This window comes from Streptomyces sp. NPDC029216, assembly GCF_040648015.1.
In the GTDB taxonomy this organism is placed as follows: Bacteria; Actinomycetota; Actinomycetes; order Streptomycetales; family Streptomycetaceae; genus Streptomyces.
The window spans coordinates 1-53,579 of record NZ_JBEZWL010000046.1 but is presented as its reverse complement, the minus strand read 5'-3'; the positions used below and the strand labels follow the sequence as shown (position 1 = coordinate 53,579).

Here is a 53,579-nt window from a genome sequence, read left to right as displayed (position 1 = left end):
CCCGCGGGGGAAACCCGCCCGCTGCGTTACGGGGGCATGGCGGCGGTGACAACGTTCCGTGGCCGGTCCCCGGTGGCGGCTTCGCGTGCTTGTCCACCACCTGGCCCGCCGCCGAACTGGACGCGCTGGCCGCAGCCTTCCCGCGCGGGGCGCACCAGCCCGTGGTGCTCGGCCTCGTCGCCCGGGCCGCCGGGCTCGGGGCCCTGGAGGCCGCGCACGTGGCGGCGTACGAGAGCGTCAGCGGGCCGGCCACCGCCACCGTACGGCTGCTGGGCCTCGACCCCTTCGAGGCGAGCGCCGTCCTGGCCGGACTCGCCCCCGAGCTCGACGCCGTCGCCGCGCGCGCGGCCGAGGCCGCACTGCTGGCCCGTACCGGGGGGACGGAGGTGCTGCCCGCGGCCTCCTCACCGCTGCTGGAGATCGCGGCGGAGGTCCATGCCGACTGGGCGGTACGCCTCTTCGCCTCCTGAAGCCCGCTGACGCCGGCCCGCGCCCCCCACCAGACCACCCCCCAAGGAGACCTGCCGTGCACCTCGACCACGACGTGACCTATCCCCACCGGCACACCCACGGCGCCGCACCCCTGCGCGCCGACGGCACCCGCCGCGCCCTGCGCATCGGCCTCGGCGGCCCCGTCGGCTCCGGCAAGACCGCCACCGTCGCCGCGCTCTGCCGGGCCCTGCGCGCCGAGGTGTCCATGGCCGTCGTCACCAACGACATCTACACCCGGGAGGACGCCGAGTTCCTGCTCCGCGAGGCGGTCCTGCCTCCCGAGCGGATCAGCGCGGTCGAGACCGGCGCCTGTCCGCACACCGCCATCCGCGACGACATCTCCGCCAACCTGGAGGCCGTCGAGGAACTGGAGGAAGCCCACCGGGAGACCGCCCCCCTCGACCTGGTCCTCGTCGAGTCCGGCGGCGACAACCTGACCGCCACCTTCTCCCGGGGCCTGGTCGACGCCCAGATCTTCGTCATCGACGTGGCCGGCGGCGACGACATCCCGCGCAAGGGCGGCCCCGGGGTCACCACCGCCGACCTGCTCGTCGTCAACAAGACCGACCTGGCCCCGTACGTGGGCTCCGACCTGGACCGGATGGCCCGCGACGCCGCCGACCAGCGCGGTGAGCTGCCCGTCGCCTTCCAGTCCCTGCGCGGACCCGAGGGCGTGGCCCCGGTGGCCGGCTGGGTGCGCGAGCGCCTCGCCGCCTGGGCCGCCCGGTGACCGGCGCACCCCCCGTCACCGCCCCGCCCCCGGCCGGGCTCCGGGCCACCGCCCGGATCGCCGCGGCCGCCGACGGACGCGGCGGTACCGCCCTGCCCGTGCTGGCCGGGGAGGGCCCGCTCGCCCTGCGCCGGGTCCGGGGCGGGGCCGTCCGGCCCGGAGAGGCGGGCGTGATGCTGGTCGGCGCGATGAGCGCGCCCCTCGGCGGCGACCACCTCACGGTCGAGGCCGAGGCGGGAACGGGCACCCGGCTGGCCCTGAGCTCGGCGGCCGCCACCCTGGCCCTGCCCGGCCGGGGCGGGGAGAGCGCGCGGTACGACGTACGGCTGACCCTGGCCGAGGAGTCGGCGGTGCGCTGGCTGCCGGAGCCGCTCGTCTCGGTGCGCGGCAGCGACCTGCGGGTCTCCACCCGCGCCGAACTGGCCCCCTCCGCCCGGCTGATCCTGCGCGAGGAGCAAGTGCTGGGACGCACCGGCGAGGCCCCCGGCCTGCTGCGCAGCCGCCTCACCGTCACCCGGGGCGGCCGTCCGCTGCTGGACCAGGAGCTGTCCTGCGGCCCCGGCGCACCGGGCGGCTGGGACGGCCCGGCCGGTATCGCCGGGCACCGGACGCTCGGCCAGCTCCTGGTCGTGGACCCGCGGTTCGAGCAGGACCCGCCGCCGGCCGCGGTCCTGGGGGAGTTCGCGGCGGTCACCCCGCTGGCCGGCCCGGCCGTACTGGTGACGGCCCTGGCCCCGGACGCGCTGCGATTGCGCGGGCTGTTGGACGAGGCGGCCCGGACGTACGGCTGGTGACGGGCAGGCGGATGCGGGGCGAATGGGACACCGCTCACCGGTACACCCGTCTCCGGTTATCGGGTTGGCAAAGAAGTCGACCTCGGTCTGTTGCCGGGTACCGGTCAGACGAAAGGATCCCCCTGACCCAACCCGGCCGCCTCGTGCGGCACATGACCAGGGGGATCAACCACGTGATACGCAATGCGACGCTGGGGAGCGCCGCCACTCTCATCACCGGCGCACTGGCAGCGGGTCTGCTGCTCGCGCCGCCGGCCTCGGCCACCTCGGCCGGCAAGGACAACGGAGCCGCCGAGGCGGTCGGCGCCCAGATCGCCGCCGCCCGCGCCGCGCGCGCCGGCATCGACTGGAAGGACTGTCCTGCCGACTGGGGCTTCGAGAAGCCGATCCAGTGCGGCTGGGTGAAGGTCCCGCTCGACTACACGAAGCCCTTCGGCAAGACGATCGACATCGCCGTCGACCGCGCCGTCAGCACGGGCACCAAGGAGGAGCGCCAGGGCGCCCTCGTCTACAACCCGGGCGGTCCGGGCGGTTCCGGCATGCGCTTCCCGCGCCGGGTCACCACCAAGAGCCCGCTGTGGGTCAACACCTCCAAGGCGTACGACTTCGTGGGCTTCGACCCCCGCGGCGTCGGCCACTCCGCGCCGATCTCCTGCATCGACCCGCAGGAGTTCGTGAAGGCCCCCAAGGCCGACCCGGTCCCGTCCACCGAGGCCGACAAGCTCGCCCAGCGCAAGCTCGCCGCCGAGTACGCGGACGGCTGCAAGGAGCGCAGCGGCGAGATGCTGCCGCACATGACGACCACCAACACCGCGCGCGACCTGGACGTCATCCGGGCCGCCCTCGGCGAGAAGAAGCTGAACTACCTCGGCGTCTCCTACGGCACCTACCTGGGCGGGGTCTACGCGACCCTCTTCCCGGGCCACGTGCGCCGCATGATCGTCGACTCGGTGGTCAACCCGGACACGGACAACATCTGGTACCAGGCCAACCTGGAGCAGGACGTCGCCTTCCAGATGCGCTGGAACGACTGGCAGGACTGGGTCGCCAAGTACGACTCCGTCTTCCACCTCGGCGACACCCGCGCCAAGGTCGAGGCCAAGTACCAGGAGCTGCGCGCCAAGGCCAAGGCCAACCCGCTCGGCGGGGTCGTCGGCCCGGCCGAGCTCATCGGCTTCTTCCAGGGCGCCCCGTACTACGACTCCTCGTGGGTCCCGGTCGCGCAGGCCTTCAGTGCCTGGGCCGCCGGTGACGAGAAGCCGCTGATCGAGGCCATCGCCCCGGACATGTCGGACACCAAGGGCAACGCCGCGTCCGAGAACAGCAACGCCGTCTACACCGCGGTGGAGTGCGCCGACGCCAAGTGGCCGACCAGCTGGGCCAAGTGGGACCGGGACAACAGTGCGCTGCACGAGAAGTACCCGTTCATGACCTGGTCGAACGCCTGGATGAACCTGCCCTGCGCGACCTGGAAGTCCAAGCAGAGCACCCCGATCGAGGTCGGCGCGAAGAAGATCGCCCCGGTCCTGATCGTCCAGTCCGAGCGTGACGCCGCCACCCCGTACCAGGGCGGTGTCGAGCTGCACCGCCGGCTGGCCGGTTCGCGCCTGATCACCGAGCAGAACGCCGGCTCGCACGGCGTGACCAGCCTGGTGAACCCCTGCATCAACACGCGGGTGGAGTCATACCTGCTGACCGGCAAGGTCGACGCCCAGGACGTGAAGTGCGGCTCGCACGCCACTCCGGTGCCGCCGGCCCCGGCCGCCGCGAAGTCGCTGACGGCCGAGGCCCCGGCCTCGGACCTGCCCCAGCGCGAGGAGCTCCCGGCCGTCCGCTAGGGCTCCGGGAACACCGGTGAACGGGAGGAGGCTCAGCGCGCCGTGCGCCGGGCCTTCTTCCGCTTCTCCTCCTCCTCGGCCTTGACCTCGGCCGCGTACCGGTCGACGTACTCCTGGCCGGAGAGGCCCAGGATCGCGTACATGATCTCGTCGGTGACGGCGCGCAGGACGGCCCGCTCGCCCTCCATTCCCGCGTACCGGGAGAAGTCGAGCGGGGCGCCGAACCGGATCGTGACCCGCCGGATCTTCGGGAGGGTCTGCCCGGGCGGCTGGATCTCGAAGGTGCCGAGCATCGCGCACGGGACCACGGGCACCCCGGCCCCGAGCGCCATCGCCGCCACCCCGACCTTGCCCTTGTAGAGCCGCCCGTCGTGCGAGCGCGTCCCCTCCGGGTAGATGCCGAGCAGCTCGCCCTTCGCCAGTACCCCGAGCCCCTCGCGCAGGGCCGCCTGCCCGGCGTCCTTGCCGGAGCGGTCCACCGGGATCTGCCCGGCGCTGCGGAAGAAGGCGGCGGTCAGCCGGCCCTTGAGGCCGGGGCCGGTGAAGTACTCGGCCTTCGCCAGGAAGGTGATCCGCCGCTTCAGGATCGCGGGCATCAGGAAGTGGTCGGAGAAGGACAGGTGGTTGCCCGCGACGATCGCGGCCCCCTCCGCGGGGATGTTCTCCAGGCCCTCGATGCGGGGCCGGAACAGCAGCCGCAGCAGTGGGCCGAGCAGCACGTGCTTGAGCAGGTGGTAGAACACCCGGCGCTTCCCTTCACCCGACGGTCGGACCACGGTCGGATCAGCCATGCGGTGGCGAGGAGCGGGCCGTGCCGGCCCGGCCGGTCTCAGGTGCTGCGGGAGGCGGCCAGGCCCAGGGTCAGCAGCCCCAGCACCACCCAGCCGAACCACAGCCAGCCGTTGCTGCCGAGGGCCACGGAGTACGTGGAGACGGCCACCAGGGCGGCGAAGGTCGTGACGGCCATCGCCTTAACGGATCCGGTCATGCCCCATGGTGGCGCGCCGACCGGCTCCGGCGCTACTGGCCGCGCCCTTGGAGCGAGGCGAGATACGCGTTGTACGCCTCCAGCTCCTTGTCGCCGTCCCGGTCCGCGGCCCGGTCCGAGCGCTTCGCCGCGCGCTGCTCCGAGTGGTACCACTGGTAGACCAGCGCGATCAGCACCAGCACGGAGGGGATCTCGCTGAAGGCCCAGGCGATGCCGCCGCCCCAGTGCTGGTCGTCCAGGGCGTCGATGCCCAGGGAGGCCGGGGGGTTCGCGTACGTCTTGATCATCGGCTCGCTCGCCATCATCAGGGCGATGCCGAAGAAGGCGTGGAAGGGCATGCCCGCGAAGAGCTCCAGCATCCGCATCACGTAGCCCGGGCGGTGCGGGCCCGGGTCCACGCCCATGATCGGCCAGAAGAAGATCAGGCCGACGGCCAGGAAGTGGACCATCATGCCGATGTGCCCGGCCCTGCTCTGCATGAGGAAGTCGAAGAGCGGGGTGAAGTACAGGGCGTACAGGCTGGCGATGAACATCGGGATGGTGAACGCCGGGTGCGTGACGATCCGCATGTACCGGCTGTGCAGCAGCATCAGGAGCAGCTCGCGCGGCCCCTTGCTGCCCCGGGCCGCCGGCGGCAGCGCGCGCAGGGCGAGGGTCACCGGAGCCCCGAGCAGCACCAGGATCGGGGTGACCATGCTGATCACCATGTGCTGGACCATGTGGACGCTGAACATGACCATGCCGTAGTCGTTCAGCTTGGTGCACATCACCAGCATCACCGTGAGGACGCCGGTGGCGAAGGCGACGGTCCGGCCCAGCGGCCAGTCGTCCCCGCGCCGCCGCAGCCGCAGCACGCCCCAGCCGTACAGGGCGAGGCCCAGCAGGGAGCCGAACAGGAAGAACGCGTCGAAGGAGAACTCCAGCCCGCGCCCGAGGGTGAACGGCGGCAGGTCCATGTTCATATCCATGTTCATGTCCATGCCGTGACCGCTGTGGTCCATCTGCTCACTCCCTTGACTGTGGCGCCCCACCACAGTAGTGCCGCCCCCGGACGTGATCGCGTCCGGGGGCGGCCGAAGGGGTCAGAACGGGTGGAACATCACAGAACCGTCTGTGCCTCGTCGTACCGCGCGTCCGGGACGGTCTTGAGGGTCGAGGTGGCCTCGGAGAGCGGGACCATCACGATGTCGGTGCCGCGCAGGGCCGTCAGCATGCCGAACTCGCCCCGGTGCGCCGCCTCCACCGCGTGCCAGCCGAAGCGGGTGGCCAGGACCCGGTCGTAGGCGGTGGGCGTGCCGCCGCGCTGGACGTGGCCCAGGATGACCGGACGGGCCTCCTTGCCCAGGCGCCGCTCCAGCTCCACGGCGAGGATGTTGCCGATGCCGGCGAAACGCTCGTGGCCGTACTGGTCGGTGCCGCCCTGCTGGTAGTCCATCGAGCCGGGGCGGGGCTTGGCGCCCTCGGCGACCACGACGATCGCGAACCGCTTGCCGGCCGAGAAGCGCTCGCCGACGATCGCCGTGAGCTCGTCGATGTCGAAGGGCCGCTCCGGAACGACGATGGCGTGCGCCCCGGCCGCCATGCCCGAGTGCAGGGCGATCCAGCCGGTGTGGCGGCCCATGACCTCGACGACCATCACGCGCTGGTGCGACTCGGCGGTGGTCTTCAGCCGGTCGAGGGCATCCGTGGCCACCCCGACGGCGGTGTCGAAGCCGAAGGTCACGTCGGTGGAGGCGATGTCGTTGTCGATGGTCTTCGGCACGCCGACGATGGGCAGACCGCCCTGGGCCAGCAGGTTGGCGGCCTTCAGCGTGCCCTCGCCGCCGATCGGGATGATGGCGTCCAGGCCGAGGTCCGCCACGTGGCCCCGGGCCCGCTCCACGCCGTCGCGCAGGTGCGCGGGCTGGACGCGGGAGGAGCCGAGGATGGTGCCTCCGCGGGCCAGGATGCCGGCGACGGAGTCCAGGTCCAGCTTGCGGTAGTCGCACTCCAGCAGGCCGCGCCAGCCGTCGTGGAAGCCGATGACCTCGTCCCCGTGGTCGACGACGGCGCGGTGCACGACGGAGCGGATGACGGCGTTGAGGCCGGGGCAGTCGCCACCGGAAGTGAGCACACCAATGCGCATGGCAGAGAGAACCTTTGCAACGTGGGCCGACGACCGGACCACGTCGTCCGGTTGGAACTAACCGTCACCCTACAAGCGGTTTCCGGCTGGACTGAACCATCCTCCACATGAAGGACCTACCAAACGGAAGATCGTACGAAAGCACGTCGGCCCGGCCTCCCCCGAGGGGAGTCCGGGCCGGACGGTCATACGGAAGGTGCTACGCGGGCTGCGTGGCCGCCGCGATGCGCTCGTCGCGCAGCGCCTCGTACCAGCGGTCGTCTATGGCCGGCAGCGCGTTCACGTCGAGGGCCAGCTTCAGCAGCAGGTCCGCGATCAGCGGGTTGCGGGCCATCACGGGGCCGTGCATGTACGTGCCGAAGACGGTGTCGTTGTACGCGCCCTCGGTACCGTCGCCGGTGCCGTTGCCCCGGCCGAGGCGGGTCCGGGCGAACGGCTTGGCCGTCGGGCCCAGGTGCGTGACGCCCTGGTGGTTCTCGAAGCCCGTCAGCGGCGGCAGGTTCAGCTGCGGGTCGATGTCGGCGAGCACGTCACCGACGCACCGCTCGCCCTCGCCGCGCACGGTCACCACGTCCAGCAGGCCGAGGCCCTGCTGGCGCTCGCCCATGTCGTTGACGAACTCGTTGCCGAGGATCTGGTACCCGGCGCACACGGAGAAGACGATCGCCCCGTTCGAGACGGCGCGCTCCAGGCCGCCGTCGCGCAGCAGCCGCTCCGCGGCCAGCCGCTGCGGCCGGTCCTCGCCGCCGCCGATCAGGTAGATGTCGCCCGACGTGGGGATGGGCTGGTCGCTGCGCACGTCCACGCGCTGGACGTCCAGGCCGCGCTGGCGCGCCCGGCGCTCCACCACGAGAACGTTGCCCTGGTCTCCGTACGTGCTGAGCAGGTCGGGGTAGACCCACACCAGACGCAGGCTGTTGTCGCTCATGCTCTTGTCCTCTATGGGTGACTAGTTGCCGACGCGGCGGCGCACGTCCTGGAAGGCGGTGTAGTTGGCGATCAGCTCGATCTGTCCGGGCGGCGCCAGCTGCACGGCCTCGTCGAGGGTCTCGCAGACCCGGAAGTCCAGGCCGGCGACCTCCAGGCGGACGGCCAGGTCGAGCTTGCGGTCGCCGATCACGAAGATCGGGTGGCCCGCGAGCCGCGGGTAGTCCACGTCCCACAGCCAGGAGGTGTCGGTGCCGTCCGCGCCGCGGGCGTTCACCGAGAGGATCACCGGCGCCGGCGGGCCGTCGATCAGCGAAAACGTTTCGAGCCAGCCCGCCGGGTTCTTCGCGAGCAGCAGGCGCAGCTCGCGGCCCTGGAAGTTCACCACGTCGTAGCGGCCGGCCACGGCCTGGACCTGGTACATGCGCTCCAGCGCGACCTGCGGGGGCACGCCGAACACGGCGGCCACGGCGGCCGAGGTGGCGGCGTTCGCCTTGTTCGCGCGGCCGGGCAGCTGCAGGTGGATCGGCCAGGCGCTGCCGTGCGGGTCCAGCACGTGGTCGCCGGAGAGCACCCAGGTCGGGGTCGGACGGCGGAAGCCGCACTCGCCGCAGAACCAGTCGTCGCCGGGGCGCTGCATCACACCGCCGCAGGAGGGGCACGACCAGGCGTCGTCCTTCCACTCCTGGCCGGCCGCGACCCACACGACGCTCTGCGACGAGGAGGCCGACCACACGATCAGCGGGTCGTCGCAGTTCGCGACGAGGACCGCCTTGGAGCCCTGGAGCCCCTCGCGCCACTTCTCGGCGAGCATGCGGGTCTCGGCCGCGCGGTCCAGCTGGTCACGGGAGAGGTTCAGCAGGGCGATCACCTTCGGGGTGACGTCCCGGGCCACCCCGGCCAGGTACTTCTCGTCGACCTCGATGACGCCGTACTTGGCGTCCGAGCCGCCGGCCAGCGCGGAGGTGATGCCCGCGGGCATGTTCGCGCCCAGCGCGTTCGAGACGACCGGACCGCTGGCCCGCAGGGCCTCCGCGATCAGGCGGGTCGTCGTGGTCTTGCCGTTCGTCGCGGAGACGAGGACGACATCGAGATGCTGCGCCAGCGCGCCGAGAAGATCGGGGTCCAGCCTGAGCGCGACCTTGCCACCGATCACCGATCCGCTTCCGCGTCCCGCGGCCCGCGACACCGCCGCCGCGGCCTTGCCCGCCGTCACGGCCAGCTTGGCCCGCGGCGAAAGCGGCTCCGTGTTGCCTGCCATCGTCCTTTGTCCTCCTAGCGTCGGTGGCCCCAGCCTATCCAGTACCGGCCGGAGCCTTGACCGCGGCGCCCCAGGTCCGCCGCGGATCTCCTCATATATTCGCCCGTCGTACGCTTACCGCCATGCGACAGCGCCCCATCCCCGGTACCACCGGCCTCGTCCGCACCATGAGCCTGCTGGGTGATCCGGTGCTCCACTCCTCCTGCGCCGAGGTCACCGCCTTCGGCCCCGAACTCGACCGGCTCATCGAGGACATGTTCGCCACGATGTACGCCGCCGAGGGCGTCGGCCTCGCCGCGAACCAGATCGGGATCGGGCAGCGGATCTTCGTCTACGACTGTCCCGACGACGAGGACGTCCGTCATGTGGGACACGTCGTCAATCCGCGTCTGGTCGAGGCCGACGGGGACGAGTTCCTCGGCCCCGAGGGCTGTCTGTCGCTGCCCGGCCTGGAGGCGGGCACCGCCCGCTTCGACCGCGCGGTCGTCGAGGGGGTCACCTCCGACGGGACCCCGGTGCGGATCGAGGGCACCGGGTTCTTCGCCCGCTGCCTCCAGCACGAGTGCGACCACCTCGACGGCACCGTCTACGCGGACCGGGTGACCGGCCTGCGCGCCCGCCTGCTGCGCCGGGCCATCCGCAAGACGGAATGGGGCCGGGCGGCGGACGGGCGGAAGTAACCCGGCCGTACGGCGCGGGCCCGGGCCGGTCAGAAGCCCGGCCCGTCCTCACGGTTGCCGGCGGTGGCCAGGCGGCCCCAGAGCAGGTCGGTGAGGCCCGCGACCAGGTCGGCCCGCGCACAGGGGCGTTCGCCCAGCCACCAGTCCCCGGCGGCGTGCATCATGCCGACGATGCCGTGCCCCCAGATCCGGGCGAGCTGCTCGCCGCCCGGGCCCAGGTCGACCCGCTCGCCCACCACCTGCGCCAGCTCCTCGCCGAGCCGGCGCAGCAGCGGGGCGGAGTGCAGGCCGACGTCGAAGCCGCGCTCGGAGCTCTGCGAGTCCTCGGCGGGGTGCATCAGGAACCGGTACACCTGGGGGCGGGCCTCGATGGCCGCCAGATAGGTGTCGAGGGTGGACTCCACCCGGCTGCGGCGCTCGGCCGGGGCGTCGAGCGCGGCCCGCAGCGAGTCGAGCAGGGCATCGGTGTGCCGGACGGCCAGGGCCTGGTAGAGCCCGGCCTTGTCGCCGAAGTGCCGGTAGAGGATGGGCTTGGTGATGCCCGCCTCCGCGGCGATGGCGTTCATGGAGGCCTTGGGGCCGTCTCTGAGGACGACGCGGTCCGCCGCCTCCAGCAGCTCGCGCCGGCGGCGCTCGCCCGCTCCCGGCTCTCCGGCTCCGGCCTCCTGGGTGGTCTGCATGACGTGTTTCTCTCCCCGCCCTTGCGATGTGCGTGACGCCCACGCAACGTAACACCCCGCACACCCTGGCCATCGAACCGGCGGCGCTTGACAGTGCTTACCGGCCGGTAACAGACTGTGGCCATTGTTCAGGTTACCGGCAGTAACTCGCGGGGCGGGGCTACCGGGTGCGGCCGTACGGCCCGTGTGAAACAGCTGGAGGGGACATGGCGGAGTTCACCATGGAGCTCAACGACGACCAGAAGCAGGTCCGCGACTGGATCCACGGCTTCGCCGCCGACGTGATCCGGCCGGCGGCCGCGGAGTGGGACGAGCGCGAGGAGACCCCCTGGCCCGTGATCCAGGAGGCCGCCAAGGTCGGCATCTACTCGCTGGACTTCTACGCCCAGCAGTTCTTCGACCCGACCGGCCTGGGCATCCCGATGGCGATGGAGGAGCTCTTCTGGGGCGACGCCGGCATCGCCCTGTCGATCGTGGGCACCGGCCTCGCGGCCATCGGCGTCCTCGCCAACGGCACCGAGGAGCAGATCGGCACCTGGATCCCGCAGATGTACGGCACCCCCGACGACGTGAAGGTCGCCGCCTTCTGCTCCTCCGAGCCGGACGCCGGCTCCGACGTGGGCGCGATGCGCACGCGGGCCGTCTACGACCAGGCCAAGGACGAGTGGGTGCTGAACGGCACCAAGACCTGGGCCACCAACGGCGGCATCGCCAACGTCCACATCGTCGTCGCCGTGGTCGACCCCGAGCTGGGCACCAAGGGCCACGCCTCCTTCATCGTCCCGCCGGGCACCCCGGGCCTCTCGCAGGGCCAGAAGTTCAAGAAGCACGGCATCCGCGCCTCGCACACGGCCGAGGTGGTGCTGGAGGACGTACGGATCCCCGGCTCCTGCCTGCTCGGCGGCAAGGAGAAGCTCGACGAGCGGCTCGCGCGGGCCCACGAGAAGGCGAAGGCGGGCGGCGGTGAGCGGGTGAAGAACGCCGCCATGGCCACCTTCGAGGCCTCCCGGCCGGCCGTCGGCGCCATGGCCGTCGGCACCGCCCGCGCCGCCTACGAGGTCGCCCTCGACTACGCGAAGACCCGCACCCAGTTCGGCCGCCCGATCATCGACAACCAGGGCGTGGCCTTCCAGCTCGCGGACATGCGCACGCAGATCGACGCGGCCCGGCTGCTGGTGTGGCGGGCGTCGTGGATGGCGGTCGCGGGCAAGCCGTTCACCTCGGCGGAGGGCTCGATGTCGAAGCTCTACGCGAGCGAGGTGGCCAAGAAGGTCACGGCCCAGGCGGTCCAGATCCTCGGCGGCAACGGCTTCACCCGGGAGTACCCGGTGGAGCGGATGCACCGGGACGCGGCCATCTACACGATCTTCGAAGGGACGAGCGAGATCCAGCGCCTGGTGATCGCCCGCACCCTCTCCGGCATGCCGATCCGCTAGCCGCGGATCCACGGGTCCGGGGCGCGGCCGCCCCGGACCGACGGGCCCGCGGCCCGTGTGATCCTGACCACTGCCGGGGTGCCGCCGGCGGCCTGGTTGTGGTGATCGTCCTGGTTTGCTCGGGGCGTACGCCGTGGGATTGCGGGGTGCGGTCCTCCGGTCGCGCCGAGAAGATCCGCATAACGGGCATGAGCGCATGGTGAGCGGGCATACACACCCTGAACTCGACCTCGAATACGGGTTCCGTCCGGGGGCGGAGATCAGTAATACTCGCCGCCACCGTGGATCGCGGAATCGACCGGGTGACCACCGGCCCTCCCGCCCCACTCTGCGAGGAGGTGCGCCATGTGCTCCCACCAGCCCCCCTGCCCGCCCGCCGACAGCGCCGACCGTGACGCTGCCCGCACCGTGGCCTTCCATCCCGAACAGGGCTGGAGCCTGCTCTGCAACGGCGTGGTGGTCTTCGACGACACCGGGGAACTGCTCCCCGAAGGCCGGACGGTGGAACCCCGTCGACCGGCCCTGGTCTGAGCGAGGAGGCAGCATGCGCCAGCAGCTGATCCGCAAGCCCGTCCCCAAGCCCGCCCCCCGAGACCTGGATCTGCGCACACCGTCGGGCAGACCCCTCCCGTACTGACGGGAGCTCTCGCACCAGGCCGTCCACCGGCTGTCGGTCAGCCGGTGGACGCAGCCGCACCGCCCCGGAACGCGGTCTCGTACGCCGCGTCCCCGATCGCCGCCCTGGCCTGCCGCTCGCCCTGGTCCCGCAGGGCCGTCAGCGAGGGCGAGCCCATCTGCGGCCGCCCCACCGTGCGCCACCACGCGTGCCCGTTGCCCAGCAGCCGCGCCGCCAGCTCCCCGTCGCCCAGGGCCGCCACCGCCGCCGCGAGCATGTCCAGGCCCAGCGCGATGCCGAAGCGGTCGCCCAGCAGCCGCTTGCCCGACAGCATCGCCCGTACGTGCCGGGCCGCCTCCCCGTGCTGCCCCAGTCCGAGCGCCGCGAAGGCCAGGACGTAGTCCGCGTACGCCCGCAGCCAGCGCTCGCCCAGCTCCACGCAGGCCTCGCGCAGCCCGTGCGCCTCCTCGGCGGCCTCCTCGAAGCGCCCGAGGTCGCACAGGGCGTACGAGCTCACCAGCTGGCACAGCAGCCAGCCCGCACCGCGCACGTCACCGTCGTGTGCCGCCCTCGCCGCGGGCCCCGCCAGGGCCAGCGCCCGTACCGGGTCGCCCGGCATCAGGAGCGACACCGACCGCAGGTAGGCGGCGCGCAGCCGCCCTTCCGGGTCGGCGAGCCCGTCGGCCGCCCGCACGCACGCGACGCCCGTCAGCCCGGCCGCCGTCATGTCGCCCTGGAGCAGCATCGTCAGCCCGAGCGCCCACAGCGCCCGGGCGTGCGCCGCCCCCGTCGGCGGGGCCTGGGCCAGGGCCCGCTCCAGGAAGGCCCGGCCCTCCTGGAGGTGGCCGCAGGAGAACCAGAAGAACCACAGGGCCCCGGCCATCTCCAGGGCCGCGCCGGGGTCCGTCCCGAGCAGGTGCTCCAGCGCGGTGCGCAGCTGCGCGTGCTCGGCGCTCATCCTGCGGTACCAGTCCACCTGGCCCGGCCCCATCCAGTCCCGTTCGGCGGCCCGGGCGAGGGCGGCGTACCAGTGGGCGTGGCGGTCCGCGACGGCCCGTACCTCGTCCAGCTCGGCGAGCCAGTCGTGGCCGAACTCGCGGATGGTGTCCAGCATCCGGTAGCGGGTCCCCGCCCCCCGTTCCCGGAAGCGGCGCACGACGGACTTCGCGACCAGTGCCTCCAGCAGCCGTTCCACCCGGGCGGCGGGCAGGGGGCCGCCGGCGCACACCGTCCGTGCGGCGGCCATGTCGAAGTCCCCGGCGAACACCGACAGCCGGGCCCACAGCAGCCGTTCCAGCGGCTCGCACAGCTCGTGGCTCCAGCCGATCGCGGTCCGCAGGTTCCGGTGCCGGGCCGGGAGGGCGGCGCCCGTGGTGTCGGAGAGCACCTCGAAGCGCGCGCCCAGCAGCTGGGCCATCCGCTCCAGCGTCCACAGGCGCAGCCGGGCCCCGGCCAGCTCCAGTGCGAGCGGGATGCCGTCGAGGCGGCGGCAGACCTCGGCCGCGAGGGCGGCGCGGGCGGGGTCGGCGAGGGCGGCGGCGGCCTGCGGGGCGGCGGCCAGGGCACGGGCCCGGAAGAGGGTGAGGGCGTCGCTGTCGGGGCCCTCGCAGGGGAGCGGCCGGACCTCCAGGACGGTCTCGCCGGGGGAGCCCAGCCGTTCGCGGGAGGTGACCAGCACCGTCAGGCCGGGTGCGGACTGCAGGAGTTCGCCCACCAGGTGCCGGACCGGGGTGACCAGGTGCTCGCAGGTGTCGAGGACGACGAGCAGGCTCTTGTCGGCCATCCACGCGCACAGTTCCTCGTCGAGGGACTGGGTGGAGGGGACGACGCCGATGGTCAGGCCGAGGGCGTGGGCGAGGGTGGTGGTGAGCAGCCCGGGGTCGCGCAGCGGGGAGAGCTCCACCCACCAGACCCCGTCGGGCCGGGCCCGGCCGGGGCGTGCGGCGGCCCGCAGGGCGAGCCGGGACTTGCCGACCCCGCCCACCCCGGTCAGGGTGATCAGTCTTCGTTCGTCCAGCAGGCCTTCGAGACGGTCGAGTTCGGCCTCGCGGCCGACGAAGCTCGCCGTCTCCGGCGGTAGGTTTCCCGGCACGGCGTCAGATTCTGACGCATGGTCGCCGCCGAGGGCACGTGCCTGACTGTGGTTGACCGAGTACTCACCGAACACGGATGTATTGTGCGCGATCTTCTTCCGCGGCAGTGCCGTTCGGCCCGGATCGGCGGCGGACGGGCCTCGCCGCCGTCAGCCCGCGAGGGTGATCCGCCGCTCCTCCGAGAAGGCCCCCCAGGTGCCGTCGGGCAGGCGGGCGCGCAGTTTGAGGGCCCAGGCCGTCCCGGCGGGTTCGGTGGCGGTGAGCCGGTACGAGGCCCGCCCCTTCGGTACCGCCCCGGCGCCGAACTGGATGACGGTGACGGGCTGGTCGTTGACGTAGAGCTGGTACTCGCTCGTCTCGCGGCCGGTGTCGGGGGCCGTCCAGCCCAGGTCGACGGCGCCGGGGGAGACGGCCGCCGTGAACGCGCCGGGCGCGGTGCCGGGGCCCTGTGCGGGATCGTCGGGGGTGGTCAGGGCCACCACGGGTCCGTCGGGGGAGCTGTTGTCGGAGCCGTCGCGGGCCCGGACGGTGAAGGAGTAGGCGGTGCCCGGCTGGAGGCCGGTCAGGGTGGTCGAGGTCTCGGCGGCGCCGGCGGTGTGGATCCGGATCCCGCCCTGGTGGACGTCGTACGCCGTCACGCCCGTGTCGTCCGTCGCCGGGGTCCAGCTCAGGCGGACCGCCCGGGGTCCCTCGGTGCTGCCGGTGGTGGCGGGCGGGGCGGTGGGCGGCAGGTGGTCCTCGGCCTTGGCGCCGGGGGTGGTGACCTGTGCGGCGGTGCTGGGGGCGGAGCGGTTCCCGGCGGCGTCCCTGGCCCGGACGGTGAAGGCGTAGGCGGTCTGCGCCGTGAGGCCGGTGACGTCCACCATGGTCTTGTCGGCGGGGAGTTCCCGCACGAGGCGGCCGCTCTGGAAGACCTGGTAGCCGGTGACCCCGTCGGCGGGGTCGGCGGACTCCCACATCACGTGGACCGAAGTGGCGCTGCCCGCTCGGGCGGTGAGCCCGCCGGGAGCGTGCGGGGGCCGGGTGTCCGTGTCCGCGCCGCACGCCGTCAGTGCGGTGGCGGCCAGGCAGAGGGCGAGGGCCGCGAGCGCCGCCCCGGCGCGGCGCGGGGCCGTGGTGGGTCGCACGGGGTGCCTTCCTCGTACGTGCTCTCGTAAAGGTCTAGACATATATGGCACGGGCGGGTGCGGCCGGACAAGACCCCTGTGACCGGAAAGTAGCGCCCTTATGGCCGGGTTCGTCTTCCTCTGATCTCGTCTGGCATTATTGCGATCTCTTTGCAATAACAGATGATCTTAAACAGGGATGTGCACAGCATGACGGCCCGGAACGTACGGGGAGCCGCCGGCGCGGCGCTCGCCGCCACACTCATCACGGGCGTGACGGCCTGTTCCCACCCCGAGGCCCCCGCCTCCGCCGACTCCGCCGTCGTCGGCATCGCCACCGAGCCGGAGACCCTCAGCCCCCTGCTCGGGTACGGCAAGGACGGCAACTCCAAGGTCTTCGACGGGCTCCTGACCCATGACGCGGACATGAAGCTGAAGCCCGCGCTCGCCGCCTCCCTGCCCGAGGTCTCCGCCGACGGCCGCACCTACACCTACACCCTGCGCCAGGGCGTGAAGTTCAGCGACGGGGAGCCCTTCTCCGCCAAGGACGTCGAGTTCACCTACCGCACCATCCTCGACCCGAAGACCAACAACGCCTCCAGGACCGAGCTCGACGCCATCGAGAGCGTCACCGCCCAGGGCGCCGACCGGGTCGTCTTCACCCTCAAGTACCCCTACGCCCCCTTCGCCGAGCGCACCGTCCTGCCCATCGCCCCCGAACACGTCGCCGGCCGCCAGGACGTCAACAGCGGCGAGTTCACCACCCGGCCCGTCGGCACCGGCCCCTACGTGCTCACCGGCTGGTCCAAGGGCGAGAAGCTCACCTTCAAGGCCAACCCCGGCTACTGGGGCGGCGAACCCGCCGTGAAGAACTTCACCATGGCCGTCATCAAGGACGACGACGTCCGCGCCACCCGGCTGCGCTCCGGCGAGCTCGACGCCGCGATCCTGCCCCCGAACCTCGCCCGCGGCTTCGCGAAGGACACGGCACGCCGGACGTACGCCGCCAAGACCTTCGACTACCGCAATGTCACCCTCCCGACCCACCACCGGGTCACCGGCGACGTGGCGGTCCGCCGGGCCCTGGACCTCGCCGTGGACCGCAAGGCCATGGTCGACACCCTCCTCGACGGCGCGGGCAAGCCCGCCTACGGCCCCGTCCCCACCGACAGCCCCTGGTTCACCCCCGGCACCCAGCGCCCGTACGACCTCGACCGGGCCAAGCGGACCCTCGACGACGCCGGCTGGAAGACCGGCGAGGACGGCATCCGCGCCAAGGACGGCGTCCGCGCCTCCTTCCCGCTCTGGTACACCTCCGGCGACAAGATCCGCCAGGACCACGCGCTGGCCTTCGCCTCCGACGCCAAGAAGGCCGGCATCGAGGTGAAGACCGAAGCCGGGACCTGGGAGGTCATCGAACCCCGGATGAAGACCGACGCCGTCCTCGCCGGCGGCGGCTCCCCGGCCGACCCCGACTTCGACCAGTACCAGCTGCTGACCTCCTCCCTCGCCGGCGACGGCTTCAACAACATGGCCCGCTACGACAACCCGGCCGTCGACCGGGCCGTCGCCGACGGCCGCACCAGCGGCGACCCGGCCGCCCGCAAGGCCGCCTACGACACCGTGCAGCGCGAGCTCGCCGAGAACCCCGGCTACGTCTTCCTCACCCACATCGACCACCTCTACGTGGTCGACGACACGTGGGACGGCCCCTCCACCCAGGTCGAACCGCACGACCACGGCCTCGGCGCCGGCCCCTGGTGGAACGTGGAGACCTGGAAGCCGAAGCAGAAGTGACCCCCCGCCCCCCGCACCCGCCCTGGGGGCCGATGGCGCGCATGACCGGGCGGCGGCTGCTGGCCGCCGTCCCGGTCCTGCTCGCCGTCACCCTCGGCGTCTTCACCGTCGCCGCGCTCTCCCCCTTCGACCCCGTCAAGGCGTACGCCGGCACCGCCGGACTCACCGCCTCCCAGGCCGACCTCGACCGGCTGCGGACCAACCTCGGCGTGGACCGGCCCCTCCTCGCCCGCTGGTGGCAGTGGCTCACCTCCGCGCTCACCGGCGACCTCGGCAACTCCACCTCCCTGCGCCGGCCCGTCGCCGACGCCATCGCAGAACGCCTCGGCTGGTCGGCACTGCTCGCCGGCTGCGCCTTCGCCGTCGCCGTCCTGCTCGGCACGGGCCTCGGCGTGCTCGCCGCGCGCCGCCGGGGCGGGCCGCTCGACCGGACCGTGGGCGCCCTCGCGTACACGCTGGAGGCGGCCCCCGCCTACTGGCTCGGGCTGCTGGGCATCTGGTTCTTCTCCGTACGGCTGGGCGTCCTGCCCTCCGGCGGGCTCACCGACGCGGCCGTCACCGTGCCCGCGGCCGGCCAGGTCGCCGGCCACCTGGTACTGCCCGCGCTGGTGCTCGGGTTCTCCCAGCTGCCCTGGTTCTTCCTCTACGTGCGCCAGGGCGTCGCCGACGCCCTGGACGAGGACCCCGTACGCGGGGCCCGCGCGCGGGGCCTGTCCCGGCGGCGGGTCCTGCTGGGGCACGCCCTGCGCTCCGGCATGCTGCCGATGCTGACCCTCATCGGCTCCCGGGTGCCCGAGCTGATCACCGGCGCCCTCCTCGTGGAGACCGTCTTCAGCTGGCCGGGCATCGCCGCCGCCACCGTGCAGGCCGCCACCTCCGTGGACTTCCCGCTGCTGGCCGCGCTGACGGTGCTGGCCACGGCCGCGGTCCTGGCCGGCAACCTGCTGTCCGACCTGCTGTACGGGCTCGCCGACCCGAGGGTGGGCTTCGATGGCTGACCCCGTGACCCCCGCGGACGCCGTGACCTGGCGGACGTACGGCCGGGGCAGCCGCTCCAGCTGCGCCCTGCGGGTCCGCGCCTCGGCCGCCGCGACGGTAGTGATGGTGCTGGCGGTGCTGGTGGTGCCCCCGCTGGTCCAGCTCGACCAGCAGGCCGTCGACCTCTCCGCGAAACTGCTGCCGCCCTCCTGGGCGCACCCCTTCGGCACCGACGACGTGGGCCGGGACCTGCTGCTGCGGTGCGTGTACGGGCTGCGGGTGTCGCTGCTGGTCGGCCTGGTGGCGGCGCTCGTCGCCACCGTCGTCGGCACGGCCGTCGGCGCGGCGGCCGGAGCCCTGGGCGGCTGGACCGACCGGCTGCTGATGCGGGCCGTGGACACCCTGTCGTCCGTCCCGCACCTGCTGCTGGGCGTGTTCGTCGTCGCCCTGTTCCGGCCGGGGCTCTGGCCGGTGGTGGCGTCCGTGGCCGTCACCCACTGGCTGTCCACCGCCCGGATCGTGCGCGCCGAGGTGCTCTCGCTGCGCGGCCGCCCGTACGTGGACGCGGCCGTCTCCGGCGGCGCCTCGCGGTGGCGGGTCACCGTCCGCCACCTGCTGCCCGGGGTGCTGCCGCAGGCCGGGCTGGCGGCGGTGCTGATGGTCCCGCACGCCATGTGGCACGAGTCCGCCCTGTCCTTCCTCGGCCTCGGCCTGCCCGCCCACCAGGCCAGCCTCGGCACCCTCGTGCAGGGCGGCCGGGGCTCGCTCCTGGCCGGAGACTGGTGGCCCACGCTCTTCCCCGGCCTGCTGCTGGTCCTCCCCACGCCGGCCATCGCCGGCCTCGCGGGCGCCTGGCGCGACCGCCTCAACCTCCGCCGACGCTCGGAGCTGACCCTGTGACCCGCCACGACAGCACCCCGCCCACACCGGGAGCCGCGCCCGGATGCACACCGGGGCCCGGGCCGGGGCGGACGCCGGAGTCCGGTGCGGGGCGCGCCGGCGGTGACGTGCTGAGGGTCCAGGGGCTCTCCGTACGGTTCCGGATGCCCGGCGGGCGGTACGTCGAGGCCGTCTCCGGCGCGGAGTTCCGGCTCGGCGCGGGGGAGTGCCTCGTGCTCGTGGGGGAGAGCGGCTGCGGGAAGTCCGTCCTGGCCTCCGCCCTGCTCGGGCTGCTCCCCGGCAACGCCGAGACCGCCGGATCTGCCCTCCTCGCCGACGGCCTCGACCTGCTCGCCGCCGACGAGGACACCCTGGCCCGCACCGTACGGGGCAGGCGCGTCGGCCTCGTCCCGCAGAGCCCCGCCGCCCACCTCACCCCGGTCCGCACCGTCCGCTCCCACCTGGAGGAGACCGTCCGCGAACTCACCGGCACCCGCGCCCCGCGCGCGGCCGCCGAGGCCGCGGCCGCCCGGGCCGCCTTCCCCGCGAGCCACCTCGACCGCCACCCCCACCAGCTCTCCGGCGGCCTCGCCCAGCGCGCCGCCACCGCCCTCGCCCTCGTCGGGGACGCCCCCTTGCTGCTCGCCGACGAGCCCACCACCGGCCTCGACCGGGACCTCGTCGACCGCACCGCCGACGAACTTCGCGCCCACACCCGGGACGCCGGTCGCGCCCTGCTGATGATCACCCACGACCTGGCCGCCGCCCGCCGGATCGCCGACACCGTCGCCGTCATGTACGCGGGCCGGATCGTGGAACTCGCCCCCGCCGCGGCCTTCTTCGGCGAGCCCGGCCCCCGCCACCCCTACGCCCGCGGCCTCCTCGACGCCCTCCCCGAGCGGGCCTTCACCCCCGTCCCGGGCGCCCCGCCCGAGCTCGGCGACCTGCCGCCCGGCTGCGCCTTCGCCGCCCGCTGCGCCCTCGCCGACGCCACCTGCCGGACCGTCCGGCCACAGCTCACCGAAGGGGTGGCCTGCCACCGTGCTTGAGCTCCAGGGCATCACCGCCGGCTACGACCGCCGCAGCCCCGTCGTCCGCGACGCCCACCTCGCACTGCGCCCCGGCGAGGCCCTCGGCCTGCTCGGGCCGAGCGGCTGCGGCAAGTCCACCCTGGCCCGGGTCGCCGCCCTGCTGCACCGGCCCGACCGGGGGACGGTGGTCCTCGACGGCCGCGCGGTGACGGCCTTCCGGCACCGGGCCCCGCGCTCCCTGCGCACCGCGGTCGGGGTCGTCTTCCAGCAGCCCCGGCTCTCGGCGGACCCCCGCCTCAGCCTCTACGACCTCGTCGCGGAACCGCTCCGGGCGACGGGCCGACGTAAAGAGGCGGACGCGGCCGTCCCCGCGCTCGCCGACCGGGTCGGTCTCGGGGCGGACCTCCTCGCCCGGCGCCCCCACGAGGTCAGCGACGGGCAGCTGCAACGCGCCTGCCTGGCCCGGGCCCTGGTGCTGCGGCCGCGCTGGCTGGTGTGCGACGAGATGACCGCGATGCTCGACGCCTCCACCACGGCCGCCCTCGTCGGCGTGGTCGAGGAGTACCGGAAGGAGACCGGAGCCGGTCTGCTGGCCGTCGGACACGATCCGGTGCTGCTCGGGCGCTGGTGCGGGCGCACCGTGAACTGGGGCGACATCGCGGCCGGTTGACCGACTGTTGCGCGTTCATGAATTCACCCCGGCCATCCATGGATTCCTCGGGCCGTGCGATCTAGCGTCTGGCGGCGGCGCGATGTCAGACGCACTGTCAACAGCACTGAACGTGAAGGAGGACGCCTCGATGTTCCGAAGAGCGCTGAACTGCGCTGTGGTCCCCGCCCTCGCCGCCCTGACGGTACTGGCGGGGATCTCCCCGGCCCATGCCGAGGAGATCCCCCAGGCCCCCGGCCACCGCCTGGTCGGCCACTACGACGGCGCCCCCGCGACCGCCGCCCCGCTGCCGGGCGAGACCCCGCCGCAGCACCCCTTCCTCGCGCCCAACGGCCGCAGCGGCATGCACGCCGACGCGGGCGGCAGCGCCACCTCCCCCTGGTCCGGCCCGCTGGGCAGGAAGCCGCAGGTCACCAGCGAGAAGATCGCCGCCCTCGGCGGCGAGTGCGCCACCGCCACCTTCGACGCCGGAGGCCGCCTGGTCACCGTCTGCGGCACCTTCTCGGGGTTCAAGGTCAAGCTCCTGGAGCCCCGTACGCTCGCCACGCTCGCGGAGTACCGGCTCCCGCAGCGCTCCTCGACGGTCGAGGCGATCACCTCGCTCGACTTCTCGAAGATCTTCAAGGACACCTCGGGCGGCGCCTACTTCTACCTGGACAACGAGGACCGGGCCGTGCTGGCCGACTCCCGCCAGCACGTCCTGCGCCTGGCCCACTCCCAGAACCCCGACGGGAGCTGGAAGTTCACGGTGGAGAACGACTGGGACCTCGGCGGCCAGGTCCCGCACGACTGCGTGGGCTGGACCAACCTGTGGCCCAGCGGCACCTGCGACCCCGTGACCTCGGTCATGCCCGACTGGAACGGCCTCATCTGGTGGGTCACCCGCCAGGGCCGCGTCGGCACCGTGGACCCGGCGACCTCGCGGATCCGCTCGGTCCGGCTGACGGGCGAGGAGATCCAGAACTCCTTCTCGGCCGCCCGGGACGGGGTCTCCATCGTCAGCGACCACGCCCTCTACAGCTTTCGCGCCACCGCCGACGGCACCCCCGAGGTCCAGTGGCGCCAGACGTACGACCGCGGGACCGGGACCAAGCCCGGCTCCGTGAACCAGGGTTCGGGTACCACCCCGGACCTGTTCGGTGACGGCTACGTCGCCATCACCGACAACGCCGACGACCGGATGAACGTCCTGGTCTACCGGCGCGGCACGGACGTCCCCGCCGACCGGCGGCTGGTCTGCAAGGTGCCCGTCTTCGGCTCCGGCGCCTCCACCACCGACAACTCCCTGATCACCTGGGGCAACAGCATCGTCGTCGAGAACAACTACGGCTACGAGAACGTCACCTCGCTGCTGCTGGGCAAGTCGGTCGTCGGCGGCGTCAGCCGCATCGACGTCCGCGCCGACGGCAGCGGCTGCGACACGGTCTGGGAGAGCGCGGTCCGCTCGCCCTCCGTCGTCCCCAAGCTCTCCTCCGGCAACGGTCTGCTCTACTTCTACGAGAAGGAGCCCAACGTCTGGGGCATCGACGCCTGGTACCTCACGGCGGTCGACTTCCGCACCGGCGAACGCCGCTGGCGGCAGCTGACGGGCACCGGCCCGCTGTACGACAACAACTGGGCGCCGATCACCCTCGGCCCCGACGGCACGGCGTACGTCGGCGTGTTCAACGGCATCGTCGCCGTCCGCGACGGCGGCTGACCGCCGGCCGACGCCTGCACGGGCTCACTTCTTCAGCCCCGCGCAGGCGTCGGAGCGGGCGCCCGGGGGCAGGAGCCGCCGCTCGCCGTCGGTCAGGGCGCGGCCGGCCAGCTCGCACGCCCGCTTGCGCCAGGCCTCCGGGTCCAGGGGCAGCACCTCCACGGACGAGCCGTCCGCCCAGGCGAGCCGCTTGCCGTCCGCGGACCAGTCGCCGGTCGCCCCGTACCCGGGGGTGAAGTGGTATTTTTCGGTGCCCTCGGCCACGTCCCAGAAGGTCATGGAGTTGACCGTGCCGACCGTGCTCAGAGTGGCCGCGTCGGGGAAGCCGTTCAGCCACTGGATGCCCTGGTAGGCGAGGGTCCGCGTCGGCTCCTTGCCCTCCACGTCCCGGATCTGCAGGCGCCCGTCCTTGGTGAGGACGGCGAGCTTCCGGCCGCTCGGGTCGAAGAGCATCTGGCTGACGTAGCCGTCCTCTTCCTTGGCGGGGAGGGTGTCGGCCGTGCCCTTCTCGAAGTCCCAGATCTGGATCCGGTCCCCCGGAGCACGGACCGCGGCCTGAGGGTGACCGGGGCGGCCCGCGGCGAAGACGGACGCGGCGGCCGTCGATACGTCGATCGGATCCTGGACCGGCGGCCGGTACGTCTCGCCCGCCTGCTTGCCCGTCGTCAGGTCCCAGCGGGACACGTAGGAGACGGCCGATATCAAGGCATGGTCGTCGCCGTCGAACGAGACGATGACCCAGGCCGGTGTGCGGCCCGTCCGGGCGTCCGCCCGCGACGCGTCGATGCCCGGGGGAGCGGGCAGGGCGAGACGGCGCACCTCGGTGAGCGGAGGACCGCCCGCGGCCTTCAGGTCCCACACCAGGACCCCGAGGCCGTCGGCCGTGACGGTCAGCAGCCGCTTGCCGTCGGGGCTGAACGACGAGTAGAGCCGCGCGAGCGGGGCCGAGGGGCGCAGGGCCGCGAGCTGACGGTGCGTGGTCAGGTCCCACAGGCGCAGGGTCCCGCCGTCCGCATCGATACTGGCGACCCGGTTCTGGTCCACGTCCACGGTCCGGACCAGGCTCGTGAGCATCGCACTGTCGAACCCGGTCGGCCGGGGCACCTTGGCCACGACGATCGTGCCGCCGGCGCTGATCGCCACCTTCATCGCGTCGGGAGGTCCGGCGAGGCTGACGGCCGGCAGGGTCGCCGCTCCCGCGACGAACTCGTCCTGCTGCGCGGCAGCGGGCAGGTCGAGCGTGGCGGGCAGCCCTTCCTGGAGGTCCAGCACGAGGCACCGGTACCGGCCCGGGTTTCCTCCGAACCGCTGTGCGGGGTTGAGCAGGAAGCGGCCTGTGCGGTCGAGCCGGGGCACGTACAACGGGCAGACCAGGCCCAGCTGGCTCGTGCCGTACTGCTTCTTGACCCGGGGCTGCCCGGTCAGGTCCCAGGCCTGGAGGACGCCGTCCGTGGTGCAGCGGACGAGGGTGGAGCCGTCCGCGCTGACGGTGACCGGGCCGGTCTCCTCACTGCCCCAGGACTGCTCGTCGAGGCGGCCGTCGGAGAGCTGCCAGCGCACGAGCCTGCCGTTCGACCGGTCGGCCGCTCCGTCCCGGCCGATCCGGCCGATCACGGTGTCGCCGTCCGGCCCGAACCAGGCGTCCGACACAGTCCAGCCCGAGGGCGGGGCGAGAGTGGCCCCGACCCTCGTTCCCTCGACCGCCTCCCACACGGAGACGCCTTCCGCCGGGACGGCTGCGAGCAGCCGCCGCCCCGAGGCGTCGAAGCGGAGGGTGGTGGCCGGTCGGGCATTGTCCCGGGCTTGATCGGCACCGCGCAGTTTCACCGTCCGCCAACTGTCGTCGGCCTGACGGATGCCCACGCTGATGATGCCGTGGGGGCTGGAGGCCGCTGCCGTGCGGCCGTCGCCCGAAGCCGTGATCAGCCGGGTGGTGCCCTCCCGGAGGTTGGTGAGGCGCGGCGGTCCCGAGCCGAGGTCGGCCCCCAGGGAGTCCCCGGAGGAGAGGCCGATCGTGACGCGGTTGCCGTCCTCGCTGAGGACCGCGTTCCGGACCTCGCCCCTGCCCTCCAGCGTGATCCGCTCGACCTGCCGCATGCGCACGTACTGCTCGAACAGGGCCGTCTGGGCATCGGGCTGCGGGGAGGTGCGGTACGCGGCGGCGCTCATCAGGGCCGAGGTGCTGAGCGAGACGTCGTCCAGTCGGGTCGCCAGCTGTGCCAGTTGCGGGGAGGCGCCGCGCCGCAGGTCGTCGTCGAGCTTCGCGTTCGCCCCGTGGAGGTTCCAGGAGACGATGAGGGTGGCGGCCAGTGCCAGGCTCAGCAGGATGACGCCCGCCCGCTTGAAGAGCGCGGCCTTCCGGGCCTGCGCCGCCTCCTCGGTGCGCCGGGCAAGGCTCGCCTGGAGGAACTCCCGCTCAGCCGCCGAGAGTTCGTCACCACGGGTCTGGGCCTGTGTGGCGGCCGTGTCGAGCGGAGCGCCCGTGAGGAGCTGGTCGCGGGGCTCCTTGAGCTCGCGCCAGCGGTCGAGGTCGTGGCGGAACCCGGCGCGCCAGGTGAGGAACTCCCGGTCCTGCACCACCTGCCGGGCCAGGGTGGGCCAGGCGCCGATCAGTGCCTCGTGCGCCAGTTCCACGGTCTGGCCGCGCTCCGCGTCCCCGCCGACGACCAGGATCCGCCGCTCCGCCAGCCGGCCGGCGATCCGCCAGCGCTCCTCCCCGGCCTCGGCGCGGCCCAGCACCCCGCGCAGCGGGGCCTCGCTCCCCGGCAGCACCCTGACCAGCGCCGTCAGCAGCCGCAGGGCCTCTTCCCGGTCGGCCTCGCCGACGCACTCCCGCCAGGCGGCCTCGGCATGGCGGCCGAGCGCGCCCCGGACCCCGCCGATCTCCTCGTACGAGGCGAACCGCAGCCGTCCCAGGGCCTGTTCGTCCCAGAGCCGGGCCAGGACGAAGCCCAGCAGGGGCAGCGCGCCGGGCGCGGTGCCGGCGTCGTCCAGCATCCGGGCCACCAGCCCGGGGTCGTACGAGACGGCGGGCACGCGGGCCAGGGGCCGCAGGATCACCTCCGACATCTGGGCGCGGGTCATCGGCAGCAGCGGCCGCAGGGTGGCCCGGCCCAGGGCAGGCCCCAGGACGGGGTGGGAGAGGGCGGCCTCCACGAAGTCGGCCCGGAGCGTGAGGAGCACCCGCAGCCCGGGGGGATGCGGGTCGGGGAAGAGCAGCCCCACGGTGTCGTCGTCCGCACGGCGGGGGTCGGCCAGGACCGCCTCGGCCTGGTCGAGGACGACCAGGAGCCGTTCGGAGCGCCCGCCCAGGACCTGCCGGGCGGCGCCCGGCAGGCCGTGCCGGTTCAGGGACTCCTCCAGGTCCCGCAGTGCGGCCGGTCCGACGCGGGGCTCTGGCCGGGCCAGCCGGGCGAGTTCCGCCGCGAGGGCGGTGCGCACCGGGAGCCCGTCGGCGGCCCGGACCACCAGCACCTCGTGGCCGCGCGCCCGCAGCCGGGGCGCAACTCCGGCCAGGGCCAGGGAGGACTTCCCGCAGCCCGAGGGGCCGATCAGGGCCACGCAGGGCCGGGGGCCGGAGTTCAGCAGGGCGGTGAGGTCGGCGGCTTCGGTGTCCCGGCCGAAGTACACCTCCGCGTCGGCCTCCTGGTAGGTGCCCAGGCCCCGGAAGGGGGAGGCCGGGGTGAGGACCGCGGCGAGCGGCGGGACCTCCGCGATCAGGGTCCGGGTGGGGATCGCGAAGCTCTGCCGGGCCCCCGAGAGCTGGGCGGCCACGACCATCCCCACGACGGCCCCGGCCTGCTCGTCCCAGACGGGGCTGCCGCTGAAGCCCTTGTCCACGGGGACGCCCTGCCGGTCGGCGCCCGACAGCTGCACCCACCCCTCGGCGGTGGCGCCGCGCAGCCGGCCGGCGTGCCAGACACCGCCTGGGGAGCCGGCCGGGAACCCGGCCACCCGCACCGGGTGCTGCCACACGCTCGGCGGCGAGGCCATGGCCGGCGGGGTCGCGTCCGGGACCGGGGCCTCCAGCCGCAGCACGGCGATGTCCCCGGTGCCGTCCTCCCGCAGCGGGACCCAGTGCGCCACCTGGGCCGCGGCCCGGCCGGGGGCGCCGGACAGGGGCCGGTCCAGGGTCAGGGTGCCGGGCGGCGCGGGGACCTGCCCGCGGGGCAGCCCCAGCGCGTCGGCGACGACGTGCGCGCAGGTCAGGGCCAGGTCCGGGGCCACGAGGAAGCCGACGCCGCCGACCGTTCCGTCGGGGCCCGCGATGCGGAGGATGGCGGAGCCCAGTACGGCGTCCGCGCTCGCCGGGCCACCGCTCGCGCTGGTCATCCCCGCCCCCTTACGGAGTGTCGCGGGGGGCCTGGGAGTTCCAGGTCAGGGTGACCGAGAAGTTGGCCTCGGTGGCGGTGCTCGCGATCACGATGTCCGCCTCGGCCGACAGGGAGACCCCGAACTCCAGGGTGATCTCGTCCGGCCGGTGGACGAGCCCGCTCAGCCGGCTCACGAAGCTGTCGGCCACCGGCCGGATGCCGTCCACCATGTCCGCGAAGGAGCGCGAGGCCCGCGCCACGGCGCCGCCGCCGCGCCCGACCCGCGCCAGCGACTCGTCCACCTCGCGGATCTGCACCCGTAACACCCCGTCGGTGCCGTCCCCCAACGGGACCTCGACCGTGCGCACGTCGGTACCCATGCCGACCACCCTCCCCGTCGCCCAGCGGCTCGGTGTCCCGTCAACTCTCGCATGTGCGAGGGGGGTTGAGGCATGGTTGGCGGGCATGTGCGCCGGGATGGCCGAAACCGGGCCGTCCGGCGGCGGCCCGGTTCCGGCAGTGGCCCAGTGGGCCGCGGGCGCCGCGCCGGCTACACGGCGGACTCCAGCTGCCGCTCCGGTGACCGCTCCGGCCCGCTCCCGGCCTCCGGCCCGCCCGGCGGCTCCTCGCGGGGTCCGGGTGCGGCCGGGGAGGCGGAGCGCGCCAGGTCGAGGCTGGCCTCCAGGTCGTCCAGGGCGAGGCGGGCCGCGGCGATCCGTTCCCGGACCTCGTCGGCGGGGTCGAGGTCCCTCTCCGCCCGCTCCCGGGCCCGGGCCTCGGCCTCCTCCATCTCCCGGGCCTCGTCCAGCGAGTTGAGGACCACGCCGATCAGGACGTTGACCAGGACGAACGAGGCGAGGAGCGCGTAGGAGGCGTAGTAGACGATGCTGAACCGGGAGATCTCCAGCCCGGCCCGGACGGCGTCCGTCAGCCCGTCCAGGGTGGTGAGCAGGAACAGGGTGAGCGCGGCCCGGCCGATCGAGCCGTAGTGCTGCGGGTCGGAGTGCGCGAAGCAGACCCAGCCGACCATCGCGTACACGTACACCACCAGGGCCCCCACGAACAGGAAGCTCGCCGTGCCCGGCAGGCTGCGCCCGACCGCGAGCAGCAGGATGCGCAGGTGGGGCAGGAAGCGGGCGGTGCGCAGCACGCGGGCGAGGCGCAGCAGCCGCAGCATGGTCGTGTTCGACCGCAGGAACGGCAGGAAGGCCGAGGCCACGATCAGCAGGTCGAAGAGGTTCCAGGGGTCCCGGAAGAATGCTTTCGGCCGGTCCGCGTAGGAGCCGATGCGCAGCACCATCTCCAGCGTGAACAGGACGAGGCAGCCGTCCTCCGCCAGTTGCAGCAGCCGGCCCTGGGACGCGGCCAGGCCGCTGTACGTCTCCGCCCCCATCAGACCCGCGTTGATCAGGATCACGATGAAGACGCCCATGCCGAACGAGGGGGCCTCGGTGATCCTCCGGCAGTGGGCGGCAAGTCTCCGGCGGCCGGAACCGGCCGGCATGGTCTCCGTCATCTCGCTCCTCGTACTCGTACGCACGCGCGGCGCGCGGGCCGGCGTCTGACGGACCGGCGCACACCACGGGCGCGCGCGCCGCTCCGCCTTGCTAACGCCCCACCGCCGAACGGGTTTCAGCGGATCCCGCGGCCGCACTCCCCGCCCGGGGGTGTAAGCCCGCGGGCCGATGCCCGTGCGGAGTGCGCTGGCTACTGTCGCGGCATGAACACATCAGCACTGCGAGCGCCATTCGGGACGGACCTGCGGGCGGGGGCGCGGACCGCCCTCCTCGACGGGGGCGGAGCCGTCCTCTACCTCCTCGCCGCCGGCCTGCTCCTCGGCTCCGGCCCCCAGAGCGCCGGGGAGGTGGAGGCGGCCGTGCTGCTGCTCGCGCTGAGCCTGCTGGCCGGGCTGCTCCGGCGCCGGCCCCTGGCGGCGCTGACCCTGACCGTCCTCGCCGGCACGCTCGTCGCCTTCGGGACGGCAGGGCCCCACGGCCCGGGCCGGCTGCTCTCCTACCTCCCGGTGGGCCTCGTCCTCGGCCTCGTCGTGGCGGCGCGCCCGCGCTGGCAGGCGATCACCGCCGGCGTCACCGTCGCGGCGGTGCAGGTCCTGGCCGTCGGGCTGCTCGCGCCCGGTTCCGCCCTCGTCGACGCGCTGCTGGTCTCGGTCCTGGCCCTGGGCACCTGCTGCATGGCCGGCCTGCTGGTGCGCCAGCGGCGCGTCCACGCCGTGGAACTGCGCGCCCAGGCCGTGTCCGAGGCGGTGACCGCCGAACGGCTCCGCATCGCGCGGGAGTTGCACGACATGGTGGCCCACAGCATCGGGGTCGTCGCCATCCAGGCAGGAGTGGGCAGCCGGGTCATCGCCACCCGGCCCGAGGAGGCGCGCAGCGCGCTCGAAGCCATCGAGAGCACCAGCCGGGAGACCCTCGCGGGCCTGCGGCGGACCCTCGTCGCCCTGCGCCGGGCCGACGCGGACGAGGACGGCGGCCACGCCCCGACCGGGCCCGCCCCCGGCCTCGCCGGCCTCGACACCCTGGCGGCCTCGTTCGCGGGCACGGGCGTCGGGGTGGAGGTCCTCTGGACCGGCGAGCCGCGCCGGCTGCCCCCGGACATCGACCTGTCCGTCTACCGCATCGTGCAGGAGGCTCTCACCAACGTCGTCCGGCACGCGGGCGGGTCCGCACGGGCCCGGGTGACCGTGGAGTTCCGGGAGGAGGAACTGCGCGTCGAGGTGGTCGACGACGGCAGGGGAGCGGCGGTGCGCCCCGGGAAGCCCGGCTTCGGCATCACCGGCATGTACGAGCGGGTCAGCCTGCTCCGCGGCCGGTTCAGCGCCGGCCCCCGCCCCGAGGGAGGGTTCCGGGTGGCGGCCGAACTCCCGCTGCCCGCCACGGCCCCCGAGGGACCCCGATGAGCGCGGCTCCGGTCCGCGTGCTGCTCGTGGACGACCAGCCGCTGATCCGCTCCGGGCTGCGGGTGCTCATCGGGGAGACAGCCGACCTGGAGGTGGTGGCCGAGGCCGGCACGGGAGCGGAAGCCGTCGAGCGGGCCGCCGCGCACGGCCCGGACGTGGTGGTGATGGACATCCGGATGCCCGGGATGGACGGCATCGAGGCCACCCGCCGGATCACCGGCGGCCCGGACGCGCCCCGGGTGCTCGTCCTGACCACCTTCGACGAGGACGAACACGTCTACGGGGCGCTGCGCGCGGGCGCGAGCGGGTTCGCCGTCAAGGACATGGCCCTGGAGGACATCCTCGCCGCCATCCGGGTGGTGGCCGCCGGGGACGCGCTGATCGCCCCGGGCGTCACCCGCCGGCTGATCGCGGACTTCGTCCGCGGCCCCGGCCCGGACCCCGCACCGGCCCGGGCGCCGCGGCCGCTCGCGGGCGTCACCGACCGGGAGCGCCAGGTCCTCACCCTGGTCGGGCAGGGCCGGTCGAACGCGGAGATCGCCGAGGAGCTGTACATCTCCGTCGCCACCGCCAAGGCCCATGTGGCGCGGCTGTTCACCAAGCTGGGCGCGCGCGACCGGGTCCAGCTGGTGATCACCGCGTACGAGACGGGCCTGGTCTCCCCGTCCGGCTGAGCGGACCCGCCGGGCTCAGGGCGCGGAGCCGTCGCCGCGGCCGGCCTCGCGGGCCGCCCGCTCCACCCGGTCGCGGTGCTCCCGCCACCAGGCCGTGTCGCCGGGGGGTATGCACTCGCCGCCGACCCGCAGGCCGGTGGTCGCGTCGACGAGTTCGCGGACGATGTCGGCGTGCCCGGCGTGCCGGCCGGTCTCGGCGATCATGTGCACCAGGCTCCGGTGCAGGGTGGTCTCGTTCCGGGCGCCCCAGGCCACGCGGCCCACGGCGTCGAGGTCCAGCGACTCGATCGTCCGGTCGGAGTGGGCCCACACGGCGCGGTACAGCCCGGTGATCTGCTCGCGTGACTCGTCGGGGGTGGCCCACAGGTCCGCGTTGGGCTCGGCGTCGCCCGTGATCCACAGGCCCGGCGCCTCGAAGGGTCGTCCGAAGGTCGCGCCGAAGTAGAGCGCCTCCGCGCTGGTCAGGTGCTTGACCAGGCCCAGCAGGTTGGTGCCGGAGGGGGTCAGGGGGCGGCGTACGTCGTACTCGCCGAGCCCTTCGAGCTTCCAGAGGAGGGCGTCGCGGGCGTCCTGGAGGTACACCCGCAGGTCTTGTTTGGGATCCGGTCCGGTCATGGGGTCGAGTCTGCCGCCCGGGTGATCACCGGTCATGGGATTTTCTGGTCATCGGTCGAGAGGGTGTCGAGGAAGCGTCAGGATCGCCCCCCTCACATTCATCCGTGAGGCCGAACCCGACCGCTCCCGCCGCCCTCACGTCCACGCCGGCTGACGGGCGCCGGGTACGGAAAACGGCCGGGCCGGGTCCCTTGAGGACCCGGCCCGGCCGTGCTGCGTAGGGGGAGGAGTTCAGGAACGCTTCGGCGCGTCCTTCTCCGCCTTCTCCGCCCGCTTCTCCTTGATGCGCACGGCCTCCTTGCGGACCTCGGCCTGGGTGGCGCGCTCCTTCTGCAGCCACTCCGGGTTGTCCTGCTTCAGGGCCTCGATCTGCTCCGTGGTGAGCGCCTCGGTGATCCCGCCGCGCGCGAGACCGGCGATGGAGACGCCCAGCTTCGAGGCGACCACCGGTCGCGGGTGCGGGCCGTTGCGCCGCAGCTCCACCAGCCAGGCGGGCGGCTCGGCCTGGAGTGCGTTCAGCTCGGCGCGCGAGACCACGCCCTCCTGGAACTCTGCGGGGGTGGCCTCAAGGTACACACCCAGCTTCTTCGCCGCGGTCGCGGGCTTCATCGTCTGGGTGCTCTGGTGCGACGTCATGCCCCAAGGGTATCGAGCATGTGCGCGGGCTCCGACCACGACCGGTAACCTTGCGGGGTGACAGGCTCGGATGCATCCCCTTCGTTCCGGCTCGCCTATGTCCCGGGAGTGACGCCCACCAAGTGGGTGCGGATCTGGAACGAGCGGCTGCCCGACATCCCGCTGACCCTCGTCGGCGTGACCGCCGCCGAGGCGTTCGCCGCGCTGCGCGCCGGCGAGGCCGACGCCGGCTTCGTGCGGCTGCCCGTGGACCGTACGGACCTCAGCGCCATCCCGCTCTACACCGAGACCACCGTGGTCGTGGTCCCGAAGGACCACGTGGTGGCCGCCGTGGACGAGGTGTCGACCGAGGACCTCGCCGACGAGATCGTGCTGCATCCGCTGGACGACGTCCTGGGCTGGGAGACCCTGCCCGGCAAGCCCGCGTTCGAACGGCCCGCCACCACGGCGGACGCGATCGAGCTGGTGGCGGCCGGGATCGGTGTCCTCGTCGTCCCGCAGTCCCTCGCCCGCCTGCACCACCGCAAGGACCTCACCTACCGGCCGGTCACCGACGCCCCCGCCTCCCGGGTGGCGCTGTCCTGGCCGGAGGAGAAGACCACCGACCTGGTCGAGGACTTCATCGGGATCGTCCGGGGCCGGACCGTGAACAGCTCGCGCGGCCGCCAGGCCACGCCCCCGCAGCCCAAGCAGGAGCGCAAGGCCGCCGCGCCGAAGAAGACGGGCGGCAAGCCCGGCACCGGCAAGCCGGCGGCCAGGTCGGGCGGCAAGCCCACGGGCAAGGGCGCCCGGGGCGGTGCGGCCGCCCCCAAGCGCGGCAAGCCGCGCCGCCGCCCGTAGGCCCTGCCCGGGCAGTCCCGTCCGGTCAGGCCGGTTCCTCCGGGATGTCCGGCCCCTGCGGTCGTCGGCGGCCGGTCTCCCGGGCGTGTGCCGGGCCGCGGAGGGTGACCAGGCGGTAGGCGGGGGCGCGCTTCGGTCGGCGTTCGTTGCCGCGCAGCCCCCGCGCCTGCTGGACGGCCGCGTCCACGAGTGCCGCCACCAGCGGGTTCGCCCGGCGCAGCCGCAGCAGCTGGTCGGAGCGCAGACCGACGATCGAGGCGGCCGTCCCGGCGTGCGCGCCCCGGGCCACCGACTGCAGGAACAGCCGCAGGCCGAGCCCGCCGATCCGCCCCCGTGCCGGGAGCCGGTGCGCCGCCGCCAGGGCCGTCGCCGCCGCGAGCGCCGCCTCGAAGGCGGGGTCCTGGTCCCGCCACCGGGCGAAGAGGGACTCCGGGATCCCGGCGGCCGCGGCGCAGCCCGCCGGTCCCAGACCCATGGCGGCCGCGTGCACGGCACGGGCCCGGCGGCCGCTGTTCTCCGTCTGCAGGTCGGGTTCCGGGTCGAGTACGGCGGCCAGGGCCCGGTCGACGTCCTCGACGGCGGTGAGGGACGCCACCAGTTCCCTGGCCCACTCCCGGCGGCGCTCCGGCTCGTCCTGTGCCCGCTCGTCCACTGTCCGTGTGCCTCCCGCCCGGATCCTCCGGGGCTCCTCGTCCCATTGTGCGACCGCGCCGGGCCCGGTGCGGGAACTTCTCGGCAGGCGGCCGGGGCACGGCGTACGGCGCGCGCGGCCGGTCCTCGCGTTGCGCGGCCGGGTCCGGGCGGGCAGGGTCGGTGGGGCGGCTCCCTCGCAGGAAGGTCGGACCATGCCCATCGCCACCGTCAACCCCACGACAGGCCAGACCCTGCGCACCTTCGACCCGCTCGACGCCGACGGCATCGAACGCTGCCTGGCCGAGGCCGCGCGCACGGCCGCCGCCTACCGGCGCACCTCCTTCGCCGAACGCGCCGGACTGCTGAACCGTGCCGCCGACCTCCTGGAGGCCGAGGCCGAGGACATCGCCCGCACCATGACCATCGAGATGGGCAAGCCCCTCGGCGCGGCCCGCGCCGAGGCCGCCAAGTGCGTCAAGGCGATGCGCTGGTACGCCGCGCACGCCGAGGGCCTCCTCGCCGACGAGCACCCCGCCGACTCCGACGTCCGCGACGCGGGGGCCTCGGCCGTGCGGGTGCGCTACCGCCCCTTGGGGGTGGTGCTGGCCGTCATGCCGTGGAACTTCCCGCTCTGGCAGGTCGTACGGTTCGCCGCGCCCGCGCTCATGGCCGGCAACGTGGGCCTGCTGAAGCACTCCTCGAACGTCCCCCAGACGGCCCTCTACCTGGGCGACCTGTTCGAGCGCGCCGGATTCCCGGCGGGCTGCTTCCAGACCCTGCTGATCGGCTCCGGTCCCGTCGAGGGCATCCTGCGCGACCCGCGCGTGGCCGCGGCCACCCTGACCGGCAGCGAACCGGCCGGCCGGGCGGTGGCCTCGGTGGCCGGGGACGAGGTCAAGAAGACGGTCCTGGAGCTCGGCGGCAGCGACCCGTACATCGTGATGCCCTCCGCCGACATCGCCCGCGCCGCGAAGACCGCCGTGACCGCGCGGGTGCAGAACAACGGCCAGTCCTGCATCGCCGCCAAGCGGTTCATCGTCCACACCGACGTCTACGAGGAGTTCGCCCGGCTCTTCACGGAGGGCATGGCGGGGCTGACCGTCGGCGACCCGATGCAGGAGTCCACGGACGTCGGCCCGCTGGCCACCGAGAGCGGCCGCGCCGACGTGGAGGAACTGGTCGACGACGCCGTCCGGCACGGGGCCACCGTCCTGTGCGGGGGCCGGCGCCCGCCCGGCCGGCCCGACGGCTGGTTCTACGAGCCCACCGTGCTGGCCGACGTCACCCCGGCGATGCGCATCGACCTGGAGGAGACCTTCGGACCCGTCGCCACCCTGTACCGGGTGAACAGCCTCGACGAGGCCGTGGAGCGGGCCAACCACACGCCGTTCGGCCTGAGTTCGAACGTCTGGACCCGGGACGACTCCGACCTGGAGCGGTTCGTCCACGAGCTGGAGGCCGGGGGCATCTTCGTCAACGGCATGACGGCCTCCCACCCCGCCCTGCCCTTCGGCGGCGTCAAGCGCTCGGGCTACGGGCGGGAGCTGTCCGGGCACGGCATCCGCGAGTTCTGCAACATCACGACGGTGTGGCAGGCGGCGGACCCCGCCTGAGCGTCAGGCGTCCATGAGGCCCTCGACATGGTCGGTGATCACGTCGAGGATCTCGGCCGCCCCCTTCTCGTCGCCGAGGACCAGCAGAGCCAGCGTCAGCCCGTCCGTCATCGCGGCCAGGTAGCCGGCCAGCACGCCGACCGGGACCCGGGGCACGGCACCGGTGTCGCGGCCCAGCTGCCGGATCAGCTCCGCGTACGTGTCGCGGTACAGCGCGTACTGGCGGCGCGCCAGGTGCTCGAACCCCGGCTGGCGCAGGGCGTACTGGGTGAGCTCGTACGTCAGCATGTGCTCGCCGGGCTGGGCGCACACGTGGTCCCAGTACGCCTGGAAGCCCGCCCGGATCGTCTCGCGCAGGGTGGGCTTCGGGCGGATCGCCTCCCGGACCACCGTGAGGCAGTGGGCGGTGATCGCCTCGATGACGGCTTCGAGCAGGGCCTGCTTGGAGTCGAAGCAGTAGTGGAAGACGCTGAGCGACACCCGGGCCTCGGCGGCGATCGACCGGGTCGTGGTGCGGGCGACGCCGTCACGGGTCATCGCGCGGATCGCAGCCTCGGTCAGCTGGGTCCGTCGCTCCGCCGACGGCATCCGGGCCATGGAACCCCTCTCGTTGACGAGGCCGGAACGGGGGCCGGCCGGTCCGGCCGGCCCCCGCCGCCTCAGCTGCTGAAGACGCCGACCTCGTGGAGCGAGTAGCCCCACTGGGTGGCGCGCCGGACCCCCTGGACGCGGAGGTAGCGGGCCGTCAGCCCGTCGAAGCGGGCCGTGTCCAGGCCGCCGTCGCTCTCGGTCGTGGACCAGACCGTCTGCCAGTTCGAGCCGTCCGTGGACGTCTCGATCCGGTACGCCTTCCCGTACGCCTGCTCCCAGTCGAGGGTGACCCGGCCGATGCGGTGCGCGGAGCCGAGGTCGATCCGCAGCCACTGGGCGTCGTTCCACTCACTGGCCCAGCGGGAGCCGGAGTCGCCGTCCACGGCCCGGGCGGGCGAGTAGTCGACGAACGGGTTCCACCACTGCGAGGAGGAGGCCGAGGCGGACGAGCCGGTGGCGAGGTTGACGCTGCCCTGGTGCTTCTCGGACGCGCCCCAGGTGGTGAGGTAGGACTCGGCGCCCCGGAAGAGGTCGTCGACCACGTCCTGGCCGCCGACGAGCCGGATGTCCTCGATCCAGTCCGGGACCAGGCCGTAGTGGGCCGCGCCGTCGGTGTTGAGGTCCCAGGTGCGCCGGCCGGCGGTCTGCCGGTCGATGACGGAGCCGCCGTCGGTGCTGCGGAAGGGGTACTTCACCGGGTTGGGGGTGTTCGCGCCCCGGGGGCCGGGCCAGCCGCCGACGCCGTTCATGTCGGTGCCGTAGCCGTAACCGACGTGGTACTTCTCGCGGAGCGCGTCGGTGCGCTTGGCCTCCGCGCTGAACGCCTCCGAGCCGCTCATGTACTGGGCGGCGAAACCGCCCAGCTTGTAGAGCCGTTCGGTCCAGCCGAGGTCCATCCAGCTGTGCGAGGAGATCACGCCCGGGTACGACTCGGACTCCAGGATGTCGAAGGCCCGGCCCGCCGCCTTGACGCTCATGTGGTCGACTTCGAGCATCATCTTGCGCTTCATCATGCCGCGCACGGCGTACTCGCCGAGTTCGGTGAGCCCGCGGGTGTTGCAGCGCGCGTCGGAGGAGTACGAGGGCACCGCCACGCCCGCCGGGAGCTCCTTCTGCGCCGTGGGAGCGGGCGCGAGGCCGATCGGGTTGTCCTTCTGCGGGCCGGTGCACTGCTCGGTCTTCCAGAAGGTTCCGGTCGACAGGAACTGACCGACGTTGATCGCCGTCCCCAGCGCCCCCTCGTCGAACCGCACCCCGCACAGGGCGTTGTCGAACTTGTGGCACAGGAACATGCTGCGCACGCCCAGCTTGTACAGCTCGTCGAGGCCGCGGTCGACGTCCTCCTTGGAGCACTGCGCCACGTCGAGGATCTGCTTGCAGCCGAAGGGCTCGGAGGTCTCGACGCCCATGACGACGGCGAGCTTGCCCTGCTTGATCACCTCGCGGGCCTGGTCGGAGTCGGTGACGATCCGGAACCAGCCCTTCCCGGGGCCGCCGTACATCTTGTCGATGAAGGCCTGCATCTCGTAGGTCTTCTGTGCCTCAAGGCGGATGGCGGTCATCTCGTCGCAGCCGCGGTCCTTGAAGAAGTAGACCGAGCAGATCACCCCGTTGGTGACGAGGTCGTTGACGAGGACCCGCTGGCCGCCGCGCCAGGCCCGCTCGACCCAGGCGTAGTAGTTCTGCTGGTGGGTCAGCGAGTCGTGGGCGGGCCAGTCCTTGAACGTGGGCCAGCCGTCGGGGTCGTGCTTGCCGTCCCCGCCCTTGGTGATGAAGTCGAAGACGGCGAGGGTGCCGTCGGGGTAGTGCTCGGGGCAGTCCTTGAGGGCGTCGGCGACGCCGAGTTCGGAGAAGGGCTTGCCGCAGATGAGCCGGCCGCCGAAGCCCTCGTTGGACATCAGGTGGTCGTGCGCGTCGACGAACCCGCGGACCTTGCCCTGGGCGTCGGTGCCCTTGAAGGGCTCACCGGTCACGTCGATGCCGGAGTCGGGCTGGGGCCGGGCGGTGGGGTTCCACCAGCCGGGATCGGCCGTCGTGTCGGCCGCGGAGCTGGGCGCGGGCGCGAGCGCCATGGCGATCACGGCGAGGAGGAGGGAGAGGAAAGCGAAGGGACGCCCGCGCCGGCGGCGCGGGCGTGGAGGAGGGTGAGGGGTCAAGGTGATCACTCATGCCTTCGGTTCGGCGGCGAGCGCGGTCGAATCAAGGCATGAGTCGTTGTCATGCCCCGCACAACAGTGGGCATGAGAATCGCTACTGGCGCGTAAGGAGTCAAGGGTCCGGGACGCTTGACCTGATGGGGCGTCGGATGCCGTGTGCCGGGGCGGACCGTCGGTCGCGGGCCGCCGTCCGGGTCAGGGAGCGTAGCCCGTGCTCGGCGTGGGGGTCACCCCGGCCGACCGGTGCTCCGCCAGCGCCTGCGCCTTCTCCAGAAGCTCCGCGACGGGCTTCTGGGCCATGAAGCCGCGCACCGAGCTGAGCCCGTACCGGCCATGGTTCCTCCGCTCCTTCGCGTTGTTGGTGGGGGCGAACGGCTTGTTCTCGTCAGGCGGGCCCAGCGCCACGGCGAGGTACGGCCTGGTCGCGTTCGTCGTGTGCCAGAGGGTGATGCGCTGCCGGCCGCGGGTCATGTTGAGGATCTCGTTGCTGTTCGCGACATCGCCCTGATATCTGGAGTACGGCGGTGGCGGCCCCGGGGGGTCCTGGTCCTTCTTCTCCTTCTGGAGCGTCGACCAGTCCTTTCTCAAGGTCAAGTAGTCGCTGTTGATGGCCATCCTGTCCTTCCGGGCCACCCATGCCTCGGTTTCGATCTTGATCGTCTCGTGCGGCGTCCCGGCCGGTCCGCTGATCACGGCGACCTCGTCCTCCGCCCAGTCCTCCCCCGGATTCAAGGGTCTGCCCGACGGCCGGATGAATTCGCCCGAGGTGATCAACTTCTGCTTTCCGGCGTCCTTCGGATTCGCGCTGGTGGGCTTGCCGTAAACCCAGTAGATGCTGCCCAGGATGTACACGGGTATCTGGCCGGAGTTCTTCACCTGCAAATGGAACGGAACGAAAAGCTTCGTCTTCTCCTCGTTGAGGCTCGGTGTGCCGAAGACTGCTGTGATCTCGATCAGCGGCGCCGTCGTGGCGGGGACGTAGACATGGGTGTATGCGAGGTTGGCGAATGCCAGGAGGGTGGAAATGATCACCCCGATCGCGATCCGCCGGGGATTGAGCAGGCCCTTCCACGCCCGGCCGCGGATGAGCACCCACAAGGTCCAGAGGGACCACGGGACGAGGGCGCACCACAGCAACAGCCAATGCGTGTACCGCCCGTCCCTGAGCTGCATGACGAGCAGGATGGTGCTGGCGGTGAGGGAAGCCGCGGCTCCGATGAGGATGAGCGTCCCCGAATACCGGATCTCCCGTTTTCCCCAGTAGTCGAAGGTGACCGCCGCGCCCACAAATTCGATCACGGCCATGAGGAGGAAGATGAATCCGGTCATGCGCCCGAGATAGGTCAGAGCCGTGAAGGTGTCCGAGATGCCGATCCTGACGAATACATATGCGGTTGCCAGGAGGCCGATCGCCATCAGGAGCCCGTAGATCCGTCTGCGGCAGGAGTGGTCCGGCCACACGGTACTGTCGCCGCCGTGCCAGCGGATCTCGTTTTCGAAGGGGATGCCGGAACGGTGCAACAGCTTCTGCAGTCCCTTGGGACTGCGGACCTTTCCGGCGGGCCTGTCGTCGATGGTGACCTTCCGCCACCCGAACGCATCCGGCCCTCCCACGGCTACCACGGGTGTGTTCGCCATGCCACCAGTCTGCTTCCGGATCCGGGTGAGCGCCCCCGGAGGTGACAGCGGGTGCGGTCCGGCCGGGGGCGGGGTGAAACTGGTGGTGACCCCTGCATCGTTCCTTTTCGGGAGGTTGCCATGCGCAGACGGGTTCTCGGGCTGATTGCCGCCGTGGTGTTCGCCGTTCTCGGCGTCGGGGTCCATGCCGCACAGGCCGATGTGGACACGGACACGTGTAAGGCGACCGGGGGACAGGTCGAGTACGACTCCTCGACCGGATTGTGGACCTGTGTCGGAGGCGACCGCGACGGAGAGGCCATCGTCTGACGCGGCCCCGTGAGCGGTGTCCGGAATCGTCCGGCGGCCCAGGAGCCCCCGCCTAGAGTCGCCGCATGAACGAATCCAAGGACACCAGGAGTTCCGGAGTGCGTTCCCGGCGCGGCGTGCTGAAGGCGGCCGCCGTCGTGGGGGCCGGGGCCGCGGCCGGCGTCGTGGGCGGGGGAGTTGCCCACGCCGATGAGCGGCGGTGTACGGCCCCCGTGTTCGTGCTGGTGCACGGGTCCGGGGGCAATTCGTACGGGTGGGCGCCGGTGGTGGCGGAGTTGGCCCTGCGGGGGCACAAGGCCCTTGCCGTGGATCTGCCGGGGCACGGGGCCGGTGCGTACTACCCGGTCTCCTACCAGAGCCCGCAGGATCTTGAGGGGCTGCGGACCGAGCCCTCGCCGCTGGGCAAGGTCACCCTCGGCGACTTCGCCGCGCACGTCGTCGGGTTCGTGCGCCGGGCGGCACGCCAGGGGGCCGTCGTTCTCGTCGGGCAGAGCCTGGGCGGGGCGACGCTCAACGCCGTCGCCAACCAGGTACCCGAGCTGATCTCCCATCTGGTGTACGCGTCGGCCTTCTGCCCGACCCGGCACGCCTCCGCACTGGAGCTCATGACCACCCCCGAGGCCTCCACCAGCGCCCTGTTCCGGGTGGAGGGCGTCAGGACCCCGCCCGAACTCGGCGTCAACCGGGTCAACTGGCGTTCCGGCGACCCCGCCTTCTTCGCCGCGGCCAAGGACGCGCTCGCCGCCGACTGGCCCGACACCGCCGTACGGGCCCTCCTCGCCACCCTGGAGCCCGACGAGTCGGCGGCCGTCGCAACCGCCGACGCCCGGGGGCTCCCGGAGAAGTGGGGGCGGGTGCCGCGCACCTTCCTGCGGTTCACCCGGGACCACTCGATCCCCCCGGCCCTCCAGGACCTGATGATCCGTGAGGCGGACGAGACCACGCCGCGCAACCGCTTCCGCGTCCGCTCCCTGGCGGCGCCGCACGTCGGGCCGCGGGACGCAGCGGTATGGGCGGACGAGCTGGAGCTGGCGGCGAGCGCCTGCCGCTGAGCCCCGGACCCGGCCCCGGGCCGCGCGGCGGTCCGGCGGGGCGGGGGCGGGGCGCTTATCGTCGGAGGTATGAGCGAGACCGTCGTCGTGTACGAGTACGACCCCGCGGCCCACGGGGAGCCGGGGCCCGGGGCCGTCCTGCGGGTGCACGCGGCGCCCGCCGCCCCGGGGCAGAGCTCCGCGCGCGGGCCCCGGACGCTCTGCGGCCGGGACACCTTCGCCATGGGGACGGCCTCCTGGCGGCCGTCCGAGCACCCCGGCTCGCCCTGGTACCCCGAGGAGTACGCGGACCGGGTCTGCCCCGCCTGCGCGGACGCCGCCGGGGAGGTGTGAGGAGGGTCAGCGGCCGGGGGCCATGTCGTACGTGACCCACATGGTCCGGGTGGCCACCTGGTCGTACTTGGCCCGGGCCCGGTGGTTGTCGTCGGCGGTGATCCACCGCACGACGCTCCAGCCGCGCTCCGCCGCCAGCTCCCGCAGGGCGCCGAGCAGCAGGTCGGCGGCGCCGGAGCCGCGGTGCTCGGGCGCCACGAACAGGTCGTCCAGGAAGCAGCCGGTCGTCGCGGACAGCGGGCGGGCGAAGGGGCGGTAGTGGGCCAGGCCCAGCAGCCGGCCCCCGGCGTCCTCGGCGACCAGGGCGCCCACCTCGTGCGCGGGGTCGTTGATCCACGCCCACACCGTCGCGGCGGCCTCCTCGGTCTGCTCCACCCGGTAGAAGTCGGCGTAGCCCCGGTACAGGGACCGCCACTGGGCGAAGTCGGCGGGCTGTACGGCGCGGACCGAGATGTCGGACATGGGTGGGGTCTCCTGGGATCGGGGGCGGTGGGGAACCGATCATGCCGGGAGTGCCTTGCCGCCGGGAGGTGCCGCCGTGTCCAAAGGCGGGCCCGGCTCCCTCCGCCGTGGACAGGGACGGACGCGGCGGAGCCCGGTCCGGCGCGGTGCCGGACCGGGCCCCTGGAGGGTGCCGCGGGGTCGGTCAGCTCACCTGGAGGGTGACGTCGTCGACCACGAAGGAGGTCTGGAGGGACTGGTCCTCCACCCCCTGGAACCGCAGGGTGACGGTCTGCCCGGCGAACTGGGAGACGTCGTAGCTCTTGAGCGTGTAGCCGGAGCCCGCGTCCACGTTGGACAGGGTCTCCAGGGTCTGGCCGCCCACCGAGACGGTGAACGTGTCGTAGACGGTGTTCTCGGTCTCGTCGGTGTCGATGTGCAGGTAGAAGGACAGGCGGCCCGAGGAGCAGCCGGCCGGGAGGGTCAGCGACTGTGAGGCGCTGTCGGTGTGCGAGGAGCCCCAGCCGTTCAGCCACGCCATGTACGCGCCGGCGTGCGGGGCCTCACCGGCCTGGTTGGTGATGACCCCGGAGGTGGCGCTCCAGGGGCTCGCGCCGTTCTCGAAGCCGCCGTTGGCCACGACCTGGGCCGGGGTGCAGCTGCCGCCGCCCCCGCTGACGGTCAGCGTGTACGTGGTGCTGTGGGAGGCGGAGCCGGTGCCGGTGACGGTCAGCGTGGCCGTGCCGGGGGAGGTGCCCGCGGCGACCTGGACGGTGAGGGTGGCGGACTGGCCGGACTGCACGGAGGCCGGGCTGAGGGTGGCGGTGACGCCGGCGGGCGCGCCCGAGACCGTCAGGGCGACGTTCTGGGGGCTGCCGCTCACGGTGGCGGTGTTCACCGTCGAGGTGACGCTGCCGCCCGGGGCGGCGGTCCCGGCGGCGGGGGAGGTGCCGATCGAGAAGTCGGAGGCCGGGGTGCCGCCGACGGCCTGCTTCCAGATGGCGTAGGCGACCCCGTCGGCGCTGCGGTCCAGGATCGTGGCGTTGATGTTGCTCGGGGTGTCGCAGGAGCTGTGGTAGCAGGAGTCGTACGCCGCGTTCGCGGTGCCGCCCCACTTCGAGGCCTGCGCGGAGGTCTTGCGTGCGCTGGCGCCGGCCGCGTAGCCGGAGGTGGGGATGCCCGCCTGCTGGAAGGAGTAGTCGTCACTGCGGCCCTGGCCCTCGGTGTTCTCCTCGGGGGCGAGGTTCAGCGAGGTCCAGTACGCCTTCAGGGGCGCGGCGGTGGCCGAGTTGAGGTTGTTGATGAAGTAGCCGCCGTTGGGCGAGCCGACCATGTCGAAGTTGTAGTAGCCCTTGATGGCGGAGCGCTGGGCGCTGCTCAGCTGGTTCACGTAGAACTTCGAGCCGTTGAGGCCCTGCTCCTCGTCCGTCCACCAGCCGAAGCGCACGTGCTTGGTCAGGGTGGGGTTCTTCTGGGCCAGGACCAGCGCGTTCTCCAGCAGGGTGGCCGAGCCGGAGCCGTTGTCGTTGATGCCGGGGCCGGCGGAGACGCTGTCGAGGTGGGCGCCGAACATCAGGACCTGGTCGTCGGGGCCGCCCGGCCAGTCGGCGATCAGGTTGTTCGAGGGGTAGGTGCAGGAGGTGCAGTTCTGCTCGGTGACGGTGTAGCCGGCGGCCTGGAGCTTGCCCTTGATGTAGGCGAGGGACTGGGTGTGGCCGCCGCTGCCCGCACGGCGGTTGCCGCCGTTCTGCGTGGCGATGGTGCCCAGCTGGTTCAGGTGGGCCTGGACGTTGGCCGCGCTGATGTCCGGCGGGGTGGTGGGATCGGGCTGGCCGCCGCCGACGCTCAGGGCGTAGTCGGCGGTGTGGGAGAGGGAGGCGCCCTGGCCCTTGACGGTGACCGTGGCCGGCCCGGGGGCCGTGGTGGAGCTCGCCGACAGCGTCAGGGTCGAGGACTGGCCGGACTGCACGGTGGCCGGGTTGAAGGAGGCGGTGACCCCGGCGGGCAGGCCGCTCGCGGTGAGGGTCACCTGCTGGGCCTGGCCGGTGGTGGTGCTGGTGGCCACGGTGGTGGTCACCGAGGCGCCCTGCTGCACGCTGCCGGAGGCCGGGTTCAGGGTGAGCGAGAAGTCACCCTGCCCGCTGGGGGTGCAGGTGGGGTCGCCGGACTGGGCGGGCACGCTGATGGCGTCCCAGGCGGCCTTGGTCTTGTTGAACAGGTCGCAGGAGGCGTCCAGGGTCTTGGCGGAACTCAGCGTCGCCGTCCGGTACTTCTTGTAGGACATGCTGCTGGTCTTGAGGAGCATGCCGCCGTAGAAGACCTTGCCGGCGTTCTGCACGCCCACGCCGGTCACCGTGGACTGGTTGCAGGTGCTGCTGGTCGGCTTGCCGCCGCCGGGGTTGCTGCCCTCGGCCAGCAGGTAGAACCAGTGGTTCAGCGGGCCCGCGGCCGCGTGCACCTCGGTTCCGGGTATCGCCGAGCTGTAGCAGGACGGGTCGTTGTTGACCGCGGAGGGGTTGTACATGTTGCGGATCGGGCCGCGGCCCTGGAGGTTGATCATCTCGCCGACGGTGTAGTCGGGAGTGTCGTACGGGGCGGGCTCGTTGGCGTACGCCTCGGTCAGCGCGCCGAAGATGTCGCCGGTGCCCTCGCCGAGACCGGCCTCCTGGCCGCTGGTGCCGCCGGGGGTGTTGGAGTCGATGGCGTGCCCGTACTCGTGGCCCACCACGTCGATGCCGGCGATCCACTCGTTGGCGCTGTTGTGGCCGATGGTGACCGAGCTGCCGTCCCAGTACGCGTTGAGGTCGCCCAGGCCGACCTTGCCGGGGAAGCTGCGGCCGTTGCCGTCGACGCCGTTGCGGCCGAGCCACTGGCGCAGCATGTCCCACTGCTTCTGCGCGGCGAACACGAGGTCCGTGCACCCGGTCTCCTTGGAGGTCGGGTTGCCGGTGCCCCAGGAGTCCGAGGACTTCGAGAAGACGGTGCCGGTGCCGTAGTCGGCACAGCTCAGGCCCGGGCGGTTCGGGTCGCGCAGGGAGTAGGTGCCCCCGGAGGCGGTGGTGTCGATCGTCAGCGGGTTGGGGCCGTTCCACTTGCTGGTGCCGGTGCCCGCGACGACCTCGTCCCAGCGGTCGACGACCTTGCCGGTGCGGGCGTCGACGAAGACGTGCAGCCGGCTGGGCGCCGTCTTCGTGGACCCGGTCAGGACGGTCTCCCAGGCCAGGACCGGCTTGTCGTCCTTGAGGCGGACCACCAGCCGGCTGCTGTCGACCTTGTCCACCTTCGCCAGCTCGGCCCGTGACGAGGACTCCGCCGCCTTGGCGGTGACGGTCGGGGTGGTCGCCACGTCGATCACGGTCGAGGAAGCCGACTGGAGGGCGCGGACCTTGCCCTCGCCGTCCGCGAGGACGACCGCGTCGCCGCCGACGACGGGAAGTCCGCGGTAGCTGCGCTCGTACGCGACGGAGAACAGGTCCTGCACCCAGGGGGTGACCAGGCGCCGGTCGTACTGCTGCTGCGGCTGGTTGACCAGGGCGTCCAGACCGCTGCGGACGGCCGCGTCCGCGGCGGCCACGGCCCGGTCGGCCCGGGAGGGCCGGGGTGGTACGGGATCTGGCTGCTGCGCGGCCGACGCGGTACCGGCCAGCGCACCGGCGAGGCTCGCGGTCAGCGCGAAGGCCGCCATGGACGCCGTCCATCTGGTGGGCTGCACGAGTCCACTCCGATCGTGTGTGTGGGGGGTTCTGGCTGTACGCCGTCGCCGAGTATGAGCGTGGACATGGCGAGATTGGGACATCCCTGCGGGCATAAGGCGCGGGTTATGGTGCGGCGCGACCGCGGTTCGTAAGCTGCCGGGATGCAGCTGGAGTTGAGGCACCTGCAAGCCGTCTGCCGGATAGCGGAAGCAGGCAGCCTGGGCGCGGCGGCGCGGCGGCTCGGGGTCTCCCAGCCGGCGCTCTCCGCCCAGCTGCGCAGGATCGAGCAGGTCACGGGCGGCGAGCTCTTCGTCCGCGGCCGCAGCGGGGTGGAACCCACCCCGCTGGGTCATTTCGTCCTCGCCAAGGCCCGCCGCGTGCTCGGCGAGATGGACGCCCTCGGGGCCGAGGCGCGCGCGCTGTCGGCCGACGTGCCCCTGCGGCTCGGCTGCATCCTCCTGGTCCTCCTGGACGGTCTGCTCGCGCGCACCGACCTGGCCCTGGCGGGGCGGGAGGTGGCGGTGGACCTGGAGAACTCGGTGACGGCCCTCGTGCGGATGCTCGGCGCCGGCCGGTACGACGCCATCGTCTACGGCGAGGTCAACGACTACGAGGTCCCGCTGCCCGGCGGCGTCCAGGCCCGCACCGTGGTGCCCCGGGAGCCGTTCTGCATCCGACTGTCCGCGCAGCACCCCCTGGCCGGCCGCACCCGGCTCGACCTGGCCGACCTGGCCGGCGAGCAGTGGATGACCCTCGTCCAGGACGACGACGGCGGCCCCGAGGCCCTGACCGAGGCCTGCGCCAAGGCGGGCTTCACGCCCTCGCTGCGCTACCGGATCACCGACCGCAAGATGCAGCACGACCTGATCGCCGCGGGCCGGGCGATCTCGCTGAGCCAGCCCACCGCCCCCGCCGTGCCGGGCACCGTCATGCGGCCGCTGGCCGGCACCCCGATCACCGGCCGCATCCGCCTCGCCTGGAACCGCGCGTCGGTCCCCGCGCACCAGGCGGACCTGCTGCACCGCTCGGCCGTGGAGGCGTACCTGGCGAACGTGGACAACAACGCCTTCCACCGGACATGGTGGGACGCCCACCCGGAAGCCCACCCGACCCTCGGCTGACCCCTGCCGAGGAGGCGGATTCCGGCCGGGTTACCATATGAGCGCCGCCTAGCTCGAAAGATAACTCTGTGACTGTCAACGAGGACTCGTTCAGCAACTGGAAGACCCGCGAGGAGATCGCGGAGTCGATGATCCCGATCATCGGGAAGCTGCACCGCGAGCGGGATGTAACGATCCTGCTGCACAGCCGCTCCCTGGTGAACAAGTCGGTGGTCAGCATCCTCAAGACCCACCGGTTCGCCCGGCAGATCGACGGCGAGGAGCTCTCGGTCACCGAGACCATGCCGTTCCTGCAGGCTCTCGCCTCCCTCGATCTCGGTCCGTCGCAGATCGACATCGGCATGCTCGCCGCGAACTACAAGACCGACGACCGCGGTCTGTCCGTGGCCGACTTCACCGCCGGGGCCGTCGCCGGCGCCACCGGTGAGAACAAGCTGGAGCGCTCCTCCGGCCGTGACGTCGTCCTCTACGGCTTCGGCCGCATCGGCCGCCTCGTCGCCCGCCTGCTCATCGAGAAGGCCGGCTCCGGCAACGGTCTGCGCCTGCGCGCCATCGTCGTCCGCGGGGGCGGCGAGGCCGACCTGGTCAAGCGCGCCTCGCTGCTGCGCCGCGACTCGATCCACGGCCAGTTCCAGGGCACGATCACCGTCGACGAGGCGAACAGCACGGTCATCGCCAACGGCAACGCGATCCGGGTGATCTACGCGAACGACCCCTCCGAGGTCGACTACACGGCGTACGGCATCAAGGACGCCATCCTCATCGACAACACCGGCAAGTGGCGCGACCGCGAGGGCCTCTCCAAGCACCTGCGCCCCGGGATCGACAAGGTCGTCCTGACCGCCCCGGGCAAGGGCGACGTCCCGAACATCGTGCACGGCGTCAACCACGACACGATCAAGCCGGACGAGCAGATCCTGTCCTGCGCCTCCTGCACCACCAACGCGATCGTCCCGCCGCTCAAGGCCATGGACGACGAGTACGGCGTGCTGCGCGGCCACGTGGAGACGGTCCACTCGTTCACGAACGACCAGAACCTGCTGGACAACTACCACAAGGCCGACCGCCGCGGCCGCTCCGCGCCGCTGAACATGGTCATCACCGAGACCGGCGCCGCCTCCGCCGTCGCGAAGGCGCTGCCCGACCTCAAGGCGCCCATCACCGGCAGCTCGATCCGCGTCCCCGTCCCGGACGTCTCGATCGCCATCCTCAGCCTGCGCCTGGGCCGCGAGACCACCCGCGACGAGGTCCTGGAGTACCTCCGCGGCGTCTCGCTGCACTCGCCGCTGAAGCGCCAGATCGACTTCACCACCGCCCCCGACGCCGTCTCCATGGACTTCGTCGGCTCGCGCCACGCCTCGATCGTGGACGCCGGCGCGACCAAGGTCGACGGTGACAACGCGATCCTGTACCTCTGGTACGACAACGAGTTCGGCTACTCCTGCCAGGTCATCCGTGTGGTCCAGCACGTGTCCGGCGTCGAGTACCCGACCTTCCCGGTCCCGGTCGCCTGACCGTCCCCCGGGAGAGCGTGCGCTCCGGTGCCCCGTCGACTGCCGTCGGCGGGGCACCGCTCTGTTTCACCCGTTTCACCCGCTTCATAGAATGGGCGGGTGACCGAGAACGTACTTCCCCCCTGCCCCGAATGCTCCGGCGCCTACGCCTACGAGATGGGCGCCCTCCTCGTCTGCCCCGAATGCGGGCACGAGTGGCCCCTCGCGGCCGCCGAAGCCGGTGACGCCCCCCAGGAGCGGGTGATCAAGGACGCCGTCGGCAACGTGCTCGCCGACGGCGACACCGTGACCGTCGTCAAGGGCCTGAAGGTCAAGGGTCACCCGACCGGGATCAAGGCCGGCACCAAGGTGCGCAACATCCGCCTCGTCGACGGAGTCGACGGCCACGACATCGACTGCAAGATCGAGGGCTTCGGCTCCATGCAGCTCAAGTCCAGCGTGGTGAGGAAAGGCTGATTTCCGACTGACATCCCGCTCACTTCCGCCCCCGTCCGCCCCCGCGCGGACGGGGGCTTTTCCGTACCCGGGCCCGCCCTGATGAATGCACTTTCGGCCGCGACGGCCTGAATACCGCATCCCGGCCCGCCCGGGGCGCTGATTTCCGCGAAAACGAGCCGTCGGGCGAACGGGTTCGGAAGCGCGGCTGGATCTTCGCTCTAGCGGCTCATCGGGCGCCTGGGTGATCCTGAGAACCGGGTCGGCCGCACCAGGGGCCGGATGGGATCGATATCCGGCCGGACCGAAACCCGAGCACATCCGGCATTCCCTTCCGCGGCTGCGCCATTTCACCTGCCCGCGGAATTCCGCTCAGTGCACCTTTCGGCTTTCGCTTCCATATGAGGGAGACACGCATGTCCGACACCGCACGCACCCCCGAATTCGGCTTCGAGGAACTCGACCTCGACCTGGGCGACCTGACCGTCACCGCCATGCGCGACACCGTCGCACTGCCCGAGGGCGGCGCCTCCTGGGGCTCCTGCTCCTGCCAGGCCTCCTCCTCCTGCAACAAGCCGCCCGTCATGGACTCGCTCAGCGGCTGACCCTCGCGCACACCCCCGCATCCGGACCACCGGCCTTCCACCAGAGGAGCGTTCATGACCCCCGGCAACCACACCCCCGGCAACCACACCCCCGACTTCCCCTTCGAGGACCTCGACCTGGACCTCGGAGACCTCACCGTGACCGCGATGCGGGACACGGTCGCGCTGCCCGAGGGAGGCGCGTCCTCGGGCTCGTGCTCCTGTCAGGCCTCGTCCTCCTGCGCCGACCAGACCATGACGACCCCCATGTGACCCCCGCACGTCCACGACGCAGAACCGTTTCCCGCCGCACCCCGTGTGCGGCGGGAAGCCCGCGCGCCACCACCCACAGGAGGGGGACCGGAATGCCGCAGCCACACCGCACGCCGGCCGAGGCCGAGGCCGAAGCCGACGGCCACCGGGTCTGGTCCGCGCCGTACGCGCTGGTCCGTGCCACCGTACTGGCCCACCCGGCCCAGGGGCCGGACGCCGCCGCCTTCCGCACCCTGGCCGCCCGGCTCCACCGGATCGACCGGCAGCTGCTGGAGAGCGCCGCGCCGCTCTGCGACGACCTGTACGCCAGCCGGGCCGGCCACCCCACGGACCTCCACCGCGACGTGGTCCTTCCGCTCCGCCGCGCCGTGCACAACGGACGCGAACCCCGCCCCGCCCTGCTGGAACGCCTCGGTGACCTCCCGGAGCGCCTTCCCCGGCTCTCCTCCTGGCTCGACCTGCGCAGGCGCCGCACCGCCCTCCTCGCCGAGCTCGCCCCCGCCGCCGAACGGGCCCTGGCCGCCGAACGCGACGCCCTGGCCGCCCTCTGCCGCGAGCCGGCCCTCGCCAAGGCCATCGCCCTCACCAGCGCCGACCTGCTGCGGGCTGTGGAACGGGCGGGCACCGGCGCGCAGGACCGCAGGGCCCGCAAGGAGGAGCCCGCCGTCCTGCGCTACGCCCTGCGGGCCAGCACCAAGACCAGCCCGCTGTCCTGGTTCACGGCGGTCGGCTGGGGCCCCCTGCCGCAGACGCCGGGCCGCGCCGTCCCCGCCTGGGGCCGGGAGCCCCTGACCGAGGGCCCCCTGCACGCGGTCGTGCAGCCCAGCCGAACCCTGACCACCGCCCTCACCCTCGCCCTCCTGGACGCCCCGCACCGCCGGGCCGCCCTGCCCCACCGCATCACCAGCACCGCCCGCGTCACCGACGGCCGGGCGGCGTACTCCCGCGACCGGACCGCCTTCGCCGGGGGCCGCTACCTCGTCTCCGGCGAGGACGAGGCCGAGCTGCCCTCCACCGGTCCGCTGGGCCTGGTCACCGAGCGGGCCGAGCACCCCGTACCGCTCGATGAGCTGACCGGGCTGCTCGCCGCCGCCCTGACGGGTGCGGGCGGCGACGGCCGGGCCGCCGCCGCCGGATTCCTCGGCCGGCTCGCGGAAGCGGGCCTGCTGGTGCCGGTCGACCCGGTCCCGCCGCAGGACCCCGGCCCGCTGGACCGCATCGCGGACTGGCTGTGCTCCCTCGACGGCGCCACCGCCGAGGACACCGCCCACGCCGGGCGCCTCCGCGAGCTCGCCCGGATGACCGCCGCGTTCGCGGACACCCCCGCCCAGGACCGCCCCGCCCTGCTGGCCGGCCTGTCCCACCGCTGGACCGAGGCGCTGGCCGCCGCCGGACGCCCCGTCCCGAGCGTGTCCGCCCCGCTCAGCCCGGTCTCCGAGGACGTCGTCGCCCCGCGCCCCCTCGACCTCGACGGCTTCCTCGACGCAGGCGACCACGAGGCCCTCGGCGAGGTCACCGCGCTGGCGGAACTCTTCGACCTCGGCCACCTGGTGCGCCGCGTCGTCCGCGACCGCTTCGTCGCCCGCTACGGCCCCGGCGGCCGCTGCGCGCACCCGTGGGAGTTCGGCCCCGAGATCGCCGAAGCCTGGGAGACCGCCGGACGGCTCGCCGCCCTCGACCCCTCCGACCCCCTCCCCAGCGGGACCGACGCCCTGGCGGCCCTGCGCGCCGAGGCCGTGGCAGCCGTCCGGGAGGCCCAGGACGGCGACCCGGCCGCAGCCGACGAGGTCGTCCTGCCCCCCGACCTCCTCAAGGGCCTCGGCGACCGGCTGCCCGGCTGGACCCTCGCCCGCCCGCTCAGCTACGCGTACTTCCTCCAGCGCGACCCCCGTCACGGCCTGCTCTGCGTCAACCACGTCTACGGCGGCTGGGGCCGCTTCACCAGCCGGTTCCTGGACGCCCTGGACCCGAGCGCCACCACCGAGGTGTCCCGGCAGATCCGGCGCGCCCTGGGCCCCGGCGCACGCGCCGCCCAGGTCCGCCCCGTCGGCGGGTTCAACGCCAACCTCCACCCCCTCCTCGTCCCGGACGAGATCGGCCCCGACCGCCGCTGGGCCTCCCTCGCCGAAGCCGACCTGGAACTCGTCCACGACGAAACCGCCGACCAGGTCCGCCTCCGGCTGCGCGGCACCGGCGAACTCCTCGACGTGCTCTACCCCGGCTTCCTCGCCCCCGTCCTGCTGCCGCGCCGCCTCGGCGCCCACCTCGCCGACCAGCCCCACGGCGCCGTCGACCTCCGCCCGCTCGTCCCCCGGGGCACCCTCCCCGCCCCGGGCGGCGGCCACGTCACCCACACCCCCCGGCTGCGCCACCGCGGCGTGCTGCTCCGCCGCCGGCGCTGGCTGCTGCCGGCCGGGGCGGTCGAGCGGCTGCGCGCCGACCTCACCGCCGGCGGCCCGGTCCCGGCGGAGGCCGCCGCCCGCTGGCGCGCCGCCCTGGACCTCCCCGAACAGGTCTTCCTGCACCCCACCGGCGCCGCCCCCACCGGCCGCGCCGCCGAGGACTTCCTGACCGGAATCAGCCGCCCCAAACCGCACCTCGTGGACCTCGGCAACGCCCTGCACCTGCGCTGCCTGCCCAAATGGCTCGCCCGCCACGGCGGCGGCGCCGTCCTGGAGGAGGCCCTGCCCGCCCCCGGCGGACTGGACGCCCCGGCCCGCGCCGTCGAACTCGTCCTGGAGGTCTACCGGACCGGGACGGCGGCGACGCGGCCATGACGCATGCGGCGACCAGGCGACCAGGCGACCAGGCGACCAGGCGATCAGGCGATCAGGCGGTGAAGCGATGAACCGGCACCGGACGACGAAGGAAGGAAGCGAGCCGCGCATGCGTCCCCACGACCACGCCCTCGACGTGGTGGCCTACCACCACCACCCGGACAAGGCGCCCCTGCTGCGCGGCGCGCTCCTGCCGCTCGCCGAGTCCGCCGCGGCACAAGGACTGGCCGCCCACGTGGAACGGCACTGGCTGCACGGCCCCCACCTGCGGCTGCGGCTCCAGGGCCCGGCCCGGGAGGTGACGCAGGCGGCCGGGTCCGCCGCGGCCGCGCTCCGCGACTGGCTCCGCGACCACCCCTCGCACAGTGACCTCACCGAGGCGCAGCTGCTGGAGCGGGCCGCCGAGGCCGGGCGCGCCGAACTCGTGCCCCCGCCCTACGGCCCGATCGAACCCGACAACACGGTCCGGATCGAGGCCGTCGACCGCACGTCCGTACGCGGCCTCCTCGGCGAGGACGGCGCCGACCTCCGCGACGACCTGCTGCGGGCCGGGCTCGGCGCGCTGCGGGCCGGCGCCGGCTTCCTCGGCGAGCACGGCGACGGCGCGCGGGCCCGGATCCGGCTCGCGGTGACCGCCCTCGCGGCGCACGCGAGCGCCCACCCCGGCGGCCTCGCCGGCGGCCACTGGTCGTACGTCTCGCACCTGGAGGACTTCCTCGTCCACGACGACCCGGACGGCCGGCTGCGGGAGCGCTTCGAGCAGCACGGCGAACGCGCCGACCGGGCGGTGACCGCCCTCGTCGGCCGGATCGCCGACGGCGGCGCGGCGGGCTGGGAGCGGGCCTGGGCCGAGTTCTCCGCCGGCGCCTGGCGGCTGGCGCGCAGCCGCTACGACGCCGGCGCGGACCTGCACGGCGCCCCGCCCGAGTACAGGGCCCGCGCCCTCGCCACCGGCGACGCGGACACGGCGGAGCGCTGGAACCACGACCTGCGCACCCGGTACAGCGAGTTCCACCGCCTGCTGAGCCGCTCCGACCCCGGGGGCGCGATGTTCGACCACCCCGACTACCTGGTCTACCGGGCCTGCACCAACGCCCTGTACCGGCTCCTCGCCATCTGCGACGTCCGCCCGCTGGAGCGGTACCTGGCGGCGCACCTCGTCGTCCGCGCCGTGCCCGGCCTGACCGGCAGCGACTGGCGTACGGAGATCGCCCAGGCCGTCGACGCGGTGGAGGGACGCGCATGACCACCGTCGCGCGCCCGACGGCCGTACGGAGGCTGCGGCCGGGGGTGGCCGTGACCCCGCTGCGGGCCGGCCTGCACCTGCGGGGCCGGGGCGGCAGCGTCACCCTGGAGGGCAGCAACGCCCTGCCGGCCCTGTGGAAGCTGCTGGAGGGGCCGCTGCGCGACGGCGGACTCGAAGCGCTCCTCGACACGATGGAACCCCGGTCGGCGGTGCGCGGGGCGGTGGACGTCCTCCTCGCCCAGCTGGAGGCGCACGGCCTCCTCGTCACCGAGGACGGGGAACGCCCGGCCGACGGGCCCGTCGGGCAGTGGCTCGCGGAGAGCGCCGAGCGGCCCGCCGACGCGGCGGCCGCG

The 53,579-nt window shown here is 73.2% G+C and carries 45 protein-coding genes and 2 pseudogenes; 27 read left to right on the top strand and 20 right to left on the bottom strand.

The genetic code is table 11. The features are described from left to right. Nucleotides 1-98: 98 nt before the first annotated feature. The 4 genes and pseudogenes from AB0F18_RS18680 to AB0F18_RS18665 form a co-directional block, all read left to right on the top strand. A pseudogene (locus AB0F18_RS18680) lies at nucleotides 99-470 on the top strand (urease accessory UreF family protein); the annotation flags it as partial. A gap of 56 nt (nucleotides 471-526) precedes the next feature. Next, the gene (ureG, locus tag AB0F18_RS18675) at nucleotides 527-1,222 is read left to right on the top strand and encodes an urease accessory protein UreG (protein ID WP_362061678.1); all 696 of its coding nucleotides are present in this window, start codon (nucleotides 527-529) and stop codon (nucleotides 1,220-1,222) included. Beyond that, on the top strand, nucleotides 1,219-2,016 hold the full coding sequence (locus tag AB0F18_RS18670) for an urease accessory protein UreD (RefSeq protein ID WP_362061675.1): 798 nt from the start codon (nucleotides 1,219-1,221) through the stop codon (nucleotides 2,014-2,016). The genes ureG and AB0F18_RS18670 overlap by 4 nt, the downstream gene beginning before the upstream one ends. A 173-nt stretch (nucleotides 2,017-2,189) precedes the next feature. Further along, the gene (locus tag AB0F18_RS18665) at nucleotides 2,190-3,854 is read left to right on the top strand and encodes an alpha/beta hydrolase (protein ID WP_362061672.1); all 1,665 of its coding nucleotides are present in this window, start codon (nucleotides 2,190-2,192) and stop codon (nucleotides 3,852-3,854) included. 32 nt (nucleotides 3,855-3,886) lie between these two features. Here the strand turns inward: AB0F18_RS18665 and AB0F18_RS18660 are convergent, their stop codons facing one another. The 6 genes from AB0F18_RS18660 to AB0F18_RS18635 form a co-directional block, all read right to left on the bottom strand. Continuing rightward, nucleotides 3,887-4,597 (bottom strand): lysophospholipid acyltransferase family protein, encoded by a 711-nt coding sequence (locus AB0F18_RS18660; protein WP_362061670.1) that lies wholly within the window; start codon nucleotides 4,595-4,597, stop codon nucleotides 3,887-3,889. An 86-nt stretch (nucleotides 4,598-4,683) separates the two neighbouring features. Then, complete coding sequence (locus tag AB0F18_RS18655; protein WP_344155277.1) at nucleotides 4,684-4,842, bottom strand: hypothetical protein; 159 nt, start codon at nucleotides 4,840-4,842, stop codon at nucleotides 4,684-4,686. 32 nt (nucleotides 4,843-4,874) lie between these two features. Then, on the bottom strand, nucleotides 4,875-5,843 hold the full coding sequence (locus tag AB0F18_RS18650) for a cytochrome c oxidase assembly protein (protein ID WP_362061668.1): 969 nt from the start codon (nucleotides 5,841-5,843) through the stop codon (nucleotides 4,875-4,877). Between the two features lie 98 nt (nucleotides 5,844-5,941). Beyond that, nucleotides 5,942-6,967 (bottom strand): 6-phosphofructokinase, encoded by a 1,026-nt coding sequence (locus tag AB0F18_RS18645; RefSeq protein WP_362061665.1) that lies wholly within the window; start codon nucleotides 6,965-6,967, stop codon nucleotides 5,942-5,944. Nucleotides 6,968-7,166: 199 nt separating this feature from the next. After that, complete coding sequence (locus AB0F18_RS18640) at nucleotides 7,167-7,895, bottom strand: glutamine amidotransferase (protein ID WP_362061662.1); 729 nt, start codon at nucleotides 7,893-7,895, stop codon at nucleotides 7,167-7,169. 21 nt (nucleotides 7,896-7,916) lie between these two features. Then, complete coding sequence (locus AB0F18_RS18635) at nucleotides 7,917-9,155, bottom strand: MurT ligase domain-containing protein (protein WP_362061659.1); 1,239 nt, start codon at nucleotides 9,153-9,155, stop codon at nucleotides 7,917-7,919. A 122-nt stretch (nucleotides 9,156-9,277) separates the two neighbouring features. On the opposite strand from AB0F18_RS18635, the gene def reads away from it, so the two are divergent. Next, nucleotides 9,278-9,835 carry a peptide deformylase gene (def, locus tag AB0F18_RS18630; RefSeq protein ID WP_362061656.1) on the top strand — a complete coding sequence of 186 codons (558 nt, stop codon included), beginning with the start codon at nucleotides 9,278-9,280 and terminating at the stop codon, nucleotides 9,833-9,835. Nucleotides 9,836-9,864: 29 nt separating this feature from the next. Here the strand turns inward: def and AB0F18_RS18625 are convergent, their stop codons facing one another. After that, nucleotides 9,865-10,515 carry a TetR family transcriptional regulator gene (locus AB0F18_RS18625; protein ID WP_362061653.1) on the bottom strand — a complete coding sequence of 217 codons (651 nt, stop codon included), beginning with the start codon at nucleotides 10,513-10,515 and terminating at the stop codon, nucleotides 9,865-9,867. Nucleotides 10,516-10,721: 206 nt separating this feature from the next. Here AB0F18_RS18625 and AB0F18_RS18620 point away from each other — a divergent pair, with 206 nt between their 5' ends. Together AB0F18_RS18620 and AB0F18_RS18615 are read left to right on the top strand one after the other, a co-directional pair. Further along, nucleotides 10,722-11,951, top strand: a complete 1,230-nt coding sequence (locus AB0F18_RS18620; RefSeq protein ID WP_362061650.1) for an acyl-CoA dehydrogenase family protein — start codon at nucleotides 10,722-10,724, stop codon at nucleotides 11,949-11,951. Between the two features lie 345 nt (nucleotides 11,952-12,296). Continuing rightward, entirely contained in the window at nucleotides 12,297-12,482 is a 186-nt protein-coding gene (locus AB0F18_RS18615) for a DUF5999 family protein (RefSeq protein WP_042809879.1), read from the top strand. 143 nt (nucleotides 12,483-12,625) lie between these two features. Here AB0F18_RS18615 and AB0F18_RS18610 read toward each other — a convergent pair whose 3' ends face one another. Further along, on the bottom strand, nucleotides 12,626-14,659 hold the full coding sequence (locus AB0F18_RS18610; RefSeq protein ID WP_362061647.1) for an NB-ARC domain-containing protein: 2,034 nt from the start codon (nucleotides 14,657-14,659) through the stop codon (nucleotides 12,626-12,628). 150 nt (nucleotides 14,660-14,809) lie between these two features. After that, nucleotides 14,810-15,787, bottom strand: coding sequence for a fibronectin type III domain-containing protein (locus AB0F18_RS18605; RefSeq protein ID WP_362061644.1), 978 nt, complete (start codon nucleotides 15,785-15,787; stop codon nucleotides 14,810-14,812). A 189-nt stretch (nucleotides 15,788-15,976) separates the two neighbouring features. On the opposite strand from AB0F18_RS18605, the gene AB0F18_RS18600 reads away from it, so the two are divergent. From AB0F18_RS18600 to AB0F18_RS18575, 6 genes are all read left to right on the top strand, one after another. Then, nucleotides 15,977-17,563: an ABC transporter substrate-binding protein gene (locus AB0F18_RS18600; RefSeq protein WP_362061641.1), complete on the top strand. Its 1,587-nt coding sequence runs from the start codon at nucleotides 15,977-15,979 to the stop codon at nucleotides 17,561-17,563. Nucleotides 17,564-17,595: 32 nt separating this feature from the next. After that, nucleotides 17,596-18,561, top strand: a complete 966-nt coding sequence (locus AB0F18_RS18595; RefSeq protein WP_362061638.1) for an ABC transporter permease — start codon at nucleotides 17,596-17,598, stop codon at nucleotides 18,559-18,561. Then, nucleotides 18,554-19,441 carry an ABC transporter permease gene (locus AB0F18_RS18590; RefSeq protein WP_362061635.1) on the top strand — a complete coding sequence of 296 codons (888 nt, stop codon included), beginning with the start codon at nucleotides 18,554-18,556 and terminating at the stop codon, nucleotides 19,439-19,441. The genes AB0F18_RS18595 and AB0F18_RS18590 overlap by 8 nt, the downstream gene beginning before the upstream one ends. Nucleotides 19,442-19,584: 143 nt before the next feature. Next, on the top strand, nucleotides 19,585-20,469 hold the full coding sequence (locus tag AB0F18_RS18585; RefSeq protein WP_362061686.1) for an ABC transporter ATP-binding protein: 885 nt from the start codon (nucleotides 19,585-19,587) through the stop codon (nucleotides 20,467-20,469). Beyond that, nucleotides 20,462-21,121: an ATP-binding cassette domain-containing protein gene (locus AB0F18_RS18580; RefSeq protein ID WP_362061632.1), complete on the top strand. Its 660-nt coding sequence runs from the start codon at nucleotides 20,462-20,464 to the stop codon at nucleotides 21,119-21,121. The genes AB0F18_RS18585 and AB0F18_RS18580 overlap by 8 nt, the downstream gene beginning before the upstream one ends. Before the next feature lie 130 nt (nucleotides 21,122-21,251). After that, a complete protein-coding gene (locus AB0F18_RS18575) occupies nucleotides 21,252-22,820 on the top strand; it encodes a hypothetical protein (RefSeq protein ID WP_362061629.1) in 1,569 nt (522 codons plus the stop codon). 24 nt (nucleotides 22,821-22,844) lie between these two features. Here AB0F18_RS18575 and AB0F18_RS18570 read toward each other — a convergent pair whose 3' ends face one another. The 3 genes from AB0F18_RS18570 to AB0F18_RS18560 form a co-directional block, all read right to left on the bottom strand. Continuing rightward, nucleotides 22,845-27,152, bottom strand: coding sequence for a trypsin-like peptidase domain-containing protein (locus AB0F18_RS18570; protein ID WP_362061626.1), 4,308 nt, complete (start codon nucleotides 27,150-27,152; stop codon nucleotides 22,845-22,847). A 10-nt stretch (nucleotides 27,153-27,162) separates the two neighbouring features. After that, entirely contained in the window at nucleotides 27,163-27,513 is a 351-nt protein-coding gene (locus AB0F18_RS18565; protein WP_362061623.1) for a CU044_2847 family protein, read from the bottom strand. Nucleotides 27,514-27,683: 170 nt separating this feature from the next. Continuing rightward, on the bottom strand, nucleotides 27,684-28,649 hold the full coding sequence (locus AB0F18_RS18560; RefSeq protein ID WP_362061620.1) for an ion transporter: 966 nt from the start codon (nucleotides 28,647-28,649) through the stop codon (nucleotides 27,684-27,686). A 204-nt stretch (nucleotides 28,650-28,853) separates the two neighbouring features. On the opposite strand from AB0F18_RS18560, the gene AB0F18_RS18555 reads away from it, so the two are divergent. Both AB0F18_RS18555 and AB0F18_RS18550 read left to right on the top strand, forming a co-directional pair. Next, nucleotides 28,854-30,050, top strand: a complete 1,197-nt coding sequence (locus AB0F18_RS18555) for a sensor histidine kinase (protein WP_362061617.1) — start codon at nucleotides 28,854-28,856, stop codon at nucleotides 30,048-30,050. Continuing rightward, a complete protein-coding gene (locus tag AB0F18_RS18550; RefSeq protein ID WP_362061614.1) occupies nucleotides 30,047-30,724 on the top strand; it encodes a response regulator transcription factor in 678 nt (225 codons plus the stop codon). The genes AB0F18_RS18555 and AB0F18_RS18550 overlap by 4 nt, the downstream gene beginning before the upstream one ends. Before the next feature lie 15 nt (nucleotides 30,725-30,739). On the opposite strand, the gene AB0F18_RS18545 is transcribed toward AB0F18_RS18550, so the two are convergent. Both AB0F18_RS18545 and AB0F18_RS18540 read right to left on the bottom strand, forming a co-directional pair. Then, complete coding sequence (locus AB0F18_RS18545) at nucleotides 30,740-31,339, bottom strand: DinB family protein (protein WP_362061611.1); 600 nt, start codon at nucleotides 31,337-31,339, stop codon at nucleotides 30,740-30,742. A gap of 231 nt (nucleotides 31,340-31,570) precedes the next feature. Beyond that, the gene (locus tag AB0F18_RS18540; RefSeq protein ID WP_362061608.1) at nucleotides 31,571-31,975 is read right to left on the bottom strand and encodes a DUF5997 family protein; all 405 of its coding nucleotides are present in this window, start codon (nucleotides 31,973-31,975) and stop codon (nucleotides 31,571-31,573) included. Between the two features lie 57 nt (nucleotides 31,976-32,032). On the opposite strand from AB0F18_RS18540, the gene AB0F18_RS18535 reads away from it, so the two are divergent. Next, nucleotides 32,033-32,815: a LysR substrate-binding domain-containing protein gene (locus AB0F18_RS18535; RefSeq protein ID WP_362061605.1), complete on the top strand. Its 783-nt coding sequence runs from the start codon at nucleotides 32,033-32,035 to the stop codon at nucleotides 32,813-32,815. A gap of 25 nt (nucleotides 32,816-32,840) precedes the next feature. On the opposite strand, the gene AB0F18_RS18530 is transcribed toward AB0F18_RS18535, so the two are convergent. Continuing rightward, nucleotides 32,841-33,467, bottom strand: a complete 627-nt coding sequence (locus tag AB0F18_RS18530) for a hypothetical protein (protein ID WP_362061602.1) — start codon at nucleotides 33,465-33,467, stop codon at nucleotides 32,841-32,843. A gap of 193 nt (nucleotides 33,468-33,660) precedes the next feature. On the opposite strand from AB0F18_RS18530, the gene AB0F18_RS18525 reads away from it, so the two are divergent. Further along, nucleotides 33,661-35,061: an NADP-dependent succinic semialdehyde dehydrogenase gene (locus AB0F18_RS18525; protein ID WP_362061599.1), complete on the top strand. Its 1,401-nt coding sequence runs from the start codon at nucleotides 33,661-33,663 to the stop codon at nucleotides 35,059-35,061. A gap of 3 nt (nucleotides 35,062-35,064) precedes the next feature. Here AB0F18_RS18525 and AB0F18_RS18520 read toward each other — a convergent pair whose 3' ends face one another. The 3 genes from AB0F18_RS18520 to AB0F18_RS18510 form a co-directional block, all read right to left on the bottom strand. Further along, on the bottom strand, nucleotides 35,065-35,658 hold the full coding sequence (locus AB0F18_RS18520) for a TetR/AcrR family transcriptional regulator (RefSeq protein ID WP_362061596.1): 594 nt from the start codon (nucleotides 35,656-35,658) through the stop codon (nucleotides 35,065-35,067). Nucleotides 35,659-35,720: 62 nt separating this feature from the next. Continuing rightward, complete coding sequence (locus tag AB0F18_RS18515) at nucleotides 35,721-37,724, bottom strand: discoidin domain-containing protein (RefSeq protein ID WP_362061683.1); 2,004 nt, start codon at nucleotides 37,722-37,724, stop codon at nucleotides 35,721-35,723. A gap of 279 nt (nucleotides 37,725-38,003) precedes the next feature. Then, a complete protein-coding gene (locus AB0F18_RS18510; protein ID WP_362061593.1) occupies nucleotides 38,004-39,632 on the bottom strand; it encodes a hypothetical protein in 1,629 nt (542 codons plus the stop codon). Between the two features lie 188 nt (nucleotides 39,633-39,820). On the opposite strand from AB0F18_RS18510, the gene AB0F18_RS18505 reads away from it, so the two are divergent. Both AB0F18_RS18505 and AB0F18_RS18500 read left to right on the top strand, forming a co-directional pair. Then, nucleotides 39,821-40,807, top strand: a complete 987-nt coding sequence (locus AB0F18_RS18505; RefSeq protein ID WP_362061591.1) for an alpha/beta hydrolase — start codon at nucleotides 39,821-39,823, stop codon at nucleotides 40,805-40,807. Between the two features lie 69 nt (nucleotides 40,808-40,876). Next, complete coding sequence (locus tag AB0F18_RS18500; RefSeq protein WP_362061588.1) at nucleotides 40,877-41,140, top strand: hypothetical protein; 264 nt, start codon at nucleotides 40,877-40,879, stop codon at nucleotides 41,138-41,140. Between the two features lie 6 nt (nucleotides 41,141-41,146). Here the strand turns inward: AB0F18_RS18500 and AB0F18_RS18495 are convergent, their stop codons facing one another. Further along, entirely contained in the window at nucleotides 41,147-41,602 is a 456-nt protein-coding gene (locus AB0F18_RS18495; RefSeq protein WP_362061585.1) for a GNAT family N-acetyltransferase, read from the bottom strand. Between the two features lie 184 nt (nucleotides 41,603-41,786). Beyond that, the gene (locus AB0F18_RS18490) at nucleotides 41,787-45,266 is read right to left on the bottom strand and encodes a M28 family peptidase (protein ID WP_362061680.1); all 3,480 of its coding nucleotides are present in this window, start codon (nucleotides 45,264-45,266) and stop codon (nucleotides 41,787-41,789) included. 171 nt (nucleotides 45,267-45,437) lie between these two features. Between AB0F18_RS18490 and AB0F18_RS18485 the strand changes: the two genes are divergently transcribed. From AB0F18_RS18485 to AB0F18_RS18450, 8 genes and pseudogenes are all read left to right on the top strand, one after another. After that, nucleotides 45,438-46,397, top strand: coding sequence for a LysR family transcriptional regulator (locus tag AB0F18_RS18485; RefSeq protein WP_362061582.1), 960 nt, complete (start codon nucleotides 45,438-45,440; stop codon nucleotides 46,395-46,397). Between the two features lie 68 nt (nucleotides 46,398-46,465). After that, entirely contained in the window at nucleotides 46,466-47,911 is a 1,446-nt protein-coding gene (locus AB0F18_RS18480; RefSeq protein ID WP_362061579.1) for a glyceraldehyde-3-phosphate dehydrogenase, read from the top strand. Between the two features lie 99 nt (nucleotides 47,912-48,010). Next, entirely contained in the window at nucleotides 48,011-48,367 is a 357-nt protein-coding gene (locus AB0F18_RS18475) for a zinc ribbon domain-containing protein YjdM (RefSeq protein WP_362061576.1), read from the top strand. A gap of 395 nt (nucleotides 48,368-48,762) precedes the next feature. Further along, nucleotides 48,763-48,951, top strand: coding sequence for a thiazolylpeptide-type bacteriocin (locus AB0F18_RS18470; RefSeq protein ID WP_362061574.1), 189 nt, complete (start codon nucleotides 48,763-48,765; stop codon nucleotides 48,949-48,951). Nucleotides 48,952-49,005: 54 nt separating this feature from the next. Beyond that, nucleotides 49,006-49,203, top strand: coding sequence for a thiazolylpeptide-type bacteriocin (locus AB0F18_RS18465; protein WP_362061571.1), 198 nt, complete (start codon nucleotides 49,006-49,008; stop codon nucleotides 49,201-49,203). Between the two features lie 92 nt (nucleotides 49,204-49,295). Continuing rightward, complete coding sequence (locus AB0F18_RS18460; RefSeq protein ID WP_362061568.1) at nucleotides 49,296-51,980, top strand: lantibiotic dehydratase; 2,685 nt, start codon at nucleotides 49,296-49,298, stop codon at nucleotides 51,978-51,980. A 109-nt stretch (nucleotides 51,981-52,089) separates the two neighbouring features. After that, a complete protein-coding gene (locus AB0F18_RS18455) occupies nucleotides 52,090-53,226 on the top strand; it encodes a lantibiotic dehydratase C-terminal domain-containing protein (protein WP_362061565.1) in 1,137 nt (378 codons plus the stop codon). Further along, nucleotides 53,223-53,579 (top strand): annotated as a pseudogene (locus tag AB0F18_RS18450) (hypothetical protein); the annotation flags it as partial. The gene AB0F18_RS18455 and the pseudogene AB0F18_RS18450, both read left to right, overlap by 4 nt.

Bases quoted from the DNA above. Each gene is read 5' to 3' on its own strand.
- AB0F18_RS18655 (WP_344155277.1), bottom strand. From the start codon at position 4,842: ATGACCGGATCCGTTAAGGCGATGGCCGTCACGACCTTCGCCGCCCTG.
- AB0F18_RS18650 (WP_362061668.1), bottom strand. From the start codon at position 5,843: ATGGACCACAGCGGTCACGGCATGGACATGAACATGGATATGAACATG.
- AB0F18_RS18645 (WP_362061665.1), bottom strand. From the start codon at position 6,967: ATGCGCATTGGTGTGCTCACTTCCGGTGGCGACTGCCCCGGCCTCAAC.
- AB0F18_RS18640 (WP_362061662.1), bottom strand. From the start codon at position 7,895: ATGAGCGACAACAGCCTGCGTCTGGTGTGGGTCTACCCCGACCTGCTC.
- AB0F18_RS18635 (WP_362061659.1), bottom strand. From the start codon at position 9,155: ATGGCAGGCAACACGGAGCCGCTTTCGCCGCGGGCCAAGCTGGCCGTG.
- def (WP_362061656.1), top strand. From the start codon at position 9,278: ATGCGACAGCGCCCCATCCCCGGTACCACCGGCCTCGTCCGCACCATG.
- AB0F18_RS18625 (WP_362061653.1), bottom strand. From the start codon at position 10,515: ATGCAGACCACCCAGGAGGCCGGAGCCGGAGAGCCGGGAGCGGGCGAG.
- AB0F18_RS18620 (WP_362061650.1), top strand. From the start codon at position 10,722: ATGGCGGAGTTCACCATGGAGCTCAACGACGACCAGAAGCAGGTCCGC.
- AB0F18_RS18615 (WP_042809879.1), top strand. From the start codon at position 12,297: ATGTGCTCCCACCAGCCCCCCTGCCCGCCCGCCGACAGCGCCGACCGT.
- AB0F18_RS18600 (WP_362061641.1), top strand. From the start codon at position 15,977: ATGACGGCCCGGAACGTACGGGGAGCCGCCGGCGCGGCGCTCGCCGCC.
- AB0F18_RS18595 (WP_362061638.1), top strand. From the start codon at position 17,596: ATGGCGCGCATGACCGGGCGGCGGCTGCTGGCCGCCGTCCCGGTCCTG.
- AB0F18_RS18590 (WP_362061635.1), top strand. From the start codon at position 18,554: ATGGCTGACCCCGTGACCCCCGCGGACGCCGTGACCTGGCGGACGTAC.
- AB0F18_RS18585 (WP_362061686.1), top strand. From the start codon at position 19,585: ATGCCCGGCGGGCGGTACGTCGAGGCCGTCTCCGGCGCGGAGTTCCGG.
- AB0F18_RS18575 (WP_362061629.1), top strand. From the start codon at position 21,252: ATGTTCCGAAGAGCGCTGAACTGCGCTGTGGTCCCCGCCCTCGCCGCC.
- AB0F18_RS18570 (WP_362061626.1), bottom strand. From the start codon at position 27,152: ATGACCAGCGCGAGCGGTGGCCCGGCGAGCGCGGACGCCGTACTGGGC.
- AB0F18_RS18565 (WP_362061623.1), bottom strand. From the start codon at position 27,513: ATGGGTACCGACGTGCGCACGGTCGAGGTCCCGTTGGGGGACGGCACC.
- AB0F18_RS18560 (WP_362061620.1), bottom strand. From the start codon at position 28,649: ATGACGGAGACCATGCCGGCCGGTTCCGGCCGCCGGAGACTTGCCGCC.
- AB0F18_RS18555 (WP_362061617.1), top strand. From the start codon at position 28,854: ATGAACACATCAGCACTGCGAGCGCCATTCGGGACGGACCTGCGGGCG.
- AB0F18_RS18550 (WP_362061614.1), top strand. From the start codon at position 30,047: ATGAGCGCGGCTCCGGTCCGCGTGCTGCTCGTGGACGACCAGCCGCTG.
- AB0F18_RS18545 (WP_362061611.1), bottom strand. From the start codon at position 31,339: ATGACCGGACCGGATCCCAAACAAGACCTGCGGGTGTACCTCCAGGAC.
- AB0F18_RS18540 (WP_362061608.1), bottom strand. From the start codon at position 31,975: ATGACGTCGCACCAGAGCACCCAGACGATGAAGCCCGCGACCGCGGCG.
- AB0F18_RS18525 (WP_362061599.1), top strand. From the start codon at position 33,661: ATGCCCATCGCCACCGTCAACCCCACGACAGGCCAGACCCTGCGCACC.
- AB0F18_RS18520 (WP_362061596.1), bottom strand. From the start codon at position 35,658: ATGGCCCGGATGCCGTCGGCGGAGCGACGGACCCAGCTGACCGAGGCT.
- AB0F18_RS18515 (WP_362061683.1), bottom strand. From the start codon at position 37,724: ATGGCGCTCGCGCCCGCGCCCAGCTCCGCGGCCGACACGACGGCCGAT.
- AB0F18_RS18510 (WP_362061593.1), bottom strand. From the start codon at position 39,632: ATGGACCCCGACGCCGAGAACGGCGAACACCACGGCGGCAATCAGCCC.
- AB0F18_RS18505 (WP_362061591.1), top strand. From the start codon at position 39,821: ATGAACGAATCCAAGGACACCAGGAGTTCCGGAGTGCGTTCCCGGCGC.
- AB0F18_RS18500 (WP_362061588.1), top strand. From the start codon at position 40,877: ATGAGCGAGACCGTCGTCGTGTACGAGTACGACCCCGCGGCCCACGGG.
- AB0F18_RS18495 (WP_362061585.1), bottom strand. From the start codon at position 41,602: ATGTCCGACATCTCGGTCCGCGCCGTACAGCCCGCCGACTTCGCCCAG.
- AB0F18_RS18490 (WP_362061680.1), bottom strand. From the start codon at position 45,266: ATGGCGGCCTTCGCGCTGACCGCGAGCCTCGCCGGTGCGCTGGCCGGT.
- AB0F18_RS18485 (WP_362061582.1), top strand. From the start codon at position 45,438: ATGCAGCTGGAGTTGAGGCACCTGCAAGCCGTCTGCCGGATAGCGGAA.
- AB0F18_RS18470 (WP_362061574.1), top strand. From the start codon at position 48,763: ATGTCCGACACCGCACGCACCCCCGAATTCGGCTTCGAGGAACTCGAC.
- AB0F18_RS18465 (WP_362061571.1), top strand. From the start codon at position 49,006: ATGACCCCCGGCAACCACACCCCCGGCAACCACACCCCCGACTTCCCC.
- AB0F18_RS18460 (WP_362061568.1), top strand. From the start codon at position 49,296: ATGCCGCAGCCACACCGCACGCCGGCCGAGGCCGAGGCCGAAGCCGAC.
- AB0F18_RS18455 (WP_362061565.1), top strand. From the start codon at position 52,090: ATGCGTCCCCACGACCACGCCCTCGACGTGGTGGCCTACCACCACCAC.